Source organism: Candidatus Filomicrobium marinum (genome assembly GCF_000981545.1).
GTDB lineage: Bacteria > Pseudomonadota > Alphaproteobacteria > Rhizobiales > Hyphomicrobiaceae > Filomicrobium > Filomicrobium insigne.
The window spans coordinates 286,264-343,934 of sequence record NZ_LN829119.1 but is presented as its reverse complement, the minus strand read 5'-3'; the positions used below and the strand labels follow the sequence as shown (position 1 = coordinate 343,934).

At 57.3% G+C, this 57,671-nt stretch carries 50 protein-coding genes (2 of these 50 only partly in view); 23 read left to right on the top strand and 27 right to left on the bottom strand.

The window, feature by feature from the left end; translation table 11 throughout:
- The 6 genes from dprA to rpmG all read left to right on the top strand — a co-directional run.
- A protein-coding gene (dprA, locus tag YBN1229_RS01610) for a DNA-processing protein DprA (RefSeq protein ID WP_197540872.1) crosses the window boundary here: on the top strand, positions 1 to 257 show its 3' end. The gene continues 928 nt to the left of window position 1, outside the view; only the last 257 of its 1,185 coding nucleotides appear in the window; its start codon lies off the left edge, out of view; its stop codon occupies positions 255 to 257.
- Positions 258 to 814: 557 nt separating this feature from the next.
- The gene (topA, locus tag YBN1229_RS01605; protein ID WP_046475920.1) at positions 815 to 3,586 is read left to right on the top strand and encodes a type I DNA topoisomerase; all 2,772 of its coding nucleotides are present in this window, start codon (positions 815 to 817) and stop codon (positions 3,584 to 3,586) included.
- 17 nt (positions 3,587 to 3,603) lie between these two features.
- Positions 3,604 to 5,925, top strand: coding sequence for a ribonuclease R (rnr, locus tag YBN1229_RS01600; RefSeq protein ID WP_082100959.1), 2,322 nt, complete (start codon positions 3,604 to 3,606; stop codon positions 5,923 to 5,925).
- A 132-nt stretch (positions 5,926 to 6,057) separates the two neighbouring features.
- On the top strand, positions 6,058 to 6,516 hold the full coding sequence (locus YBN1229_RS01595) for a DUF983 domain-containing protein (RefSeq protein WP_046475917.1): 459 nt from the start codon (positions 6,058 to 6,060) through the stop codon (positions 6,514 to 6,516).
- A 131-nt stretch (positions 6,517 to 6,647) separates the two neighbouring features.
- On the top strand, positions 6,648 to 7,388 hold the full coding sequence (locus tag YBN1229_RS01590) for an NUDIX hydrolase (RefSeq protein ID WP_046475914.1): 741 nt from the start codon (positions 6,648 to 6,650) through the stop codon (positions 7,386 to 7,388).
- A 135-nt stretch (positions 7,389 to 7,523) separates the two neighbouring features.
- The gene (gene rpmG, locus YBN1229_RS01585) at positions 7,524 to 7,691 is read left to right on the top strand and encodes a 50S ribosomal protein L33 (protein ID WP_046475911.1); all 168 of its coding nucleotides are present in this window, start codon (positions 7,524 to 7,526) and stop codon (positions 7,689 to 7,691) included.
- Positions 7,692 to 8,433: 742 nt separating this feature from the next.
- Here the strand turns inward: rpmG and YBN1229_RS01580 are convergent.
- Both YBN1229_RS01580 and YBN1229_RS01575 read right to left on the bottom strand, forming a co-directional pair.
- Positions 8,434 to 9,804, bottom strand: coding sequence for a PleD family two-component system response regulator (locus tag YBN1229_RS01580; RefSeq protein ID WP_046475907.1), 1,371 nt, complete (start codon positions 9,802 to 9,804; stop codon positions 8,434 to 8,436).
- A 41-nt stretch (positions 9,805 to 9,845) separates the two neighbouring features.
- Positions 9,846 to 10,217: a response regulator gene (locus YBN1229_RS01575; protein WP_046479800.1), complete on the bottom strand. Its 372-nt coding sequence runs from the start codon at positions 10,215 to 10,217 to the stop codon at positions 9,846 to 9,848.
- A 203-nt stretch (positions 10,218 to 10,420) separates the two neighbouring features.
- Here YBN1229_RS01575 and YBN1229_RS01570 point away from each other — a divergent pair, with 203 nt between their 5' ends.
- Together YBN1229_RS01570 and YBN1229_RS01565 are read left to right on the top strand one after the other, a co-directional pair.
- Positions 10,421 to 10,702 carry a DUF3572 domain-containing protein gene (locus YBN1229_RS01570; RefSeq protein ID WP_046475903.1) on the top strand — a complete coding sequence of 94 codons (282 nt, stop codon included), beginning with the start codon at positions 10,421 to 10,423 and terminating at the stop codon, positions 10,700 to 10,702.
- 13 nt (positions 10,703 to 10,715) lie between these two features.
- On the top strand, positions 10,716 to 11,666 hold the full coding sequence (locus YBN1229_RS01565; RefSeq protein ID WP_244464979.1) for an ROK family protein: 951 nt from the start codon (positions 10,716 to 10,718) through the stop codon (positions 11,664 to 11,666).
- A gap of 2 nt (positions 11,667 to 11,668) precedes the next feature.
- On the opposite strand, the gene YBN1229_RS01560 is transcribed toward YBN1229_RS01565, so the two are convergent.
- The gene (locus tag YBN1229_RS01560) at positions 11,669 to 12,541 is read right to left on the bottom strand and encodes a cell envelope integrity EipB family protein (RefSeq protein ID WP_052743603.1); all 873 of its coding nucleotides are present in this window, start codon (positions 12,539 to 12,541) and stop codon (positions 11,669 to 11,671) included.
- 197 nt (positions 12,542 to 12,738) lie between these two features.
- On the opposite strand from YBN1229_RS01560, the gene YBN1229_RS01555 reads away from it, so the two are divergent.
- Both YBN1229_RS01555 and YBN1229_RS01550 read left to right on the top strand, forming a co-directional pair.
- Positions 12,739 to 13,206 carry a RidA family protein gene (locus tag YBN1229_RS01555; protein WP_046475899.1) on the top strand — a complete coding sequence of 156 codons (468 nt, stop codon included), beginning with the start codon at positions 12,739 to 12,741 and terminating at the stop codon, positions 13,204 to 13,206.
- A gap of 56 nt (positions 13,207 to 13,262) precedes the next feature.
- Positions 13,263 to 14,033, top strand: coding sequence for a glycerophosphodiester phosphodiesterase family protein (locus YBN1229_RS01550; RefSeq protein WP_046475895.1), 771 nt, complete (start codon positions 13,263 to 13,265; stop codon positions 14,031 to 14,033).
- On the opposite strand, the gene YBN1229_RS01545 is transcribed toward YBN1229_RS01550, so the two are convergent.
- Positions 14,030 to 15,046: a hypothetical protein gene (locus tag YBN1229_RS01545; protein WP_046475892.1), complete on the bottom strand. Its 1,017-nt coding sequence runs from the start codon at positions 15,044 to 15,046 to the stop codon at positions 14,030 to 14,032. The genes YBN1229_RS01550 and YBN1229_RS01545 overlap by 4 nt on opposite strands.
- Before the next feature lie 209 nt (positions 15,047 to 15,255).
- Here YBN1229_RS01545 and YBN1229_RS01540 point away from each other — a divergent pair, with 209 nt between their 5' ends.
- The 3 genes from YBN1229_RS01540 to YBN1229_RS01530 are packed head-to-tail and all read left to right on the top strand — an operon-like array spanning position 15,256 to position 17,632.
- Positions 15,256 to 16,443: a GNAT family N-acetyltransferase gene (locus YBN1229_RS01540; protein ID WP_046479797.1), complete on the top strand. Its 1,188-nt coding sequence runs from the start codon at positions 15,256 to 15,258 to the stop codon at positions 16,441 to 16,443.
- Between the two features lie 52 nt (positions 16,444 to 16,495).
- Positions 16,496 to 16,930 carry an HIT family protein gene (locus YBN1229_RS01535; RefSeq protein WP_046475889.1) on the top strand — a complete coding sequence of 145 codons (435 nt, stop codon included), beginning with the start codon at positions 16,496 to 16,498 and terminating at the stop codon, positions 16,928 to 16,930.
- Between the two features lie 60 nt (positions 16,931 to 16,990).
- Positions 16,991 to 17,632, top strand: coding sequence for an NAD(P)-dependent oxidoreductase (locus YBN1229_RS01530; protein WP_046475884.1), 642 nt, complete (start codon positions 16,991 to 16,993; stop codon positions 17,630 to 17,632).
- On the opposite strand, the gene YBN1229_RS01525 is transcribed toward YBN1229_RS01530, so the two are convergent.
- From YBN1229_RS01525 to YBN1229_RS01500, 6 genes are all read right to left on the bottom strand, one after another.
- Complete coding sequence (locus YBN1229_RS01525; RefSeq protein WP_046475880.1) at positions 17,622 to 17,966, bottom strand: AzlD domain-containing protein; 345 nt, start codon at positions 17,964 to 17,966, stop codon at positions 17,622 to 17,624. The two genes, YBN1229_RS01530 and YBN1229_RS01525, sit on opposite strands and share 11 nt — an antisense overlap.
- A complete protein-coding gene (locus YBN1229_RS01520) occupies positions 17,963 to 18,697 on the bottom strand; it encodes an AzlC family ABC transporter permease (RefSeq protein WP_046475874.1) in 735 nt (244 codons plus the stop codon). Before YBN1229_RS01520 ends, YBN1229_RS01525 begins: the two co-directional genes overlap by 4 nt.
- A 3-nt stretch (positions 18,698 to 18,700) precedes the next feature.
- Positions 18,701 to 19,708 (bottom strand): hypothetical protein, encoded by a 1,008-nt coding sequence (locus YBN1229_RS01515; protein WP_046475868.1) that lies wholly within the window; start codon positions 19,706 to 19,708, stop codon positions 18,701 to 18,703.
- A 189-nt stretch (positions 19,709 to 19,897) separates the two neighbouring features.
- A complete protein-coding gene (clpA, locus tag YBN1229_RS01510) occupies positions 19,898 to 22,369 on the bottom strand; it encodes an ATP-dependent Clp protease ATP-binding subunit ClpA (RefSeq protein WP_046475863.1) in 2,472 nt (823 codons plus the stop codon).
- Between the two features lie 6 nt (positions 22,370 to 22,375).
- Positions 22,376 to 22,720, bottom strand: coding sequence for an ATP-dependent Clp protease adapter ClpS (gene clpS, locus YBN1229_RS01505; RefSeq protein ID WP_046479796.1), 345 nt, complete (start codon positions 22,718 to 22,720; stop codon positions 22,376 to 22,378).
- 292 nt (positions 22,721 to 23,012) lie between these two features.
- Positions 23,013 to 23,354 carry a phasin family protein gene (locus YBN1229_RS01500; protein WP_046475857.1) on the bottom strand — a complete coding sequence of 114 codons (342 nt, stop codon included), beginning with the start codon at positions 23,352 to 23,354 and terminating at the stop codon, positions 23,013 to 23,015.
- A gap of 368 nt (positions 23,355 to 23,722) precedes the next feature.
- Here YBN1229_RS01500 and YBN1229_RS01495 point away from each other — a divergent pair, with 368 nt between their 5' ends.
- Positions 23,723 to 25,192, top strand: coding sequence for a D-alanyl-D-alanine carboxypeptidase (locus YBN1229_RS01495; protein ID WP_052743602.1), 1,470 nt, complete (start codon positions 23,723 to 23,725; stop codon positions 25,190 to 25,192).
- 27 nt (positions 25,193 to 25,219) lie between these two features.
- Here YBN1229_RS01495 and YBN1229_RS01490 read toward each other — a convergent pair whose 3' ends face one another.
- The 3 genes from YBN1229_RS01490 to putA form a co-directional block, all read right to left on the bottom strand.
- The gene (locus YBN1229_RS01490; RefSeq protein WP_046475852.1) at positions 25,220 to 25,912 is read right to left on the bottom strand and encodes a DnaJ domain-containing protein; all 693 of its coding nucleotides are present in this window, start codon (positions 25,910 to 25,912) and stop codon (positions 25,220 to 25,222) included.
- A gap of 129 nt (positions 25,913 to 26,041) precedes the next feature.
- On the bottom strand, positions 26,042 to 26,833 hold the full coding sequence (locus YBN1229_RS01485) for a hypothetical protein (protein ID WP_046475847.1): 792 nt from the start codon (positions 26,831 to 26,833) through the stop codon (positions 26,042 to 26,044).
- Positions 26,834 to 26,936: 103 nt separating this feature from the next.
- Positions 26,937 to 30,140, bottom strand: coding sequence for a bifunctional proline dehydrogenase/L-glutamate gamma-semialdehyde dehydrogenase PutA (gene putA, locus YBN1229_RS01480; protein WP_082100955.1), 3,204 nt, complete (start codon positions 30,138 to 30,140; stop codon positions 26,937 to 26,939).
- 122 nt (positions 30,141 to 30,262) lie between these two features.
- Here putA and panC point away from each other — a divergent pair, with 122 nt between their 5' ends.
- Positions 30,263 to 31,282: a pantoate--beta-alanine ligase gene (gene panC, locus YBN1229_RS01475; RefSeq protein WP_348270695.1), complete on the top strand. Its 1,020-nt coding sequence runs from the start codon at positions 30,263 to 30,265 to the stop codon at positions 31,280 to 31,282.
- 207 nt (positions 31,283 to 31,489) lie between these two features.
- A complete protein-coding gene (gene parE, locus YBN1229_RS01470) occupies positions 31,490 to 33,508 on the top strand; it encodes a DNA topoisomerase IV subunit B (protein ID WP_046475844.1) in 2,019 nt (672 codons plus the stop codon).
- A gap of 36 nt (positions 33,509 to 33,544) precedes the next feature.
- Here the strand turns inward: parE and YBN1229_RS01465 are convergent, their stop codons facing one another.
- Positions 33,545 to 35,335 (bottom strand): patatin-like phospholipase family protein, encoded by a 1,791-nt coding sequence (locus YBN1229_RS01465; RefSeq protein WP_052743601.1) that lies wholly within the window; start codon positions 35,333 to 35,335, stop codon positions 33,545 to 33,547.
- Between the two features lie 226 nt (positions 35,336 to 35,561).
- Between YBN1229_RS01465 and YBN1229_RS01460 the strand changes: the two genes are divergently transcribed.
- Positions 35,562 to 36,149, top strand: a complete 588-nt coding sequence (locus YBN1229_RS01460) for a VCBS domain-containing protein (protein ID WP_046475841.1) — start codon at positions 35,562 to 35,564, stop codon at positions 36,147 to 36,149.
- 144 nt (positions 36,150 to 36,293) lie between these two features.
- Positions 36,294 to 36,581: a hypothetical protein gene (locus YBN1229_RS01455; RefSeq protein ID WP_046475837.1), complete on the top strand. Its 288-nt coding sequence runs from the start codon at positions 36,294 to 36,296 to the stop codon at positions 36,579 to 36,581.
- Between the two features lie 100 nt (positions 36,582 to 36,681).
- Here YBN1229_RS01455 and YBN1229_RS01450 read toward each other — a convergent pair whose 3' ends face one another.
- Positions 36,682 to 38,085 carry a fatty acid desaturase family protein gene (locus YBN1229_RS01450; RefSeq protein WP_052743600.1) on the bottom strand — a complete coding sequence of 468 codons (1,404 nt, stop codon included), beginning with the start codon at positions 38,083 to 38,085 and terminating at the stop codon, positions 36,682 to 36,684.
- A 446-nt stretch (positions 38,086 to 38,531) separates the two neighbouring features.
- Between YBN1229_RS01450 and YBN1229_RS01445 the strand changes: the two genes are divergently transcribed.
- Both YBN1229_RS01445 and YBN1229_RS01440 read left to right on the top strand, forming a co-directional pair.
- Positions 38,532 to 39,209, top strand: coding sequence for an aquaporin (locus tag YBN1229_RS01445; protein WP_046475833.1), 678 nt, complete (start codon positions 38,532 to 38,534; stop codon positions 39,207 to 39,209).
- 308 nt (positions 39,210 to 39,517) lie between these two features.
- Positions 39,518 to 41,107, top strand: a complete 1,590-nt coding sequence (locus YBN1229_RS01440; protein ID WP_052743599.1) for a DEAD/DEAH box helicase — start codon at positions 39,518 to 39,520, stop codon at positions 41,105 to 41,107.
- 28 nt (positions 41,108 to 41,135) lie between these two features.
- On the opposite strand, the gene YBN1229_RS01435 is transcribed toward YBN1229_RS01440, so the two are convergent.
- From YBN1229_RS01435 to YBN1229_RS01390, 10 genes are all read right to left on the bottom strand, one after another.
- Positions 41,136 to 41,705 carry a DUF924 family protein gene (locus YBN1229_RS01435; RefSeq protein ID WP_046475828.1) on the bottom strand — a complete coding sequence of 190 codons (570 nt, stop codon included), beginning with the start codon at positions 41,703 to 41,705 and terminating at the stop codon, positions 41,136 to 41,138.
- Between the two features lie 30 nt (positions 41,706 to 41,735).
- The gene (gene sufA, locus YBN1229_RS01430; protein WP_076605267.1) at positions 41,736 to 42,125 is read right to left on the bottom strand and encodes a Fe-S cluster assembly scaffold SufA; all 390 of its coding nucleotides are present in this window, start codon (positions 42,123 to 42,125) and stop codon (positions 41,736 to 41,738) included.
- Between the two features lie 66 nt (positions 42,126 to 42,191).
- Positions 42,192 to 42,614 (bottom strand): SUF system Fe-S cluster assembly protein, encoded by a 423-nt coding sequence (locus tag YBN1229_RS18480; protein WP_425284159.1) that lies wholly within the window; start codon positions 42,612 to 42,614, stop codon positions 42,192 to 42,194.
- Positions 42,615 to 42,675: 61 nt separating this feature from the next.
- Positions 42,676 to 43,941, bottom strand: a complete 1,266-nt coding sequence (locus YBN1229_RS01420) for a cysteine desulfurase (RefSeq protein WP_046475822.1) — start codon at positions 43,939 to 43,941, stop codon at positions 42,676 to 42,678.
- A 55-nt stretch (positions 43,942 to 43,996) separates the two neighbouring features.
- Positions 43,997 to 45,322 (bottom strand): Fe-S cluster assembly protein SufD, encoded by a 1,326-nt coding sequence (gene sufD, locus YBN1229_RS01415; RefSeq protein ID WP_046475820.1) that lies wholly within the window; start codon positions 45,320 to 45,322, stop codon positions 43,997 to 43,999.
- A 79-nt stretch (positions 45,323 to 45,401) separates the two neighbouring features.
- A complete protein-coding gene (gene sufC / locus YBN1229_RS01410; RefSeq protein WP_046475818.1) occupies positions 45,402 to 46,151 on the bottom strand; it encodes a Fe-S cluster assembly ATPase SufC in 750 nt (249 codons plus the stop codon).
- A gap of 87 nt (positions 46,152 to 46,238) precedes the next feature.
- Complete coding sequence (locus tag YBN1229_RS01405; RefSeq protein WP_046475815.1) at positions 46,239 to 46,529, bottom strand: hypothetical protein; 291 nt, start codon at positions 46,527 to 46,529, stop codon at positions 46,239 to 46,241.
- 8 nt (positions 46,530 to 46,537) lie between these two features.
- Positions 46,538 to 48,004: a Fe-S cluster assembly protein SufB gene (gene sufB / locus YBN1229_RS01400; protein ID WP_046475811.1), complete on the bottom strand. Its 1,467-nt coding sequence runs from the start codon at positions 48,002 to 48,004 to the stop codon at positions 46,538 to 46,540.
- Between the two features lie 65 nt (positions 48,005 to 48,069).
- Complete coding sequence (locus YBN1229_RS01395; RefSeq protein ID WP_046475807.1) at positions 48,070 to 49,218, bottom strand: cysteine desulfurase family protein; 1,149 nt, start codon at positions 49,216 to 49,218, stop codon at positions 48,070 to 48,072.
- Complete coding sequence (locus YBN1229_RS01390) at positions 49,193 to 49,765, bottom strand: Rrf2 family transcriptional regulator (protein ID WP_244464978.1); 573 nt, start codon at positions 49,763 to 49,765, stop codon at positions 49,193 to 49,195. The genes YBN1229_RS01395 and YBN1229_RS01390 overlap by 26 nt, the downstream gene beginning before the upstream one ends.
- Positions 49,766 to 50,089: 324 nt before the next feature.
- Between YBN1229_RS01390 and YBN1229_RS01385 the strand changes: the two genes are divergently transcribed.
- Positions 50,090 to 50,818: an alpha/beta hydrolase gene (locus tag YBN1229_RS01385; protein ID WP_046475803.1), complete on the top strand. Its 729-nt coding sequence runs from the start codon at positions 50,090 to 50,092 to the stop codon at positions 50,816 to 50,818.
- A gap of 62 nt (positions 50,819 to 50,880) precedes the next feature.
- On the opposite strand, the gene YBN1229_RS01380 is transcribed toward YBN1229_RS01385, so the two are convergent.
- Positions 50,881 to 52,035, bottom strand: a complete 1,155-nt coding sequence (locus tag YBN1229_RS01380; RefSeq protein ID WP_348270694.1) for an anhydro-N-acetylmuramic acid kinase — start codon at positions 52,033 to 52,035, stop codon at positions 50,881 to 50,883.
- A 66-nt stretch (positions 52,036 to 52,101) separates the two neighbouring features.
- Between YBN1229_RS01380 and tyrS the strand changes: the two genes are divergently transcribed.
- Entirely contained in the window at positions 52,102 to 53,355 is a 1,254-nt protein-coding gene (gene tyrS / locus YBN1229_RS01375) for a tyrosine--tRNA ligase (protein ID WP_046475799.1), read from the top strand.
- Positions 53,356 to 53,383: 28 nt separating this feature from the next.
- Here tyrS and YBN1229_RS01370 read toward each other — a convergent pair whose 3' ends face one another.
- Entirely contained in the window at positions 53,384 to 57,130 is a 3,747-nt protein-coding gene (locus YBN1229_RS01370; protein WP_052743598.1) for an AsmA-like C-terminal region-containing protein, read from the bottom strand.
- A gap of 270 nt (positions 57,131 to 57,400) precedes the next feature.
- Here YBN1229_RS01370 and bcp point away from each other — a divergent pair, with 270 nt between their 5' ends.
- A protein-coding gene (bcp, locus tag YBN1229_RS01365) for a thioredoxin-dependent thiol peroxidase (RefSeq protein WP_046475797.1) crosses the window boundary here: on the top strand, positions 57,401 to 57,671 show its 5' portion. 197 nt of this gene lie beyond the right edge of the window; only the first 271 of its 468 coding nucleotides appear in the window; the start codon lies at positions 57,401 to 57,403; its stop codon lies off the right edge, out of view.

The following is a 57,671-nucleotide window of genomic DNA, read 5'->3' as shown; positions in this document are numbered from 1 at the left end:
GCGATCGCACCTTTCGAGAGGTCGCCCCCGACACCACGACGCTCGAAGCGTTTGCTCCTGAACCACTACCCGAAATCGCAGAAAGCGATCGGGACCGTGTTCTTGCCGTACTGGGGCCCCACCCGGTCGAACTAGACGAAATCGCCCGCGCCACCCATCTATCGATACGCGCTATTCGAGCCATTCTGATTGAACTGGATCTGGCCGGTCGTATCGAACGACATGGGGCAGCACTGGTATCACGGATCAATGACTAAACATTCGCTGTGCATAAGGGGCACGCCAGCAGTAACGAAAGCGCAGCCCTCGTCGTGACCGTCTGCGCGTCCCGCGAGGAACCAAAGGTTCAACCACGGCGTGCAGCCTGACGCGAGTGACGCAATCTCTCTGCCAGCTCCCGGTGCCCTTCGCGCATAGCCATCTCTTCAAGAGCCAACAGAAGGTCCGCCATATATTCCAGGTAATACGGCGCGCTCGGCGTCCGTCTTCCAGTTTCCTGACCCGCAAATCTCTTATTATGAATTCGCAATCTACGTCTTGGCACCATACGGCCCCACATAAATTCCCTAAAAAATTGCACAAATAATACATCATGTAATCTTAGGTTGCAACAAGGGCAAGCGGACGGTGTTTGACACAACCAGTCTGATCCACCATGTTCCCGCCGCCTGTGCGATGAGCCGCGCAATGGTCACCGGCCCAATTGGTAGCAGTGCCAGGCGCTATTCTTGATTGCAGAAGACGCCTTAGAATTATACGCGCACCGTTATTCTCGCGTATTTCCAGCCCGGAACGGGAAACCCGAAAGTCGCCTATGAACGTCGTCATCGTCGAATCCGCCGCCAAGGCGAAGACCATCAACAAGTACCTTGGGCCCAAGTTCAAGGTAATCGCCTCGTTTGGCCACGTGCGCGACCTGCCCTCGAAAGATGGATCTGTCGACCCCGACGCTGACTTTGCGATGAACTGGGATATCGTCGACCCCAAGTCCAACAAGATCCTCAAAGAAATTACAGACGCCGTTAAGGGTGCCGACAAGCTGATCCTCGCAACCGACCCTGATCGCGAAGGCGAAGCGATCTCGTGGCACATCCTGCAAGTTCTCGAAAAGCGCCGCGCCTTGAAAAAGGACATGCATGTCGAGCGCGTGGCGTTCAACGCGGTCACGAAACAAGCCATCCAGCAAGCACTCGCGCAGCCGCGACAGATCGACGAGCCGCTTGTCTCAGCTTACCTCGCCCGCCGCGCCCTCGACTACCTGGTCGGCTTTACACTGTCTCCCGTGTTGTGGCGCAAACTCCCGGGCGCTCGCTCCGCCGGACGCGTTCAGTCCGTAGCATTGCGCCTGATCTGCAACCGGGAAGCCGAGATCGAAGCCTTTCGCAGCGACGAATATTGGACGATTGAAGCTGATCTTCTGACCGGCAAAAAGGAAGAATTCAGCGCACGTCTTGCGGCGATAAGCGGTACGACCCTTAAGAAACTCGACATCAAAGAAGAAGCGCAAGCTACAGCCATCAAGGCGGCCATCGAAGGTGGTCGCTTCAAGGTCGTATCCGTAGAAAAGAAGGCCACTCGCCGGAACCCCTACGCGCCCTTCACAACCTCAACACTGCAGATGGATGCGTCGCGTAAGCTCGGCTTTTCCGCCAAGCAAACAATGCAAATCGCGCAGCGCCTCTATGAAGGGGTCGATCTTGGCGAAGCTGGCCCCGTCGGCCTCATTACTTATATGCGAACCGATGGCGTCCAGATCGTCCCCGAAGCCGTCGCAACCATCCGGCGCGAAGTCGAGGGTGATTTCGGCAAGCGTTATCTCCCCCCATTTATTCGTGAATATAAATCCAAAGCGAAGAACGCCCAGGAAGCTCACGAAGCAATCCGTCCCACGGATGTCTCCCGCAAACCTGCGCGGGTCTCCCGCTATTTGGATAAGGACCAGGCACGCCTTTACGATCTTATCTGGAAGCGCGCCGTTGCCAGTCAGATGGCTTCAGCAGAACTGGAACAGACGGCCGCCCAGATCGAAGTAGCTGGCCGCGACGGCAAAACCTACACGCTTCGCGCCACGGGTTCTGTGATCGTCTTCGACGGCTTCCTCAAGCTCTATGAGGAAGGTCGGGACGAACGCCAGCATGCGACCAAGGGCAAAGATGATACGAGTGAGGAAGACGATACGGCCCGCTTGCCGGCTCTTGCCGAAGGCGATCCGCTGACCGACCGCAAGATCGACGCCAATCAGCACTTCACTCAGCCGCCACCGCGCTTCACCGAAGCAACGCTCGTCAAGCGCATGGAAGAACTCGGCATCGGCCGCCCCTCGACCTATGCCTCGACCCTCGCCGTCCTGCAGGAACGCGACTACGTCACCACGGACAAGAAACGCCTCATCCCGCAAGACAAGGGCCGTCTCGTCACCGCGTTTCTTGAGAGCTTCTTCAAGCGTTACGTCGAGTATGATTTCACGGCCGACCTGGAAGAGAAGCTCGATCTCATTTCCGACGACAAGCTCGAATGGAAAGACGTCTTGCGCGATTTCTGGAAGGATTTTACTGGCGCCGTCAACGACATCAAGGACCTGCGCGTCTCCGAAGTCCTCGATGCGCTGAACGAAATTCTCGGCCCCCACGTGTTCCCGCCTCGTGAGGACGGCAGCGACCCACGTCAGTGTCCTGCGTGCGGCACTGGCCAATTGAGTCTCAAGATCTCCGGCAAGTATGGTGCCTTCATCGGTTGCGGCAACTATCCGGAATGCCGTTACACGCGGCAGCTGTCCCAGACAGACGATGGCGCTGGAGAAATGGCTCTGCCAGACGGCAAAGTCCTCGGTTTCGATCCGGAATCCGGTGACTCGATTTCTTTGCGCACGGGCCGTTTCGGACCCTACCTCCAGCTTGGCGAAGGCGCGGACGGTGAGAAACCCAAGCGGTCCAGCATCCCCAAAGGGGTCGACGCCGGCTCGATCGACCTTGAGCGTGCGATCCAGCTTCTATCTTTGCCACGTGAAGTTGGGCTCCATCCGGAAACCGGCAACCCGATTACGGCTGGGCTCGGACGCTATGGGCCGTTCGTGCTGCACGATGGAACCTACGCAAACCTGGAATCTATGGAGGACGTATTCTCCATCGGGCTCAACCGCGCCGTAACTTTGATCGCCGAAAAGCTTGCGGGAGGCGGAAAGGGTCGCTTCCAGCGCGCAAAACCTGCAGTCCTGAAAGAGCTCGGCGAACACCCGAGCGAAGGCGGCAAGGTCGAAGTGCTGTCGGGTCGCTACGGCCCTTACGTCAGCCACAACAAAATCAACGCCACCTTGCCCAAGGGCAAAGAACCTGAAAGCATTACGCTTGAAGAGGCTGTAACCCTACTAGCGGAAAAAGCCGCCAAGGGAGGCAAAGCCAAAAAGCCTGCCAAAGCGAAAGCCGCAAAGAAAACGGCAGACGCCCCGAAGAAAGCCGCAGCCAAAAAGCCCGCCGTCACGAAGAAACCAGCAACCGCAGCAAAGACCAAAGCCGCTGCGAAAAAGTCGAAGGCGCCGGCTAAAGCCAAATCTAAGAAAGCCGCGTCGACGGCAAGCGGCGACGCCTGAGCACTTGAGGAAACTGGGTGGCGCGCAAATCGCAGAAGTCTGACAAGAAGGCCTCACGCGGCAAGCCCGTGCGCCGTGGCTCCACCTTACCCGCGGGCCAGCTCCCCACGCGCGAAGAGATTTTGAAGTTCATCTCGGAAGCGCCTCAGAAAGTCGGCAAGCGCGAGATTTCGCGCGCCTTCGGGGTAAAGGGCGGCGCGCGTATTGAACTAAAACGGCTGCTTGAAGAAATGGCTCAGGAGGGGCTCATCTCAGGCAATCGTAAGGAACTCCGTCGTAAAGGCGGCCTGCCCCCCGTCACTGTTCTGGAAGTGACCGGTCGTGACGACGCCGGCGATCTCATCGCCCGTCCCACCGTCTGGAACGACGAAGACGGCCCGCGCCCCGATGTCTTGATCCTCACGCATGTCGAACGGGACAAGCAAACCGCCACGGAGCTTTCGATCGGCGACCGCGTCTTGGCGCGCATCAACCAATTGGAAGAAGAAGACGTCGAAGGCTTCCGCTTCGAGGCCGTGCCTCTCAAGCGACTGGCCCGTGAAAAGCGACGATTGCTCGGCATTTTCCGAACCACCCATCGCGGCGGCACCATCCAACCGATCGACCGCAAAGCATTGCGCGAATGGCCGGTACAGCAGAGTGACATCGGAGACGCGTCCGATGGCGACCTGGTCCGGTTCGATCTCATCCGCAAAAACCGCTTTGCCAATCCGCAGGCCACAGTTCTTGAGAGCCTCGGCAATCCCGATGACCAACGACAGATCAGCTTGATCGCGGTTCACGCTCACGGATTGCCCGATGACTTTCCTGAAGGCGTACTGACGGAAGCGGAAGACCTCGCGCCTCCCGATCTCAACGGCCGCGTCGACCTGACGGACATTCCTCTGCTGACGATCGATCCGCCAGACGCGCGTGATCACGATGATGCCGTCCACGCGGTTCCGGATACCGATCCAAAGAATCCAGATGGATTCGTCGTCACCGTCGCTATCGCGGACGTGGCCCACTACATCCGTCCCGGCTCAAAACTCGATCGCGAAGCTCTCCTGCGCGGCAATTCGGTCTACTTCCCGGACCGCGTCGTACCGATGCTTCCGGAAAAAATCTCAAACGATCTATGCTCATTGCGCGAAGGCGAGGACCGTCCCTGTATCGCCGTACGCATGGTCTTCGACGCTCGTGGCGAAAAGAAAAGCCACACATTCATGCGTGCCATGATGCGGTCGGCAGCCAAGCTCTCATACCAGGAAGCTCAAGCGGCAATCGACGGCAAGCCTAGCGAAAAATGCGAGCCGTTGATGGAGACGGCGTTGAGACCCTTATGGGCAGCCTATGCCAAACTCTCAGCCGCAAGAGACCGCCGTGGTCCGCTCGAACTCGATTTGCCGGAACGAAAAATCCTCCTCGACCAACAGGGGCGAGTTGATCGCGTTGTTATACCGGAACGCCTGACCGCACACCGCCTCATCGAAGAGTTCATGATCCAGGCAAACGTAGCCGCGGCCCAAGCGCTGGAAGAAAAGCGCTCGCCCGTCGTCTACCGAATTCACGAACCACCCTCAAAGGAGAAACTCAAAGCGCTGCGCGATTTCCTCAACAGCCTCGATCTGAAGTTGCCGCCTGAATCAGGATTAAAGCCGGCAGCTTTCAATCGCATCCTTGAAAGCGCCAAAGAGCTTCCGGTCCCGGATCTCGTGAACGAAGTCATTCTGAGGTCCCAGTCTCAAGCTGAATACAATCCGCTCAATGCTGGACACTTTGGCCTGAATCTGGCGCGCTACGCACACTTCACGTCACCCATCCGCCGCTATGCGGACCTTCTCGTACACCGCGCGCTGATCACCGCATATCGGTTAGGGGCCGGCGGTTTCCCGGACGAAGAACCCACCAAACTCGCGGCGATAGCGAAACAGATATCCGAGGCAGAGCGCCGCGCAATGGCCGCCGAGCGCGAAACGATCGACCGATTGATCGCAGCTCATCTCGCCGACCGCATCGGCGCGACATTTCAAGCGCGCATCTCGGGTGTCACCCGATCCGGCCTGTTCGTGCGCTTGCGCGATACCGGAGCCGACGGCTTCGTTCCAGCGTCCAGCCTCGATGGAGAGTTCTTCCACCACGTCGAGGAAGTTCACGCGATGATAGGCCAGAGGTCGGGCCGCTCCTATAGCCTCGGCGATAATGTCGAAGTGAAGCTCGTCGAAGCGATTCCATCCGCCGGCGCATTACGCTTTGATATGATTTCCGAACCCAAAGAGACCCGTATTCGCCTCCCGAAGGGGTTCAAAGTTCGCCGCCAGCCGGGTCGCAACCGCCGATCACCCCGCCCGCGACGCTAAACACCACCTGGAAGCCCTTGTACCAGCCGCGTTAGCGTCCAAATGCGCATTGACCGGGCGGCTCTTCCTTGCCTACCCTATCGCAAATAAATCAACCTGCCGCACTAGGCTAGCCATGAGAGCAATGCCCAAATGACCGTGCACATCGCATCTAACGACATCGCACCGCTCCCAGAACGATCGGTCGTCCAGGCCATGCGCCGCGGTTTCTCGCAGGCATGCCCCGCCTGCGGCACGGGACGACAGTTCAAAAGCTATCTAAAAGTCGTGGATCAGTGCGACGCGTGTGGTGAGGAACTACACCATCAACGGGCGGATGATGCCCCGCCTTACTTCACGATGATCATCGTGGGCCACATCATAGGTGCCGCGGTGTTGATGGTTGAAGATCTCTATGCTCCGCCCGTCTGGGTGCATACAGTTCTCTGGGGCCCGTTGATCCTCGGAATGAGCCTATGGATGCTTCCGCGTATCAAGGGTGCCCTTATTGGCCTGCAATGGGCCTTCCGTATGCACGGCTTTGGTGGCACATCAGATGAGCCAGAGCCCGATCCAGCCGATGCAGTACACGCGCGTCAAAGCGTAGAGTGACATCGAATCCGTCTACAGTTCGCGTCAGTAGATACCCTGTCGATTAAACCACGACCGGCCGTCAGGCTCTACCCTGTAGGTGGCCGACGAGAACGCTCCGGCGCCAATCGGCGCCCCGGGGAACGCGCACCATGACGAACCCGTCAATCAATAACCCTGCACCGAGCAGTATGAGGCCCCGGGACGCGGCCACATTGATTGTCGTCGACCATACTGCTTCTCAGCCCCGCATTCTGATGGGGCGGCGTCACCCCAATCAGATCTTTCTGCCCGACAAATATGTCTTTCCCGGTGGTCGCAGCGAAATAGCGGATCGCGCCATCCCCAGCTCAAGCGAACTGCACGAACGTGAGATCGCCAAGCTGCTCTACGACATGAAAGGCAACCCGAGCCCTCACAGAGCACGCGCCCTGGCGATGGCAGCTCTGCGGGAAACCTATGAAGAAACGGGACTCCTAATCGGAACCAATGAAACGTCCACTGAAGACATTGCGCTCCCCTCAACGGCAGATCCCATATGGCAAGCATTCTTCGCCGAAGGTGTTCAGCCAAGCTTATCGGCATTAACCTTTCTAGCCCGAGCGATTACGCCTCCCGGACGTCCCCGGCGTTACGACACTCGTTTTTTCTGGGTTGACGCCGCTCGCATCGCCAAACAGTCCAGCCCGAAAGATGACGAATTGCGAGACCTCGGCTGGTTCACATTTGATGAACTCAGACAGCTCGACATACCCAACATAACCCGCGCCGTAGTCGAGGACCTCGCGGAACACCTAAGCGAAAACAACGACGCACGTGCGAATTGGGCGGTCCCCTACTACTACTTCAAATCCGGAACATTCGAGCGCATCCTCGTGCGCGGATCATCTTGATCCCGTCCAACAGACTACACGCCACCTTGACAGCACGTAACGCCCGAGTATGGTGCCGGGCTCATTCCAACACTCGCGAACCGCTTGGCAGGTGCAGCCCGGCGTCGACGCGCCCAAGCATCAGGCTCCCCGATTATGGCAAAACCCGTCGTTCAAAAAATTAAGCTCCTGTCGACCGCGGGAACCGGCTTCTTCTACGTAACCAAGAAGAACCCGCGTAACCTCACCGAAAAAATGGTCTTCAAGAAGTATGACCCCGTCGTGCGTAAGCATGTCGAGTTCAGAGAAACAAAGATCAAGTAAGCGTCGTTTGAGCCGGTAACTCAAACGTGAGCTGAAACCCTGCCCTAGCGCCGAACAGACCTTACCCTAGCGCTAAGAAGTCGTTTCCAGCGAGTAGATTTAGGATTAGGCTGGACGCCCGGTCTGCAAAGATCGGTTGAGAGCACCGGTCGTCACTGGCTACCAAAAAGCGATTTGTTAGGGGCTGAAGCCCGATATCAGATCGGCTGGGATCAGCGAGAGACGGTAGGAGCCAGGGTCCGCGACTGCTCGGCAGCGGGGTAAGATCCCGAGTTGATCACGAACCCTGGCCTGCTAACCAAGCTGGCGCCAAAGAGGGCGTCGGCACCTGCTTGGTATCGTAGTCGCCGGCCGCGGCCAACGAGGAGGCCACTCCAGCCGTGACGACGACCACTTTTCCCTCGCGTCACGGGAGATGCGGCGGCCCCGATACCGCGAGAGCTCAAATCACCGCTCGATATCGAGGCAGATGTTCAGACATCCCCACTTCGATGTTCAAAAAACGGTGAAAAAATATTGCTTCCCTAAGTCCCACGGCAATCTGACAGAACATTGTATACATTGCAAGTTAATGCTTGACAGTGGCCGTGTGCAGCTCCCCCTATCTGGCCAACCAATTCCGTCGGCATTTGGGCGACATCGGAAAATCCACCACGCAAAAATTCATCTGTCATCTGCCAAAACTTGGCAGAAACTATCTAGCACCGTTCCTAACGACATTATTGGAGATAGGAGAAAAGGGTTAAGCCGCTGTAGATGCTATACGATTTCGGCCCCGGCGCTTGGCGGCATACAAGGCGTTATCGGCCCGTTTCAGAATACTTTCCGGAGTATCATTTTCCCCTTCCAGGGTCGCAATTCCGACGCTGGAGGTAACCCGAATTCGCGTCCCCTGCGGCGTTTGAAAGGCTTCAGAGGCGATTCGCGTACGTATACGCTCCCCGATCTGATAAGCGCCGGAAAGGGGAGTATCTGGCATAATAAGTAGAAATTCTTCCCCACCCATCCGGCAAGCGAGGTCCGCGCCTCGCGTATTACGCCGTAGTCGCTCAGCGACGCTTTTCAGAACGAAATCGCCAACGTCATGCCCATAGGTGTCGTTTACGGCCTTGAAGTGATCGATATCGGTAATGAGAACCGAAAGTTCACGTCCCGTCCGCACGGCATCACACACCAGCGTAGCGAGATGGATTTCCATATAGCGCCGGTTATGCAATCCGGTCAGACCATCGGTGACAGCGAGCTCAAAGCTCTCCTCAATCTGGTCGCGCAAAAAATCACTATGCCGCTTGCGCTTAATTTGCGTCATCACGCGCGCAAGCAGCTCATGCTCTTCAACTGGGCGCATCAGATAATCATTGACGCCCATATCGAGCCCACGAAGTAGCCTGGCGTCACCACCATCTTCCAGTAGAATAATTATGGGCACGTGCCGTGTGCGCTCGAATGAACGAAGCTGCGAACAAAGCCGCAACCCATCCGAACCTTGCAGGCTAAGACTGACCACCACGACGTCGAAGTCTTCGGCCCCAAGCCGAAGCAAAGCCGATTGCGGAAAGCGCTCCGTGGTGACCTCATGCAGTGGTTGCAGCGCCTCTGTCATGCGATGCCCCGAGCGCTCATGATCCTCCACCAAGAGGATACGGCCGCCGTCGTTTGAAAGAACACGCTGAAGGGCGGCGTGCTCAGTTGCGCCAAGCCGTCGCCCCGTCGTAACGCGCATCATCATTTCATCGTTGAGGGTCTTAAGCCGTGCTAGGTTCTTGACACGGGTAATCAGCGCGATGTCATCGACTGGCTTGGTCAGAAAATCATCCGCGCCACACTCAAGCCCGATCAATCGGTCTGACGGCTGGTCAAGAGCCGTTACCATGACAACCGGAATATGATGCGTCTTGGGATCAGTTTTAAGACGGCGACAAACCTCGAACCCATCGAGACCTGGCATCATGACGTCGAGCAATATGACGTCGATCCGCTCACGCTCGCACAAGTCTAGGGCCTCTTGGCCGCTCGTCGCCGTGAGCACTTCAAAATACTCGGCACTTAGCCGCGCTTCGAGCAGCTTAACATTGGTAGCGATGTCATCTACGACTAGGACACGAGCTGTCATTGCGATATCCGCCTAGCGGCCGAACGCACGCACCGGCCCCATCAAGCGGCTCCGGCAAATTGGCGCACAGTATCGAGAAAACTCATCACGGAAATCGGCTTCGAAATATAAGCCTCACATCCTCCCGAACGAATCCGCTCTTCATCCCCCTTCATCGCAAACGCAGTAACGGCGACAACGGGAATGGAGTTGAGTTGCTCATCATCCTTGAGCCACCGCGTAACCTCAAGGCCGGACACTTCCGGGAGCTGAATGTCCATCAAAATCAAATCTGGCCGATGCTCGCGCGCCAACGCTAACGCATCGAGGCCGTTGCGCGTTTGAATCGTCAAATAGCCATGCGCATCAAGCAAATCGTGGAAGAGCTTCATATTCAGCTCATTGTCTTCCACGATAAGTACTTTCTTCGCCATTGGGAGCCCCTTCTGAGTCCGTTGGTCGCCCTCGACGTACATCAGCGTTTCCTGATAAGCCATAACCCAATGTTTGGCGAATGAGCCCCGTTTTGCACCGATTCGACGGAGCTGATCGGCTGGTCAGAGTGCCCCACCAGCAGTAACCAACAGTTTAAGACAGCTAGCGCTCCATAAAATGAGTTAAGGCAAGGTAACCCGCCATGGCGAAATCCCCTCAACCACCCTCGCATGAGGAAGCTGAGACCTTAGCAATCAACGCCTTACGCTTCTTGGCTGACGATCCCACACGCCTCGGCCGGTTTCTGGCGCTCACTGGCCTCGGCCCGGCCGACCTGAAAGCAACCGCCGGGCAACCTCATTTGCTTGCCGCAGTTTTAGACCATCTGATGCGTGACGAATCGCTCTTATTGGTCTTTGCCGCTGACAACCGCATCCCCCCTGAACGCATCGCTGAAGCCCATCGCCATCTCGCCGACCACTGAAAGGCGCGAGACCATGCCGCCCGTTGCCCCAGCCCAGAACATGCGGATTGGAATCGATCTTGGCGGCACCAAGATCGAAGGGCTGCTATTGGATTGCAAGGGTGTGGAGCTAGCCCGCCGACGCATTGCGGCCCCCAACCATAACTATCAGGCAACATTAGATACTGTAGCGGATCTCGTAGACCTGTTGCGCTCCAACGTCACGCACGCGACCGAAACCGTTACCGTTGGCGTCGGAATGCCCGGGTCAATCTCGCCAACCACGGACGTTGTCCAGAATGCAAATTCGACATGGCTCAATGGGCAGCCCTTCCACAAAGATCTCGCCGCAACTCTGGATCTGCCGCTCCGAACAGCGAATGACGCCAATTGCTTCGCCCTTTCCGAGGCGATTGACGGAGCAGCCACGAATGCAGCGTGCGTATTCGGCGTCATCCTGGGCACTGGGGTCGGCGGTGGGTTGATCCACCGCGGCTCGATCCTCGACGGCCCACGCGCCACCGGCGGTGAATGGGGACACAATCCCCTCCCCTGGCCCAACGCCAGCGAGTATCCCGGACCTGAATGCTGGTGCGGCCGTCGCGGTTGTCTGGAAACTTGGGCTTCCGGACCAGGCATGGCTGCCGATCATCAACGCGTAACGGGCGAAAGTTTAACGGCTAAAGAAATCGCAACGCGCGCCGGCGTCGGTGAACTGGCGGCGACCGCGACGTTAGAGCGTCACGCGTCACGGCTCGCGCGCGGCCTTGCCCACGTCGCAAACATTATCGACCCTGATGTCGTCGTCTTAGGCGGCGGCCTATCCCAAATGAAGCACCTATACGACGTTCTACCTAACCTGATAGCAGGACATCTCTTCGCCGATACCACCACCATCGAGATCCGGCCGCCGAAATGGGGCGACGCGAGCGGAGCCCGCGGCGCAGCATGGCTATGGGATTTAGAAAAAGAGAAGAACCGCTAACGTCAGCGCCCCTTTTGGCCCTCGCACTTCGTCTTCTCGAGCAACGTCACGTCCGTGAGCGCACCCTCTACAGCGAAATCACCGTAGTCGATAAACAATTTTGTCGAGATTCCATTGTCGTACAGTCGAAACGACAGCTCATAGCTCGGCACCGAATCCTGCTGCGTTTCCTGCGGGTCGAAATAACTGATCGCCATAGGCCATACCGGACGACCTTTGAGGTCGACCTTAGCTTGAACTCCTAAAGGCACCCCTTCGAGGCGCTCGGCCGTCGCAACCTCATGGCCAATGAAAGCATTGGTGAGATAAACTTTCTCGCCCTTCTCCGAACCATCATAGAGTTCGGCCATCAATACATCTTCCCCACGTTTTGCTGCCGCAATGAGAGCCAGAGAATGCTGCATGGGAAACATCACGTCGCCGCTGATCTCAAGGCCCTTGTGCCCCGGCTTCGTCAATTGAACCTTAACCGTGTCACCTGACTTCCCACGGTCCGCATTCCCCTGCGTCGTTTCCTCAAGGTGATCGTTCCGGTACTGGCTCGTGGTGAAGCGTAGCTTCTTGCCTTCCGCCTGCTCCCAGCTCGACGTTCTAAGATCGTTGATCTGCGCTTCCCCGTCACGGCCGGTTATCCGCGTAACGAAACGCATTTTCTGCGTGTAACCGGCGCAATCACTTCCGACCAGTTCGTAAACCATTCGCCCCGACATCTCGCTGATACCGGACCCCGGCGACGCACGCGCAAGCGAAATGTCATAAACGGCGCGATGCGGCACGAACTGCACAGCACCCGCGACCGCCGCAATCGGCATAGAACCGGAAAATGCAAAGGTGAGGACGCCAATCATCAGACCCGAATATCGGAGCGCTGCCATCCATCCTCCTGACAAGTGGAGCCAAACCAGTCTCTAGCCCCCACATGACACTACTCACGCTTTCCACGCTTGCAAAGAGCCCCTCGCCGTAACCTTATTGTCCGTGTTACAGAAATTCCGAAATTTCATAGAACCCGGATCGGTGGCAGGAACTTGTCGCCGAAAGGTAGATTTACGTTTTGAAAGGATCAGCAGCTATGAGCGATGATGTTAAATCCCGCCTCAAGGCAAAGGGTCTCACCCTCCCGTCCGCTCCTGCAGCCGTCGCCAATTACGTCCCTTATTGTGTGGTCGGCGACTTGTTGTACATCTCAGGGCAGATTTCCAAAGCCGCAGACGGGTCGCTCATCGCAGGCAAACTTGGCGCTGATCTCACCGTTGAACAGGGTATGGAAGCCGCGGCTGCTTGCGCTCTCAATATTCTGGCGCAAACCAATGCCGCAGTTGGCGACCTAAACCGTATTGCTCAACTCGTACGGATCACCGGTTACGTCAACGCAACACCGGATTTCACTGACCACCCACGCGTCGTAAATGGTGCCTCGGACCTTTTTGTGGAATTGCTCGGCGATGCCGGCCGCCACACGCGCGCCGCCGTAGGCGTCTCCAGCCTGCCGGCAAACTGCGCTGTCGAAATCGACGCAATTGTTCGCATCAAGGACTGATACATGGACAAAATTGGATCTGTATCGGTGTCGTGGTGCGAAAGGCAGAAACGCATATGAGCAGCTTCGACCGCGAGAAATTTCTTATCCCAATCGCGCATCGCGGCTTGCATGACGAGCGCCAGGGCCGCATCGAGAATACGGCGCCGTCGTTTCTAGCGGCGATCCAACATGGCTTCGGTATCGAATGCGATATTCGTCCAGCCGCCCTAAGCCGACCGGTGGTATTTCACGATCCGACCACAGAACGACTTCTGGACGAAACGCGCACAGTCGCAGATCTCACCCAAGACGATCTTGCAAGGCTGCGCTACCGAGACGGGAAGTCTGCGATACTCACCTTCGACGAATTTCTCCAACTCGTCGAAGGGCGCGTTCCGCTTCTTGTTGAGATCAAATCCGAATGGAGTGCGCCTGACGCGGTGTTTCTCAAGGAGGTCATCCGCCTCATACGGGCTTATTCTGGCCCATTAGCGCTTATGTCTTTTGACCCAGCCATTCTAAGCTTTGTCCGAGCTCTTGAGCCCACCATTCCCCGCGGCATGATTGCCGCCGCGACAGGCCCGGAAGATCCCCTGGCGCGAATAGTCGGCGCAGAACGCGCATCGGACCTTTCCAACCTCTTGGAATCTGGCCCGCCCGCACCCGACTGTTACGCCTACCGCGTGTGCGATCTCCCCACCCCCGTGACACGTTATGCAAGAGAGGTTCACGGCCGCCCGTTCTTTGCCTGGACGGTCCGTTCCCCCGAAGATTTCAGGACTGCAGCGCGTTGGGCTGACGCCCCAATTTTTGAAGGGCTTTTGCCTCCGGAAAGAACGCCTTAGTAAACTCCGCGCGCCCGTCTTGCCTGACGGATCGAGTTGGCCATCGAGCGATTGCGCCGCTGCTGATAGCTGCGCGCGCTTTTGCGCTCGGGCGTCTTATGTGTTGACACACGCCCCCGTGAAGTCGCCGGACGATCCGCAACAGAAAGTTTTGCGTCCACATCCTGCCCGCCCTTTTCCGTCCGCAAACTGATCTGGACGAGCTCAGGCGAAGCCGCACGGATCACGAACTCTGAAGTCGGATCCCGCAACCTTGTTGCAGATCCGATAGGCTGAAGCTTTAGGAGAGCATTCGAACCCGCCCTGATCGGAAGAAGTTCGGGCAATTCGGCCTGCATCAGCGGCTGCTTCTTTTCGTAGTTCTTCACAACCGCCACCGGCTCGATCTCTATGGGGCGAGGACCACCCAACGCCTGACGGCCCTCAAAGTCAGGACGTCGCGCGATCGAACCCGTCACAAGGTCCATCATAGGCCGCGATGCCGTCTGTCTTACGGCCTCCTGCACAATAACGACCACTGGCCCGGCTATGGACGCGGTTTTGACATCGCGAACAATATCCACACCCGTCGTACGGGCGCTCTCAGCAACCCGCGCAGCCGGAAGATCCGGATCAGGACGCCTAACAGGCAACCATTGGGCTGTCAGGATATCTTGTGACCGCAGCACTCTTTCCGGAAGCGGCACGGATGCCAAGAGTCTGACACCGCGCTCTGGCAGCGGAATTATCTTACGCGATATACTGCGCACGATTTTCGGAGACGACGTCAATGCTACAGCCGTCTGAGGCGACGCGACTTCAAGCGCCGTAGGCGGGCGGCCATCGATAAAACCAACGGGCGTTTCAAGCGTCCCATCGGGATTAGACCGGCGGCTATCAACCCAGGTAAAAGGCAGCAAGGGCGTGAAGACCCGGCCGCTGACCGACCCTGCAGATACCGCAAACGTTGCGAGATATCCCCATGTGCTGAGCGCGACCATCGCACACGAAATCAGCACCAGCCCCACTTGCATAACTCACACTCCCTAGATGCTAGGGCCGCCTCCATCTCGTGACTACCGCCCAGCCGCACGAAAAGATGACCATCACGAAAGCTTGCCCGAACCCCGGCGCATGCGCAATGATGTTGGTCGGCCTTTCCCCGGCAATGAAGCATTTGCCCCCAGGCGGCTTTCATGCCCTTGAAAATCTAGGCCTGCGAGAAACCAGAAAATCCTCGATCATGGACCAATCTCCAACAGTCAAGATCGTCGTCCACCCGTCGATCGCTGAAATCAGCCCAGACGATTGGGACGCTTGCGCCAATCCCATCGCTGATCGCTTCAATCCGTTTGTCAGCCACGCCTTTCTCCATATTCTGGAAGAAGCCGGATGCGTTGGACGGGCAGCGGGTTGGATACCGCAGCATCTCGTTCTCACGGGAAGCGAAGGAACTGTCGACGGCGTCATGCCCTGCTATGTCAAAACCAATAGCCGTGGCGAATACGTTTTCGATTATGCATTCGCTGACGCCTATCAACGCGCTGGTGGAGCGTACTACCCGAAGCTTCAGTGCGCAGTCCCCTTTACACCGGTCCCTGGCCCACGCGTCATGGCGCGTCCCGGACCAGATGCCGAAGACAATGAGCGGATACTGACCCGAGCGGCGATGCAGCTGGCCCAGCGTCTGGAGCTCTCCTCACTTCACATCACCTTCCTGGAGGCCGATGCATGGAAACGGCTTGGAGACGCAGGGCTGCTGCAGCGAACCGACCAGCAATTCCATTTCGCCAATGACGGCTACGAAACGTTCGACGATTTTCTAGCATGTCTGGCATCCCGCAAACGCAAGGCAATCCGCAAAGAACGGGCGACCGCACTCGAGAGTGGCATCACCATTGAACATCTCAGTGGCGGCGACATTAGCGAAGCCCACTGGGATGCCTTCTACGCGTTCTACACAGACACCGGCGATCGCAAATGGGGAAACCCGTACCTCAATCGGCGCTTCTTCTCTCTTCTCGGAGAACGCCTCGGTGATCATTGTTTGCTGGTCATGGCCAAACGAAACGACCGCTATATCGCCGGCGCGCTCAACCTTATCGGCGGGGACTGCCTCTACGGCCGCTACTGGGGCACGATTGAACATCACCCCTTTCTGCATTTCGAAGTCTGCTACTATCAGGCCATCGAATACGCGATTACGCACAGCCTTAAGCGTGTTGAAGCCGGCGCACAAGGCGACCACAAGTTGGCGCGCGGTTACCTTCCAACCACCACATACTCATTGCACTGGTTCGCTGATCCTGGGCTCTCCGCAGCAGTTGAGCGCTATCTGATTAGCGAACGCCGCGAAGTTGCAAAGATCGGTACGGCTCTATCCAAATACGCACCCTTCAAGAAAACGGCGTGCGAAGACGAACCCCATTGACCGGGGCGGCCCTGCGCCTTAGCTCTGCAAGGAAATATTGAGGAGGAAGCGCATGAGCAACGGTGCTTACGACGACAACAACATTTTCGCGAAGATCCTGCGCGGCGAAATCCCATCTCATAAGGTCTTCGAAGATGAAGTCGCCGTGGCCTTCATGGACGTCATGCCTCAGGGCACCGGACATACGCTCGTCCTACCCAAAGCCGCCTCACGCAACCTTCTCGACGCCGACGAAGAAACCCTCACGGCTTTAATGCCGCGCGTCCAGAAAATCGCGCGTGCCGTGCAGAAAGCCTTCAATGCCGAAGGCGTCACCATCATGCAGTTCAACGAAGGTGCCGGTGGCCAGACCGTGTTTCACCTCCACGTTCACGTCATCCCGCGCTTTGAAGGCGTTGCGCTCGCGCGCCATTCGGATCAAATGGAAAAGCCAGAAGTTCTCGCAGAAAACGCCGAAAAAATTCGGGTGGCACTGCAAGGCCAATAGCTTTTGCGCAGGCCAGGCGAACGCGAAGGCTAATGCGCTATAAGAAGGACCCAATGCGCCATGGCCAGTCTGCTCATTATCGGGGCCAGCCGCGGCATCGGCCTTGAAACGGCCAAAGCGGCTCTTGCTGCCGGGCACCGCGTGCGCGCGTTCGCCCGCTCGGCATCGAATATTCCTCTCAGCGATAAAAATCTCGAAAAGTTTCCAGGCGACGCGCTCTCTGCCAACGATGTAGCACGCGCACTCGACGACGTGGACGTAGTCGTCCAGGTGCTCGGAGCCGACATCGGCCCGGGCACGATCCTTGGCGGAACGACCCTCTTTTCCGACTCCACACGCATCCTTGTCGACGCCATGCAGAAAAGCGACGTGAAGCGGCTGATCTGTGTCACAGGCTTTGGTGCGGGCGATAGCCGCGACGCGTTGGGTCCTCTCTACCGCCTCGCGTTCACATTCACACTTCGCCGCATCTACGACGACAAAGATGTGCAGGAGCAGATCATCAAGGCATCGGACCTCGACTGGACCATCGTCCGGCCGGGATTGCTCCGTGACGGCCGGGCAACGGGCCTCTACCGCGCTCTAACCGATCCCAAGGACTGGCAGCTGACCACCATCCGTCGCACGGACGTCGCACGCTTCTTGATTGATGAAGTGGAACAGAACGCGTTCTCGCACAAAACTCCGGTTCTCATTTCATAAAGAAGTCAGCGAGAACCAGCAGGACAGCGGCCCCACCAACGCCAGCGGCAAGATTGCGGCGCGCGGCAAAGTAAACAGCTATACCGCCCAGGACAGAACCTATCCGAATTTCAAGGCCGATATGCGCCAGCTCGCCTGCCGGAAATAACAGAAGCCGCATGACAAGTGCCGCAACGAGTGCGGTCGCCACCGCACGCACCCAAACGAAAATCTCGCTGTCAGCAGCAACCCGTCGTCCGAGATAAAGACCCATCCAGCGCAAGGGTTCGTGAGCCAACATCGCCACGACCAGAAGGACCAGCGCGGCCTGATAAGTCGAAAGGAAGTCGTTCATTCCTTACCAGGCTCCCACAGCTTCTTCTGATATCTACCCGCCACGAATGCCAGTGTGCCGCCAACAAGCCCGCCAAGGAGCAAATCGAAGCCAGGAACAAGCACGTAGAAGACCGGCCCAAGCATCGTCCCGAAGGTGAGAGCGAGAAAATCCACGCTGGACCGTGCCGTCGCGACCAACGACAGAAAAAAGTAAATCGGCGTGAGAAACAGAAGCGCGGCAGACAGTATGGGCGGCACTGAACCGGCAATGAGAAAACCGAGAGCAGCTCCCACCAGTGTGGCAAGAACAAACCCCGTTCCAAGCCCGATGAAATAGCTGAGCCTCAAAGCAGCAGGCCGCGAGGGCAACCGCCGCATCCCCTCAATCCACGCGGTGACCGCTATGAAATGCACCGCCACCACCTGCCGCCAATTGGTCCTTTCCTCTTTGATGAGAGGCATCAATGCGACGGTCATCGGCAACAGCCTGATAGCCGTCAGTGCCACTGCAAACGTACCCGCCATAATAGACCCGCCGCGGGCCAACTGATCCATCATGACCACTTGCGCAGGCAGCGCGAAAAAAATTCCCATCATGAATACGGTATTGAAGAGCGACATGCCGGCGTCGCGCGCCAACGCCCCAAAACCAGCAGCGCTTGCAAACAAGATGAGACCGGGAATGCTGAATGTCCCCAGCAGCCCGCTGCCAAATGCAGCGAGCTGCTGGCTGCGTCGATTTTCTCTCACGCGTCAGTGCCCAAAGAAGATTCGGCCATCCGCGTCAGGCACCGTATGGAACATGACATCAAACTGCGCGACATGGGCCTTGACCTCTTCATCGTGGAGCGACCCGCTCGTAGCGAAAATCGCCTTGACCTTACGCCGCGCCAGCTGATCCAACGCATCAGCAAAAGAGAAATACGAGTCACTCACTACCGCAGCCCCTTTCAGCATATTGGAGCGTTTGGCTGCACGGGCCTGGATAATCGCAAGATCACTCGCTGCTGCTCGCTCCGGTTGACCCGACGCGTTCGCAACGAGCAACCCCTCGTTAGCAATCGTAATGCAGTTGCTTGCGCTCGCCGCGCAGATCCCCCAGGCTAAGCACATGTCGCGCTTGAGCTGATCGTCCCAATCCTCTGGGAACTTGGGAACAAACGGATTGGGTTCCTGTGACAGCGTAGCTCCGCGGACCGTCCGAGAGACCGGTTCCAACTGAACATTATCGCGATGAAGCGACGCCAAGGCGGGATTGGCGAGAAGATGTGTCTTGCCCTTCTTCCGGACAAAATACGGAATGACGTCAGGGTCGACAGAGGGTGCAGCAATCCCCTCAAATGGTCGATCCGGTCCCATCCACTGCCGAACCTTGTAAGCGACAGGCTCGCTCAGCGCGACATTGGTAACGAGAAACGAGCCGAATGCAGCGCGGAAGTTACTCTGTATCGCCTTGTTAATGACCTGATCTGAACTCCCGACAGCTGCCGAAAACGGACAGCTGTGCGTGACCAGAACAGCAATCGTCGGCACTGAGCCGACATTCACATCAAACGCGGCCGCAATCCGCGTAATTGCCTCGATGCCCGCATCCAGATCCCGAATGCTCGACCAGCTCATGTCCCGCGCGCCGGTAAAAGCGGGCTGACCATGAGGATCGGTAAACTTGCCGATTGCGAGAAGATCCTGGCTCCCGTCATCGGAAGCAATCCACGCCTGCTGTTGTGGATTCTCACCGTACTTGAGTGCCTGCCTGCTCATCTCTGATTTGCTCCTCTAGCGAACGGAGCGCTATCACACCGCGCAGTGGCAGCAAAGGCAATGCCTCAGCTCGAAAGTCTTATCCCGGCATGGGAGCTATGCATCCGTGGAAGAGGCAAATAAAGAAGACGGCCCGTTTCCGAGCCGCCTCTTCGCACACCACGATATGCAATTCGTAAAGCTTAAAGGTTATTCACCTTTCTTACGAGGGACACTCGGGACAGCACCGGTGCCGCCACCGCGCGAGGATTTCTCCTTGCGCCCGCCTTTGGGACCAGGAAGCGCTTTGCGCGGCGAAGCCTCAACAAGCACCGCCTGTGGTTCCTCGTCGCCCTCGTCCTCTTCTTCCTCGTCATACGCCGTACCCTTGGACCTCTTTTCCGAAGGGTCTGCGGCAAGGAATTCGAAGCCAAGCTTCCGATCAGGTCCTTCGCCTTCGACGACCACCTTGACGGTACCGCCATTCTCGAGCTTACCGAACAACAACTCGTCCGCGAGTGGCCTCTTGATGTTCTCCTGGATCACACGAGCCAGAGGCCGCGCGCCGAATTTCTCATCGTAGCCCTTTTCACCGAGCCACTTCGATGCGTCTTCGCTGAGTTCGATCGTGACACCGCGATCAGCAAGCTGTGCCTCAAGCTGGAAGACGAACTTCTCGACGACCTTCGCGATCACCTCAGGGGACAGTCCCGAGAATGGAATCACAGCATCGAGCCGGTTTCTGAATTCCGGCGTAAACAGCTTATTGATCGCTTCGGTATCTTCACCCTCGCGCTTACTGCGATTGAAGCCCATCGGCGGCTTGGCCAGATCACTGGCCCCAGCGTTCGATGTCATGATCAGGATCACATTGCGGAAATCGACAGACTTACCGTTGTGGTCCGTCAACCTACCGTGGTCCATGACCTGCAGCAGGATGTTGAACAGATCCGGATGAGCTTTCTCGATTTCGTCGAGCAGAAGCACACAATGTGGATGCTGGTCCACACCGTCTGTAAGCAGGCCACCCTGATCGAAGCCGACATAGCCCGGAGGTGCGCCGATTAGCCGAGAAACTGTGTGCTTCTCCATGTATTCCGACATATCGAAGCGCAGCAGTTCAACACCCATCAGACTAGCGAGTTGCTTGGCCACCTCGGTCTTACCGACACCGGTAGGACCGGAGAACAGATAGCTACCGATCGGCTTTTCAGGCTCGCGCAGTCCGGCTCGCGCAAGCTTGATTGCACTGGCCAGCAATTCAATCGCCTTATCCTGCCCGAAGACGAGCCGCTTCATATCGCGATCAAGCGCGATAAGAACCTCGGCATCAGACTTCGTAACCGTCTTGGGCGGAATACGCGCCATCGTCGCGACCGTCGCTTCGACTTCTTTGACGGTCACACGTTTCTTGCGCTTCTCCTCCGGCAACAACATCTGTGAAGCGCCAGTCTCGTCGATCACGTCGATTGCCTTGTCCGGCAACTTTCGATCGTTGATGTAACGCGCCGACAGCTCAACCGCCGCCCGCACGGCCGGCAGCGTGTATTTGATCTTGTGGAACTCCTCGAAATAAGGCTTCAGACCTTTCAGGATCTCCACCGAGTCTTCAATCGTCGGCTCCTTCACGTCGATCTTCTGGAAGCGACGGACGAGCGCACGATCTTTCTCGAAGTGCTGGCGATATTCCTTGTAGGTCGTTGAACCGATGCAGCGTACCGTGCCGGACTGCAGCGCAGGCTTGAGCAGATTGGATGCATCCATCGCGCCACCCGACGTAGCCCCCGCACCAATCACGGTGTGGATTTCGTCAATGAAGAGGATCGCACCCGGGTAGTTTTCGATCTCCTTCATCACCGCCTTCAGGCGTTCCTCAAAGTCGCCGCGATACCGTGTGCCGGCCAACAGCGAACCCATATCGAGAGAGAAGATCGTAGCACCGCGAAGAACCTCGGGAACTTCGCCGCGAATTATCTTGCGAGCAAGACCTTCCGCGATCGCCGTCTTACCGACGCCCGGATCACCGACAAACAACGGGTTGTTCTTCTGCCGACGGCACAGAACCTGGATGGTACGCAGAACCTCCTGTTCACGGCCGATAAGCGGATCGATCTTGCCGTCGCGCGCCTTTTTATTGAGGTTCACACAATAGCTGTTGAGCGCGTCCTGGCCGGGCTTTTTCTCCTCGGCGGCTTCGCTCTCCTCATCGACGCCGCGCACGGACCGAGGCTCAGACATCCCAGCACGTTTAGCAATACCGTGGCTGATGTACTGAACCGCGTCGAACCGCGTCATCTCCTGCTCCTGCAGGAAGAACGCCGCATGGCTCTCGCGCTCAGCAAAGATGGCGACCAAAACATTGGCGCCCGTCACCTCTTCACGCCCGGAGGACTGCACATGCACGACAGCACGGTGAATGACACGTTGAAAGCCGTTCGTCGGCTGAGCCTCGTCCAATGTTTCAGAGACGAGCGCACCTAATTCTGAATCGAGATATTCGCTGACGCGTCCGCGTAGTGTGTCTAAATCGACGTTGCAAGCACGCATAACACCCGCCGCATCGCGATCATCTACGAGCGCCAAGAGCAGATGCTCTAACGTTGCAAACTCATGTTTACGCTCGTTTGCATATTCGAGCGCGCGATGCAGGGCTGCTTCAAGACTTTTCGAGAACGATGGCACGAGAACCTACTCTTTCTCCATTGTGCATTGCAGGGGATGCTGGTGCTGGCGGGAAAAGTCGGTCACTTGCGTCACCTTCGTTTCCGCGACTTCGTATGTATAGACGCCGCAAATGCCCACCCCCTTGTGGTGCACGTGCAGCATAATGCGGGTGGCGTCCTCCCTCCCTTTGTTAAAAAACCGTTCCAGGACATGAACTACGAACTCCATGGGAGTATAATCGTCATTCAGCAATAAAACCTTATATAGGCTCGGTTTCTTCGTTTTGGGGCGCGTCTTGGTGACGAGGCCGGTCCGACCTTCATTGTCGTCACCTCCCTCACCACCTTCGGACCCGTTGGGTCCGGCCATTTGAATCGGGCTCTTAAGTTCGATCATCGCCGCCTCGAACGGCACGCCGGATACGACGTGCATCGTCTCAAATCATCTGTTCGCGTCGGGAACCCCCGAGCATCTCATCTTCTTACCGGCTTGCTAGCGCCGCACTCAACACTATTGCCGCTTTAAACACTGCTATCTCGCGAAGGGCAGCCGGTATGTAATTCGTTGTCCCGCCTGCTAAGATGGGTACACATGTCGACACAAAAAAGGCCCGGCTCGAGCCGGGCCGTCGCGTAGATTATAAAGCGCTCGCGAACCCGGCTCAACGGCCGCCTGATAAGATCTTATCCATTGGGGAATAGGCCTGCTTGGCCAAACTCGCATACATTTCACCAACCTTGGTCATCTGATGCATATATTCGTCGCAAGCACGCTTGGCGTAGTTCGACTGAATCTCGACAGCCTGCTCAAATGACTTCGCAGTCATCAGCTTACCAAACGTCGCCGTACCGTCTTCCAACGAGCGCTTTGTAAAATCCGTCATTTCAGCGCCAATGGCCTGCCAGCCCCTGGTCCAGTCGTCCATCAGCTTCGTCACCGAATCCATGTTCTGCTCGCCGAGCTTTTGGAAAGCCTCGAAGTTCTTTGCCGCATTAACATCCATGTTCCACTCCGTATTCGGAAGAGATTTCTCGGAAAATAAGGGGTGGACGACCGCACCCCTGGCAGCTCGAAACCTGATATTTGCAACGCACAACCGCAGATTCAAACATTTTTTTTGCACTGCACAAGGAGCAAGCGAGCACGGCAGGCCGATGTTAACGAAAACTTGGGCACCTCGAGTCTATGCAATTGACAGGCTGGGATTCGGACCAGCGAGGGACTTAACGCGCCGCAAAGACGTCAAAAAACCGTGGTCTGCCAGTCTGTGGAATGATGGGAGATTCGGAGCAAACGCAGGCGAAGACGCACTCTGGCGTGAGGCCATTTGGTGCGCATCAGAAGAAGTTGGCAAGGAAACCTTAGCGGTCGATGGCCAGAAATTTCACACGTCATACCGGCAAAAAAGCCTCAGACAGGACGTCACTTTATAGTGCCGTTCTGACCGTTTTGACGTTGGCTTGTGCAATCCTGGTCTCGGATGTGCAGGCAGCCAACGCCGAAAAGCATGCCGCGATGGCCATGGACGCTAACACCGGCAAAGTGCTGCACAACAGCTCTGGGGACGAATTGCGTCACCCTGCTTCGCTTACGAAAATGATGACGCTGTATATGGCCTTCGAACTCATTGAAGCAGGAAAGCTCAGCTACGGCACAAAAATCCGGTTCAGCGCGCAGGCCGCCAGCCAACCCCCTTCGAAACTCGGCCTAGACGTCGGGGAAAGCATCCGCCTGATCGATGCCATCAAGGCTCTCATTACAAAGAGCGCGAACGATGTGGCGTGCGCGGTCGCAGAACATATCGGGGGCTCCGAAACCCGCTTCGCCCGCCTTATGACGGAAAAGGCACGCGCGCTTGGCATGAAACGGACCGTCTTTAAGAACGCATCTGGCCTGCCGAATGAGGATCAGGTGACGACCGCACGCGATATGCTCACACTGGCGATGCGGCTTCAGGACGATTTTCCAAAGCACTACGAGCTTTTCAAAACGCAGACGTTCTCATACCGGGGCAAGACCTACCGCAACCACAATAGGCTCTTGGGCAAGATCCGTGGCGTCGACGGCATTAAGACTGGTTACATCCGCGCTTCCGGTTTCAATCTCGTTTCGTCGGTAAAGCGGGACGGTAAATACGTCGTCGCAGCAGTATTCGGCGGGCGCACATCCAAGACGCGCAACGCCGAAATGACGAGCCTGCTTTACAAGTCCCTCAAGCGAGCTTCTACGCACCAGACGCGTAAGCCGATGTTGGTCGCTACACCTAAGCCTATGATGCGCCCATCAATTCCGCCACGCCGTCCTGTTCTTGCTGAACCCATTGAGGTCGGACGCGCCGAACCTCAGATCGCGATCGCGCGCGTGCGTCCGAACGATGTTGTGCAGGGCCGCCCCACGCCATCGCCCGCCTATGCGAATCGCCCTCCACAGCATCAACCCACCAGCGAACCACCCGGACGCGCCCCAGGCACGCTGCAGGATCAATTGGCTCTATTGCTCGCCCGTAGCGGCGTCGTGGACGATACAAGCGGCGAAGGGTCACGAGAAGAACCAGAGCAAAATGTGCGAGGCCAGGTGCAAGGTCGGGTACCGAACGGCCCTTATCAGGTTCAGGTGGGCGCCTTTGGATCACGTCAAGAAGCCGAACAGAGCCTGGAAGCCGTAATCCGACGGACCAACAGACTGCTCGCCGACTACGTTCCCATTACAGAACCCGTAAACAATGGTTCACGAACCCTCTACCGCGCACGCTTTGCAGGCTTTGGGCAAGCGGCGGCAACGTCAACGTGCCACGAACTACGAAGCCTTCAAATCGACTGCTTCGTCACGAGCCAGCGCTAGACAAATGCGTTGGCTCCTGTGAGGCGACTATTGCGAAATATTCGCCAAGAGCACTTCCTTGGCTTCGTTGATTTTTGACGCAAGATAGGTGGAACCACCGCGATCGGGGTGAAGCTTGACGATAAGCTCGCGATGCGCGCGCCGAACCTCGTCACGACTGGCACCATGGCGAAGCCCGAGAATTTCGTAAGCCTCTGCCACAGTCATGCGGCCATCCGGCCCATTCATTTCTCTTTCTCCGCGCGCCATGTCTTCGCGCCACTTCGGATACGCCCGATCAAGATAAGCTTCGATCAATTGGGCGGAGCGAGGATCATCCGCCCGTGCATCCTGCCACAGCAGAGCAAGCTCTGCTGCCTCCAGCGTCTCGATGCGCCGCCCCTCAAAGAGACCGCGGATCACGCGCCCACGAATTTCACCGGTATCATGATCAAGCTCCATCTCGAGAAAATCGGTGGTGACCTGCGATGTCTGCCCGCCCGATTTACGTGTTCTTGGCAGCGAACCGCTGCCGAACAGCAGCCAGATCCCAAATAATCCTACGGGCGCCGCGTATCCGATGCCTCCGCGCAAAGCCAGCAGACCAGCGACAGCGAGCGCAATGACCCCGGCCGCCCGCTTGAGCTGCACAGCCAGCTTCCCCGGGTTTGCCCCAGTAAAGCCGTGCACAGCGATAAGCACCAAAGCAAGTAGCGCTAAACCTAGAAGAAGGAATTGCATCAGCGCATTAACAGGGTCCCGCGCCCTTTCAAGTTGAAACGGAATATCGGAAAGCACACGCGTGTAAGGCGATCACAAAACAGGTTGGCAAGGCCTACACCAAAGCGCAATGCGGCAACACCCTCAGCGTTACGACGCCGCCGGTTTCATTTGTTGTAACAACGCACGAGCTCCACTTCCCGACCGTTCCGAGCTAAGTCGTTGCAACGCTTCGCGGCCACCCGCAGCATACACAGCAACCGCCGCCAGCAACTCACGTAGCTGCACTGCCGAACCCGCATCAAACCGGCACCAGGCACCACCCGTCAATCGGCAAATCTCCTTGAACGCACGTTCCGCTACCGGATCATAGCCCTCCTGAAACAGGAACACCGGCATCCCAAGCAACCCGAGCTCGCCGGCACGCGCACAAAGCTCATCAACGCTTTCTTCCATGCTGTCGCCGACATACACCAACGCATTAACCTGTTTTTTGTCGGTTTCCCGCCTCGCGTGGGTCAAAACCTTACCGATCTGCGTGCGTCCACCCTGGCAACCAACCTGCGTCATCAGGCGCTGCAAAGCCATGGGATCACTCACCCACTTTGAAGCCCTGCATTCGCCAAACCCGCGAAAATAAACTAACTGCACGTCAAGACCGCCGATCTGATCGACGGCGGCAAACATCTCCGACTGCAACTGCATGGCCATGTCCCAGGTGGGCTGGCGGCTCATCGTTGCGTCCATGGCGAATATCAGACGCCCCCGCCCGGTATTTTGGGTGCGCGGTGCCACCTTCATCTTTGCGAGAAAATCCGCCACCTCTTGATCCGAGGATCTCTCGGTATCCGGCAGTCGATCAGACGCGCGATCAGCGGGTACACTCGCCCCCGTAACATCCTCGGGAATGATCTTCGTATCGCGCTTATCCTTGGTGGTCATGAAGCTCTATCCTTCGCAAAGCGAAAGGCCGCAGAATGGGCAACCTCCTGCTAAGGTGGCCACACCCCATCAGGTTGGCAAGTCACGGGGCTGCCATCAAGATTTAGGCTTCTCCGTTTCCAGCGCGTAAAAGGTCGAGATTACCCCCAGTCGCGGTGATATCTGTGGAGCGAACTCTTTCAGTCGCAAACCGTTGCACGTAATTTGGACCACCAGCCTTCGGCCCCGTCCCTGACAAGCCCTCACCACCAAACGGCTGAGCACCGACGAGCGCGCCAATCTGGTTGCGGTTAACGTAGAGATTCCCGACCTTCGCCCGCCGGGCAACATGGTCAGCGACGGAATTGATCCGGCTGTGTAACCCCAACGTCAGGCCGTACCCAGTGGCATTGATCGCGTCGATCACCTTATCCAGCATGCCCCCCTGATAACGGCCGACATAAAGAATGGGCCCAAAAACTTCGCTCTTGAGAATGTCAATCCGCTCGATCTCATAAGCTGCCGGGCTGACGTACGTCCCCGCCCTGCAGTCCTCCGGCATACCTCCATCGGCAATCAACTGAGCCTCACGGCCCAAATGCAGCTTATGCGCGTCCAGCGTATCTTGAGCCTGCTCGTCAATAACCGGTCCGATATCCGTCGCATAGTCCATCGGGTCCCCTAAACTAAGTTCCTCGATGGCCCCCGCGAGCATGCTGAGTGTGCGCAGCGCAATGTCTTCGTGAACGAACAACATGCGGGCCGCAGAACAACGCTGTCCGGCACTGTCAAACGCCGATCGCATAACATCCCGAACAACCTGTTCGGGTAACGCGCTAGAGTCAGCGATCATTGCGTTCAGCCCGCCGGTTTCCGCAATCAGCGGAACAATCGCCGCACGCCTGTCAGCAAGTCCCTTCTGAATGGCCCAGGCTGCCGCATTGGACCCCGTAAAGGCGATACCCTGAACACGCGGATCACGGACCAATGCCGCACCGGTCGTGCCATACCCTGGCAGCAGATGCAGCACACCGGCAGGCACACCGGCTTGATGCAACAACCGTGTTGCCAGAAACGCCGTCAGAGGAGTTTGTTCTGCCGGTTTTGCAAGAACAGGATTTCCTGCCGCCAGCGCCGCCGCGATTTGCCCCGTAAAGATTGCGATCGGGAAGTTCCAGGGACTGATACAGGCAAAGGGACCCCGCGCCCGATACGTCATTTCATTGCGCTCGCCGGTAGGTCCGGGAAGCGAAATCGGTCCGCTGAAAAGTCGTCTCGCCTCGTTGGCGTAGTACCGCAGGAAATCAACGGCTTCGCGGACGTCATCATGCGCTGCAGTGACTGTTTTTCCAGCCTCGCGGACAATGACCGCCATCAACTGCGTACGCTGGCTTTCGAACAAGTTGGCCGCACGCTCTAGAATGCGCGCGCGCTCGTCCACAGGTGTAAGGTCCCATGCCTCCGCATTCCGGCAGGCACTCGAAATAGCCGCTTCGATATGGTGAGCATCACTCCAGTGAACCTGGCCGATATCCTGGCGGTGATCATGCGGGCAAACCATACGATGAGGTCTGGCATCACCAAGTGTCAGCTCACCGTCGATCAACGGTCCAACTTCGAAAGGCGAGAGAAGAGCACTCGCCATGCCCGAAAGCAGTTCACTTCGTACCGTGCGATCAGCCAGGGCGAGCCCGGCACTTGCACGGCGATGCGGTTCGAAAATGTCGCGCGGACGCGGAATGGGGTTAGGCTGAGCAGGTCCCGTTCCATCGCGCTCACTTTGCAAAACCGCAACCGGATCACGAACGATCTCAGCGATTGGTGCATCTTCGTCCGCTAAACGGTTGACGAACGACGTATTAGCCCCGTTTTCGAGAAGCCGGCGCACAAGATACGGCAACAAATCTTCGTGGCCGCCAACAGGCGCATAGATCCGGCAGACCGAGCCAAGCCGACTATCGCCCACCACTTCCTCATAAAGCGCCTCTCCCATGCCATGCAGCCGCTGAAATTCAAACGGCGTGTTCGCCGCCGCCACGTAAACGGCGGCAAGGGATTGCGCGTTATGCGTCGCAAACTGCGGGTAGAACGCCTTGCGATCAGACAGGAGGAAGCGGACGCCGGAGATAAACGAAAGGTCGGTATGCAGCTTGCGAGTGAATACCGGGTAGTCCCGCAAGCCCAACTCCTGAGCCCGCTTGATTTCGCTGTCCCAATAAGCCCCTTTCACCAGCCGCACCGGAATGCGCTGACCGCCCCGTTCAGCAAGACGTCTCAGCCATCGCAACTGAGGCATCATGCGCTTAGAATACGCCTGAACGGCAAGACCAAGACCATGCCACCCATGCAGCGCCGGGTCCTCATAGGCGCGACCAAACATGCGCAGCTGAAGTTCGAGACGATCTTGCTCCTCAGCGTCAATCGTCACGGAAATGCCCTGCTTACGCGCCTCCGTGAACAACCTCATCAGCTTCGGTAACAACTCATCGTCAAGGCGCGCCTCTTTGCCGGGCTCATAACGCGGATGCAGCGCAGACAGCTTCACCGATAAGCTCGGGCGGCGCATCAACGTGTCAGGATGCTGCGTCATCACTGGCCCGGTTGTCGCCGCGATCGCATCCAGAGCGGACATATATCTGTCGAAATAGCGGTCTGCGTCGGCCTGCGTGCGCGCGGCTTCCCCCAGCATATCGTAGGAGAACATGTAGCCACGCTCTTGCAGCGGCTGAGCACGCGCTAGGGCATCTTTAATAGTCCGCCCAAGCACGAACTGATCTCCAAGGATGGAGACAGAACGCCGGATTGCCTGTCGGATAACGGGCTCGCCAGAACGCCCGACCAGCCGCTTCAACACACTGATCGGGCTCGCGCCCTTAGCATCGCGCAATTTTACGACACGGCCCGTGAGCATCAGCCCCCAGGTGGAAGCGTTGACAAACATGCTGTCGGAATGACCGAGATGTTTGTCCCAAGCGCCTTCACCAATTTTTTCGGCGATCAATTGATCCTGCGTCTCATGGTCAGGAATACGCAACAGCGACTCCGCCACGCACATCAGGATCGCGCCTTCCTCGCTGGAAAGCCCGTATTCCCTCATAAACGCGTCGACGCCGCCAAATTTATGCCGATTGGCGCGCGCGCAATGCACGAGTTGACGCGCAACCTCACTCACGCGCCGACGCTCGCCGTCGTGCAGTTCGCTTTCCGCTAGCAATTCCGCGACAAGCCGCTGCTCGTCAGCTAAATGTGCAGCTGCAAGATCCTTATCGGGCGTTGTAAGATCGAGAGCCGAAATCGTCGGCCCGCCGATAGCAAGCGGACTATCCATAACCGCCACCCTGCCGTCCCTTCGTTCGATTTTGTTGAGAACGCAAGACGACTCACCGTGTAAATTTTCGTTAGCATATCAGATAACTATTGGTGCGCCGAACATCGAAAGGTGGATGAAACGTGGCACAACCCCCAAAAAAGACTGCGCGCAAACGCACCGCGAAGCTCTCGGGCACCGGCCTGAAGGCCGAAAAGAAGAAAGCGGCAGCGGATGTCGTCGAGAAACCCGCAAAATCTCACACGGCCAAGGGCACTCAGTCCGCCCCCCGAACATCCGATAAGATAAAAACGTCAAACGTAGAAATCATACGAACCGTCGCCGATCTGCGCCAGGCGACAGCGCCTTGGCGCAGAAAAGCTGAGCCGATCGCCCTCGTGCCGACGATGGGCGCGTTACACGCGGGCCACATTTCGCTGGTCCAGGCGGCCAAGAGAGCCGCGAAACACACGATTGTATCTATCTTCGTCAACCCAACTCAGTTCGCGCCGAATGAAGATCTCGACCGTTACCCGCGAGATGAAGACGGTGATGTTGGCCGTTTGCGCGAGAACGAAGTCGATATGGTCTGGGCCCCGCCAGCCGAAGAAATGTACCCGGAAGGATACTCGACCTATGTATCCGCAGGTTCGACCGCGAACGGACTGGAAACCGATTTCCGCCCCCACTTCTTCCAGGGCGTCGCCACCATCGTGCTGAAATTGTTGAATCAAGTCGCTCCCGACTACGTGACGTTCGGCGAGAAGGACTATCAACAGCTCTGCGTGGTTCGGCAGATGGTCCGCGATCTCAATGTTCCAACGGAAATCATTGCGGTTCCGACCGTGCGTGAAAAAGACGGCTTGGCGCTTTCTTCGCGTAACGCCTATCTCGCGCCGCGCGAACGCGAAGTCGCCCCCCACCTTCATCGCACGATCTACGAAGTGGCCGATGCCGCAAAGACGGGAAATCTCGGCGTTCTACGCGCAGATGCAGCAATGAAATTACTCTCGCTCGGCTTCAACAAAGTGGACTACGTCGAAATACGTGATGCTGAAACATTAGGCACGTTTGATCCCTCATCCGGCCGCCCGGGACGGGTTCTCGCCGCCGCCTGGCTTGGCCGTACTAGGCTCATCGACAATGTCTCCATATCGCCATAAGCCATTGCAATATGGTCACACGTAATATCAGGGACAGGGGATATTTCGCGACGTCACCGTGACTTGATGGCGCTTGCCAAGCCGCCCTCCCCCGTGCCAACTCTGCCGCAACCATACCAGCCGACGGATTCGTGCCGCGCTTTTTAGTGACGCGTCAGCAACGGCGCCCCTTTTCGTCGACCGGACGAACAATGCGGACGATACGCGATGGCCAAACCACAAACGATCGACCTCTTTTCGAGCTCCGAGACCGAATTGAAAGAAAAACAGCCGCGCGGCCGCAAATCGACGGACGCCTCCGATAATTACACCGCAGCTGACATCGAGGTCCTTGAGGGCCTAGAGCCCGTACGCCGTCGCCCCGGTATGTATATCGGCGGCACGGACGAGAAGGCGCTGCATCACCTGTTCGCCGAGATCATCGATAACTCGATGGACGAAGCGGTGGCCGGTCACGCCAGCTACATCGAGGTCAATCTCGGCGCCGACGGCTATCTTACCGTTGCGGACAATGGGCGCGGCATTCCCGTCGACGCGCACCCCAAATTCAAATCGAAGTCGGCGCTCGAAGTCATCATGACGACCTTGCACGCTGGCGGTAAATTCGACGGCAAGGCGTATCAGACCTCCGGTGGCCTGCACGGCGTCGGCGTCTCCGTCGTGAATGCACTTTCCGAAATCCTCGAGGTCGAGGTCGCACGCGGCCAGCAGCTTTACCGGATGGTATTTTCTCGCGGCAAGCCGCAGTCAAAACTGGAAAAACTTGGCGCGATCAAAAACCGCCGCGGCACCAGGGTTCGCTTCAAACCCGACGAGCAAATCTTCGGTAAAGGCACAGCTTTCAAACCCGCGCGCCTCTTCAAGATGGCCCGTTCCAAAGCCTATCTGTTCGGCGGGGTCGAAATCCGCTGGTCATGCGATCCGGAACTCATCAAGGATGACACACCGGCCCAGGCCGTCTTCCACTTCCCCGGCGGCCTGCGCGATTATCTCCAAGAGACCATCAACGGCCTTACGCTGGTTACCAACGAGCTGTTCGCAGGCCGCATTGAAAAACCCGGCGGACACGGATCGGTCGAATGGGCTCTGGCCTGGATCGGCAACGCTGACGGCTTCATGAATTCCTATTGTAATACGATCCCAACGGGTGAGGGTGGCACACATGAAGCCGGTCTCCGCGCTGCCCTGATGAAAGGCCTGCGTGCCTACGGCGATCGCGTCGGCAACAAGAAAGCCGCTCAAATCACCGCCGACGACGTCATGGTCACGGCCGGATGCATGCTCTCGGTGTTCATCCGCGAACCCGAATTCCAAGGCCAGACCAAGGATAAACTGGCAACACAGGAAGCCTCTCGCATCGTCGAAACGACGGTTCGCGATTCATTCGATCATTGGCTCGTCGATCGCCCACAACAAGCTAACAAGCTGCTCGAATGGGTCATAGAACAAGCCGAAGAGCGCTTGAAGCGCCGCCGCGATAAGGAAGTCAGCCGCCAATCCGCCACACGCAAATTGCGCCTGCCCGGCAAACTGGCGGACTGCACGATACGGTCCGCCGAAGGCACAGAAATTTTCATCGTCGAAGGCGACTCGGCCGGCGGCTCTGCCAAGAGTGCGCGCAACCGCGAAACCCAAGCGATCCTGCCGCTGCGCGGCAAGATCTTGAACGTCGCCAACGCGTCCGCAGCTAAGCTGGCCCAAAACCAGCTTCTATCGGATCTGATACAGGCCCTCGGCGTCGGCTTGGGCAAACACTACCGGGACGATGATCTGCGCTACGAGCGCGTGATTATCATGACCGATGCCGACGTTGACGGCGCCCACATTGCATCCCTGCTGATCACGTTCTTCTTTCAGCAGATGCCCGAACTCATCACCAAGGGACACCTGTTCCTGGCGGTGCCGCCGCTCTTCAAGTTGACCCATGGAGCCAAGTCCGTCTACGCACGCGACGAGGACCACAAGAATGCGCTTTTGAAGTCCGAGTTCAAAGCTGGCGCCAAGGTTGAAATCAGCCGGTTCAAAGGTCTCGGCGAGATGAATTCGGGCCAGCTCAAAGAAACGACGATGGACCCGAAGGTCCGCACGCTCCTGCGCGTGGTCATCGACGACGAAAGCAATGAAATCGTTTCTGAAGCGGTGAACGCTTTGATGGGCTCCAAGCCCGAAGCACGGTTCAGGTTCATCCAGGATCGGGCAGCATTTGTAACGGACTTGGACGTTTAGTCCGTCATGCGGGAGGGTGAAGCGTCCCTCTCGCCTTTAGCGTTCTGCAGCTAACGCGTCACGCGCGAACTCGTAAGCCGCCCAGCGCAATTCGCTATGACGTGACCAGTCGAGCAAACTGGCATCAGTAGGCACCGCAAACGACAAGAGCCGATCCCCCGGCAGCAGATCAGCCGCAATATCCTGCGTCTCACGCATCAGGCTGCGCATCAAAACCGCTTGAGGCCCCGGAGCCTTCGGCCATGACTTCGCCAAGCCAGGCCAGAGCATGCCCCCAATGAGACCAAGCCGCGACGGCAATGCAACATCGCCATTGTACCGTGTGCCCACATTCGGGACCTGAAGATCGAGCACCACATTCGGTCCCGTTTTGATTTTGCGCATAGCGGCAAGCGGCACATTCTCGATGAGGCAGCCGTCAACCAGCATCTCGCCTTCCGGCGTGTACATCGGCGGCAAAAGCGCAGGAATTGCCGACGAAGCCCGGACCGCGGCCCACAAAGGCCCGGAGCGAATGATCTCGACCGTATTGCGTGAAAGGTTGGTCGCCACTGCGAAATAGGGTGTCCACAAATCTCGGACATCCTCGCACGAGAAATGCTCCACCAGCGCGGCTTCAAACACCTCCTGGTCGAGCAGGCTGTAACGTGGCCACGTCCACCGCCCCATCGCCTTGCGCTTCACGAAGATGTCGTGCGTCAGCTGATCGATATCGGCCGGACTGACACCAAGCGCAAACGCCGCCGTCATCGCCGCGCCGCCACTGGTGCCCCCCATGATGTCGAAGGTATAGCCGGCTTCCAGCAACGCTTGATACATGCCGATGTGCGCAGCAGTGAGCGCCCCACCACCACACGCGACAAGACCTAGCGCCTCACCATCAATGAAGCGCATCAGCCGGCCGAAGTCGCTCTTGTCCCCCAACACCAAATGATGATGCGCGTCGATCCATCGCCTCGGATCGAGCCACAACGGCGTCCCCGCCACCGCGTCGCGCTTGGAGTGAAGAAGAACAAGGCGAACATTGCACGAGTCATGCAGCGAAGTGACGACACGCTCCAACGCGTTGGGAGTACGCGCAGCAGACTCAGTAACAGCCGCCTCGCCAATCAGAAGCACATGATCGGCTTGTCGAAGCGCTTTCTCCGACCAGGCCGTGAGCTCGTGGTCGCAGACGTAGAAAATGCGGCGATACCGCCGCTCGAGATCATTGAACCACCCAGTCTCTGCCGAAGTGGCAAATGTCTCATCTGCCTTGATTGCATCGACGGCTCGGCCGTGATCGAGGATCAGGGTATCGCGAGCGCCCGCAAAGTACTCACGCAAACCAGCGATGAACTGAGGTGAAACAGGGCCAGCTCCAGCGCGACAAACAGCGATTGTCTGAGGCGCCGCATAACGATCGACACACCGCCCAATGGTCGTGCGCGCCAGCCGCGTCGCAAGGGCTTTGGCAACACTCTGCCAGATCGATGGCAATTGCCCCGCAAGTTCGGCAAAGTCGGCGCGCGTCAGAACCAATACGATGCTGTCACGCTGAGCGCGCACGTTAGCGGTTCGGCGTCCGCCTCCGAAAAAAGCGATCTCCCCGATCGGTTGCCCCACACCGATCTCGGCGATAATGGACGCCTCACCATCGCGAATAACCGCGAACCGGCCTGAAACGACGATATACAGCGCATCCGCCTCTTCACCCTCACGTATAAGGAGGGTCCCGCGCGGCACGGTCATGGAACTTAGTCGGTGTTCCAGTTGCATACGCTCGGCAGCGGAAAGTTCCTCGAAAACCTCAATCTGAGAAAGGTCTGGCTCGGAAGGCATGGCCATACCGCACTCCCTCTAAGCCCGATTGAGTAGACGACACGCACCACTCAGACACGGCTCCAACGAGCCCACGGATGAGCGGATTTTCAGGCATTCTCAATAATCAAGAAAGCAAAAACAGCGCTCAGGCATTCCTCGTTAGGAATAATTTTAGTTCAAACGGACAGAGTAAGCGCGCGGGACGCCCAGGTGTTGCGAACCGCGAGTGAGTTTGGAGTATTGCGTACCAATGGCTGCTTTTGCCCACGGGTCTATGGCCCTTGTGCCATCAAACGTGAATTGCAACGAGAGCAGCAGCGACGCTCCGGCGCCAACGGAGCGGACATGCGTGGAAGCTCCAATCACGCCGAGCCCCAGCAAAACAGTATCTAAAGACTTTTTTCACCTGATCGGTGACGCGGACTTCGAGCCGCCGGCGAACGTCATTCTGAGCTCCTATGCCGATAATGATGACGCGAACGCTGCGCACCTTTTGAACGCCGGAGAGACAAAAGAATTCCCCCTTTCGGGGTCAACGACCGCCGCTGGGTCTCTCATGGCGGGATCTGACTTCACGGCGACCACATGTGTCAGCGAGGTCTCATTCGAAGGCATGTCGTTTGCCGTTCCTGAAACCCGGCCCGTCCAAATCCCCGGGAACTTTGGCACACTCACAATTCGCGCAGATGGCACGTTTATTTATAGCCGGACCATTCATGACGAAGACTTTGCGGACGCCTTCACGTGCACGACAAAAGATGGCACGGAACGCCTGCGCGTCACTCTGCGAATTACGACAGAGCAAGAAAGTAAGACCAACCACGCGCGAACAGCTTGATTCCCCTTGCAACGCAATGCGTCAACCATCAGTTGCTGTTGCGCGATCACAACTCAGAGAAAGTTTGAGCTACAAGAGAATTGTCAAATACCCAGGCTACGGATATGCCGTTGACGGATTGAAACGGGCTTGGAGTTTTTCCCTATGAAGTTGGTTTTAAAGGCTGCCGCAAGCGCAGCGCTTATCGCCGGACTTGCCGTTTCGGCATCCGCACCCGCAGCTGCCGGTAACTGCTACAAATTCACGGGCAAGGGCTACGGTGTTGAAAAGACGATCGCCTGCTCGTTCGCAGACACTGCTCTTAAGCGTTCCATCGCTCGCTGGGCGCGCGAAAAGGGCGTGAAGCCTCACGTCGGACCGACCCATCACAAAACGAAATCAGACCGTGACCTCCTGGTTAAGTGCAAAGCCTGGGCACGCGTCTGTAAGTAAACTCAACGCAAGAGCACGAAAACAATTAGAGGGCTCGCAACCGATTCAATCTGGTTGCGAGCCCTCAGCTTATTTCCGGTCGCGAGCATTGCGGCCAATCTCAGTGATTGTTCAGAGATTCCTGCTTTTGAGCCGCAATCGCGTCCTTGTCGTTGACGCTGGCATATTCCAGCGTCGCGTCATCGACATATGCCGTATTGCCGGAGGGCGCGAAATCAGGCCCGAGGACATCGACAATCGTTGGGTTATCCTGCGTTCCCTTGTGAAGCGACCAGCCTTCGACAACCTGCGCACGCGATGAGTATTGCGCGTCCTTCTCAAGAAGCAGTTCGTGCAAACCCTTGAGCTTATAGTGGGGAACAGCCGCCATGAGATGGTGTGGCAAATGGTAATCCATGCCAAACGGGAACACGGCATAACGCACGAACGGATTAACAAGGAAAATGCGCGAATTCGTATAACGACCCCGATCGGCATTGCCATGCTGGACCCACTCCCGCAGGATCATGAATAGCGGAAACGTCGAGAACAAGGGCAGGATCCAGAAAAGCCCGAAGTAGCCCCACATAGGCATACCGCCGCTGTAGTATTCCCCGAGGGTCAAACCGCTGTACAAAATAGCCATGAAGGACAAACGGCTGATAGCGGTCGCGCGATGCGAAATGATCGGGTCAAGCCGACTCTTCGCGAAGGCGTCGTCAGGGATCACAGCGTAGTAGACGACGAGCACAGCTGTAGCGACGACGATGATGCCCATCGCCCAAGCCGTCATGGAAGCTGAATCTGCGTATCCGAGCTCTCCCGCAGACAACAAAGCGATCACGGCGAAGGGCACCATTACGGCATAGAGCACACCCCAACGGATCGCCCAGGGCGAACCTGGAGACTTAGGATCTGCATAGGGATTGGTGTCTACGCCCAAAGCGCTGTAGCGCGCGCGCGCCGCAATATAGCTAACCAAGAGAACGGGATTGAGCTGCCGGATAATCCCCCAAACGAGATCGATGTGCGCAACAGGGAAATCCAACCAGTGACCGGAATCTTTGGCTTGCGAGAAATTCGGATCACGCTCCGGATCATTGACGAATTGATGATGCGCAAGATGATGCAGCCGAAACGCATACGTAGACGTGTAAATCGGAAAGGCACCGAACCAATCCGAGGCCAGTTCGTTCAATTTGCGATTCTCAAAGAGAATAAAGTGCGTGCCTTCGTGCACAATTCCCCCGAGTTGGTGCTGGGAAGCCCCAATGACGAAAACCGCTACAACGACCATTGGAATATTCCACCACCATCCGAGTCCCTCCCACGCAACAACGGAGAAACTCCAGACTGTAAGAACAATAGTACCAATGATGATGGCCCATACCTGCGCGATGTACGCAAAGTTGGTGTAATTGTCGCGCTCTTTGAGCGACCGGATCACAGCACGATAATCGCGCTTCGTGTCCATATCTACGTCAGCATCAATACCGTTTTGGACGGCCGTGCTCTGAGATCCCATGACAGTACCCCGAGATCGTTTCTTCACTTCATTAGGCGCCGGGATTTGTGTCCCCGATCAGCGCCCTGGTCTAGCCCCATTACATCAACGTCTTAAAACAAAATATTAAACCTGCATCTCATTAAATCACATGCTTGGCTTAACGTGCGGGCTCTTGCCGCATCAAAAACTCGTGTAGCTGCGCGTTCTAGCCTTCGGCATCTGCCGAAAGTTCCCAGATCAACAAAGTTGTACGCAGCACTAGCCCCTCGCATCGGGTAAAACCGCGTGTAAATGATGTTTGTTCCATCGCGGACAGACCATTCCAGACTTGGATTAAATGGCCCTTGCCATATTGAACCGCCATCCGCGGTTTTAAAACTTCTGCGACTCCGGCAAACGCAGTGCGAGAAAAAATCCTCTAGCGCGCATTCAAAACCGGCAATTAAAATGGGGGGCGGTAACGCATGAATCTCAGGTCCATTTCAGCAGAACTTATCGGCTCGTTCAGTTGTGTTGCGGCGCTTTTCGCCGCCATCTTATTCGCGGAACCCGCTGGCGGCGGCCTCGTCGCGACGGCGCTGGCACCCGGTCTTGCATTTATCGCCATGTCCTATGCCGTTGGCCACGTGTCCGGCGGCCACTTCAATCCCGCCGTAACACTGGGCCTCGTGGCGGGAGGGCGCTTTGCGCCCGCCCAGGCCCTTGGGTACATCGCAGCGCAACTGGTCGGCGCAATCGCAGCCGCAAGCTTGATCTATGTCATCCGGGCTGGAGCAAGCAGCGGCGACTGGCCGACGTTATCCGCAGCCGCGAGTACTTTTGGCGGTAAGAGCCAGTTTTCGTTGATGAGTGTGATGCTTATCGAATGGCTAACGACAGCACTGCTCGTCATCGTCTTCATGGGGGCCACATCCAGCACCGCGCCCTCAGGCGTCGCGCCCTTGGCGATCGGCTTTTCCATCACCATGTTCCACATAATGGCGTTGGCGGTGTCTAACGCTGCGCTTAATCCAGCGCGCGCTACGGCAGCGGCAATTTTCACTGACGCACATGCTCTGGCTCAGCTTTGGGTGTTTTGGGTTGCCCCAATTCTCGGAGCTGTGACGGGCGGCCTTATCGCCCGATGGCTTAACGAAGAATAGCCACTCTAAAGAGCTTTATGGCTGCATGATTGATCCAGCATATGAAGCTGGGAAGCGATTGATGACAATTCCGCAACGAAAATCCCGTGGCAAATAAGCATAAGATACGGGTTTTTCTTGCGTTGTTGAGGCCCATGTGCAATTGCCATTAACAACTCGGGCGCAGAGGGTAGACCAACATTTTCCCTTACCGAGACCTCAGCCTTCATATCGAATGCTCGCTTGTCTCAAAAAATTTCTGCGCTCCCGACGGCAGGTCCGTGTCGATTGTCCGGGCGTGCCACGTCCGAAATTGGAGTAAATGACTTTTGACGACACTGACATTTGCTGAGCTCGGCCTGAGCCCAAAGGTCCAGGCGGCGGTCGATAGCTCAGGTTATACAACGCCGACACCCATTCAGGCGGCCGCTATTCCCGTTGCTATTCAAGGCCGCGATATACTCGGTATCGCACAAACCGGTACCGGCAAAACCGCATCTTTCACTTTGCCGATGATTTGCCGTCTTGAGACCGGACGAGCGCGTGCACGTATGCCGCGATCCCTGATCCTCGCGCCAACCCGTGAACTTGCCGCACAGGTCGCACAAAGCTTCGAAAAATACGGCGCCAACAACAAGCTCAACTTGGCGCTGTTGATCGGCGGCGTCTCCATGGACGAGCAGACCAAAAAGCTAGATCGCGGCGTAGATGTCCTCATTGCCACGCCCGGCCGCCTGATAGACCATTTTCAGCGCGGCCGCGTCATGCTGATGGGTGTAGAAATACTCGTCATCGACGAAGCGGACCGCATGCTGGATATGGGCTTCATTCCCGATATCGAGAAAATCTGCAAACTCCTTCCGCCGCGCCGTCAGACGCTGTTCTTCTCTGCGACGATGCCACCAGAGATCACGCGCCTCGTGGATCAGTTCATGAATGATCCTATGCGCATCGAAGTGGCCAAGCCGGCAACCACCGCGACAACCATCACGCAGCTGTTCCGGTATTGCCCCGATGGCGAAGACTGGGCCAAACGCGAAGTCTTGCGCGAATTGATGCGCTCTGACGACGTGAAGAACGCCATTGTCTTTTGCAACCGAAAACGCGATGTCGCCATTCTGCACAAGTCACTGCTGAAGCACGGTTTCAATGCCGGAGCGCTGCATGGTGACATGGACCAGAAGAGCCGCACCGAAACACTCGATAAATTCCGCTCTGGCGAAATCACAATTCTCGCAGCGAGCGATGTGGCTGCACGCGGGTTGGATATCCCGGCCGTTAGCCACGTTTTCAATTTTGATCTGCCCTGGCAATCCGACGATTACGTTCACCGCATTGGCCGAACGGGCCGGGCAGGCCGCGAAGGCAACTCAACGTCCCTCGTGACGTTCGAGGACCTGAAGCTCGTGAGCGACATTGAAAAGATCACCGGAACAACGGCGAATTGGATCGGCGAACCTCCCTCCGAGGAGGACATGGCCGACAGCTCTTCAAAGAAGCGCCGCCGCGCACGCGGTCAACGTTCCCCCGAGCGTGGACGTGGGAGCGGCAGAGGAGCTCCAAGACCGTCGCGCAGGAGTTCAAAAGACGAGCAAGCCGTGACCGAACAACCGGTCATGCTAGAAGAAACCGACGCCAAACAAAAGGTCTCAAAACCGAAGCGTGCGCGCAAGCCCGATGCCCCGCCTAAGGCTGCCGCCAAAACCGAAGAGACCGCGTCAGAACCCATCAAAAAGACCGACAGCACCCAAAAGCGCCAACGCGCTATCGCGAAATCCAGCGACGGGAGCGATTTGGTAGCCCCTGCGCAGGGCTTCGCGGACAACATTCCGGCTTTCCTCCGTCGCCCGGTACGTCGGCCAAGCCGCACAGCGACCACGAAGACCGACCCGGCCCGTGCAAAGGTGCCGAGCGAATAAACGCGAAAGAGGAGCAAAACCGATTTCGCTAGAATGAGCTTCCCGGCTGCAGCAGGAATTCCGCTTCCTGCTCAGTAGAATCGCGCGCAAGAATCTTGTTGCGATGAGGAAACCGCCCGAAGCGGGCAATGACGTCCCGATGGGCGACGGCATATTGCGTATAAACATCGTTCCCGAGCGCCCTGATTAGGGTAACGGCCTGCTCCTGATCGGCGATAGATTCACTGTGTTCAAAGGGCAAATACATAAAAACGCGTTGGTCGGTGCTTAAGCCATCGTCACGATCAAACCCGCGCGCAACGACGGCCTTGGCCAACCCGAGCGCACGTTCGTCATACGCAAAGGCACGCTCCGTACCCCGATATAAATTGCGCGGAAACTGATCGAGAGCGACAATCGCAGCAAGAGCAACATATGGGCTCGTCAGCAACACCGCATCAGGTTTACCGAAAATCTCGTCTGGAAGGTCTGAGAACTGCGAGACTATCTCCGCATCAACCTCAGTTGGAGGTTGGAACCAGTCTTTGGGACTGAGCGTATCGAACCAGAATTTGACGACCCTCTGTGCCCAGGAATCCTCGGCAATCTCCGAACCCATTGCACGTGCTCCACGCCAAAGACCAGCAGGTCAGGAGACCTTCAAAGCCGCTAATTTGTCCGCGGCCGCAGGTGCCAGATTGACGCTTTCACCGCAGCCGCAGGCGCTTTGCTGATTGGGGTTGTTGAATACGAAACCGAATGAAAGCTTGTCCTGGACATAGTCCATCTCTGTGCCAAGCAAATACATAATGGCCATCGGCTCGATAAGCAGCTTCACGCCCTTGTCTTCCACAACCTCATCGAACTTGTCCTGAGATTCCGCCCAGGTCATCGTATATTCCATGCCTGCGCAGCCGCCCTTTTTTACGCCGAGCCGCAAGCCGACGATATTGGGCTTCTGAGCCATGATCTCGCTAACGCGCTTCGCGGCGGCATCAGTCAAGGTCATCACCTGAGGACGGGGTCTAGAGCTCGTCATGATAGGTAAAATTCCAGTGCTAAATCCTGTATCGGCTACCTCTAATATAGGGGCCACAACCGGATTCTAAAACATGTTCAGCGCCAACCGGGCTTCGTCCGACATCCGGCTCATGTCCCAGGGCGGATCAAAGACGAGATTAACCTTCACATCACCGACACCAGCCACAGCGCGCACGGCATTATCAACCCACTGAGGCATCTCGCCAGCCACGGGACATCCCGGTGCTGTGAGCGTCATATCAATCTCCACGTCACGATTGTCGGCAATATCAACCCGATAGATCAGCCCAAGTTCGTAGATATCCGCTGGAATTTCCGGATCGTACACCGTCTTGAGCGCGGCCACCACGTTGGCCGTCATCTCGTCCAGTTCTTCCTGAGACAAAGACGACCCGGCAACCGGCGTTCCGCCATCCGCAACACTCGGCACAGAAGACTTCACACCCGTTTCAGACACATCGCCCGGCTGCATTTCAGTCGCTTCCACGGATGGCGAAACCACGTCATCGGTGATTGACGTATCGTCCGTCATGTTCCTCACCTCCAATTCAAGCGAACAAGGCCCGGGCACGCTCAAGCGCTTCAGCAAGCGCATCGATTTCTGCCTTCGTGTTGTACATCGCAAAAGAGGCTCGACACGTTGCCGTCACCCCAATGCGCTCCATAAGCGGCTGTGCACAATGGTGCCCTGCACGCACCGCAATGCCCGACCGGTCAATAACCGTCGAAACATCATGCGGATGCAGCCCCTCGACGCTGAAGGAGACGATCGCACCCTTGCCCGGTGCCGTACCATGGATCGTCAGCCAGTTGAACGGCGCCAACCGTTCCTTGGCGTAAGCCGCAAGCTCCGCTTCATGCGCAGCGATGCGATCGCGCCCCACATCCATCATGTAATTAAGCGCCGTACCGAGACCAATAGCCTCCACGATCATCGGCGTTCCCGCCTCGAACTTGTGCGGGCTCTGAGCATAGGTAACCTTGTCACGCGTCACGATCTCGATCATCTCGCCGCCGCCCTCGTAAGGCGGCATCCGATCGAGGTGTTCCGCCTTCGCGTAGAGTACTCCGATACCTGTAGGGCCGTATGTTTTGTGCCCCGTAAACGCGTAGAAGTCGCAGTCTAGATCCTGCACGTCCACCGGCATGTGAACAGCCGCTTGACTGCCATCAACCAGCACCGGGATGCCACGGGCGTGCGCAATCTCGATCACCTGCTTGATTGGCACGATGGTCCCAAGCACGTTCGACATGTGCGTAATGGCGACCATCTTCGTCTTAGGCCCCAGAAGGGCTTCGAACTCATCAATTAGGAATGAACCGTCGTCTGCAATCGGCGCCCACTTCAGCACCGCGCCCCGGCGTTCCCGATGGTAGTTCCAGGGGACAATATTGGAGTGGTGCTCCATGATCGAGAGGACGATCTCATCGCCCTCGCCGACCACCATGCCACCGAACGACTGAGCGACAAGATTGATCGCCCCGGTCGCATTTCGCGTAAAGATAATCTCGTCTGAACTCGGCGCGTTTAGGAATTTCCGAACCGTCTCACGCGCTTCCTCAAATTTGGCTGTCGCCGTGTTCGAGAGGTAATGCAGACCGCGATGCACATTCGCATATTCGAAGCGATAGGTGTGGTCCATCACCTCGATAACCTGACGGGGTTTCTGCGCCGAAGCCCCGTTATCAAGATAAACGAGCGGCTTGCCGTAAACATCACGACTCAGGATCGGAAAGTCGGCGCGAATTTTTTCGACGTCGTAACGGTGATCCTCTGCCGCTCCAACCGCTGCTGCTGTCGATTCACCGCTCATTCTGACCTCTCTGCTTTAGCGTTGTATAAAAGCTGCGCTTGAATAGGGATTGCCATCAGTCAGCTTGCAACCAACCGCGCGCAAACATCTTCAACGCTTCTGCAACGGGCTCGTCTTCCACCGTTTCAATTGCTTCGGCGATAAACGACTCCGTCAGCAACACACGCGCTTTCTCCTCGGGAATACCGCGGGATCGGCAGTAAAACAGCATCTCTTCATCGATTTCCGCAACCGTCGAACCGTGCCCACAAGCCACATCGTCGGCGAAGATCTCAAGCTCCGGCTTGGAATCGAATTCCGCATCCGGGGACAGCATCATGGCCTGTGCCATCTGCTTGCCGTCGGTCTTCTGAGCAGCCTGCTGCACGACGATCTTGCCCTGGAAGATGCCCCGGGCGTGCCCATCGAGAATACCCTTGAAAAGCTCCCGGCTTTCACATCCCGGCACAACGTGATCGACAACAAGCGTCGTATCGATGTGATCGCCACCGCGGCCCAGAAATGCGCCGGACAGATTGAGCTTGGCGTCCTCGCCATCGAAAGTCGCGAAGATCTGGTTCCGCGCCAACGCGATCCCCTGCGTCTGCTGGAAACCGCGATACTCGGCCTCTTTCCCGACCCGCACCATCCAATTCGAAAGATGCGTCACCGCACCCTTGTCGACCGCGCACTTCACGTGCGTCACGTAAGCCTTGTCGCCAACAACGATCTCGCTGGCCGTATTGATCTGTCCTTCGTCCGTAACGCCAGGCAACGAAACGAAAGCTTCGACGATCGTCACTTTGGCGCCTGCACCGACATCAATCACATGCCGGACGGTCGCGGAGAACGCTTCCTTCCCGGCACGTACGTGCACGATGAGCACTGGCTTGGCGAGCTCTGCGCCATCGTGAATACGGACAACAGCTCCGTCACTCATGAACGCGGTATTGAGCGCAAGAGTGGCATCGTCCTTGGGACCCGACGTGCGCGTCAGCCCGGTCTTGCTTTCGCCATTGACCAACGCTGAGGACAAGGGCGAAAACTCCAAGCCCTCGAGGTCCATTGGCGTCGAAAGTTTCGGCCGGTATGCGCCGTTGACGAATACGATCTTGTGCGCGTCGAGCGAGGCCAGCGATCCGAGCGCAACGATAACGTCCGCGATCGTCAACTCCGTGGAATCGCCGATACTCGGCGGAAGTGCTTCCTTCAGCACCTGCCGCAGATCGGTATACTTCCACTCTTCGATACGCCGGTGCGGCAGTCCGAGGTTATCAAATCTATCCGCGGCTTCGCGACGCGCCCTCTGCACGTCTGCACCACCCGGCAAAGTGTCGGCGACAGACTGAAATGCCTCAAGCAAGCCTTGTTCGGCCTTCGTTTTCATCACTGCTAAATTCATTCCGCGCCTCCCGCGCGCACCCGATTAGTAAATCCCGAACTCGGCTCACGCACGATGGTCGCTCCAACAGTCGCGCCCATTAGGCAGCCTGGTATTCGGCGTAACCTGACTTCTCCAGTTCAAGGGCCAGCTCTTTACCGCCCGAACGCTGGATCTTGCCATCCGATAGAACGTGCACCTTGTCAGGCACGATGTGATTCAACAGACGCTGATAGTGCGTGATCACCAGCATCGAACGCTCAGGCGAACGCAGCGCATTCACACCATCGGAAACGACCCGCAACGCGTCGATGTCGAGACCGGAATCCGTCTCGTCAAGTACGCATAGCGTCGGCTCCAGCAAAGCCATCTGCAGAATTTCGGAACGCTTCTTCTCACCACCGGAGAACCCGACGTTCACCGGCCTCTTCAGCATTTCCACATCAATATTGAGCTCAGCGCCCTTCTCCCGGACGAGCTTCATAAATTCCGGCGTCGTCAGCTCGGGTTGACCGCGCTTCATGCGAACCGAATTAAGTGCTGTGCGCAGGAACGTAAGCCCCGCGACTCCCGGGATCTCCATAGGGTATTGGAACGCTAAAAACACACCTTCAGCCGCGCGCTCATCCGGCGACATATCCAGAATAGACTTGCCGTTCCAGAGGATATCACCTTCGGTGACTTCGTAATCATCACGGCCCGCGAGGATGTATGCCAGAGTGGACTTACCCGACCCGTTGGGCCCCATGATCGCGTGGACTTCACCCGTTGGAACCGTCAGGTTGATCCCCTTCAGGATCGGCTTGTCCTCTTCGATGATCTTCGCATGCAGATTCTTGATCTCAAGCATTTTACAGTCTGTCTCCGTATCTAAGTCCTGAGTGGCGCGCTTCCATCGCGTCCGCACCAAATCCTTGCGCCGCACCAAGACGGCGGTTCATTTTTCTTCGTCAAACATCGAGCGGTAAGGCTTGCCGTTCCAGCGCCACTCCCAGGTCCCTTCGGTCTTGGACTTGGCAAAGGCCGTGAATGCCCAGACGCATGCCAGCACCACAGCAGCCCAAGCCAGCAATCCCACCGTGCGAGTTGCGTCCGTCAGCGACAGTAAAAACGGCAAAGAAGCTAGAGGTAACGCCAGGGAGAAGGCCAGCGTGACAAGCCAGCCTTTCCAGTTCGTCGGCGTGGCGCCATAGCCATGCCTCTTAGGCTTAAACCAATACTCGCCCATGCGATGCCTCAGCCAACGCTGCCTTCCAGGGAGATCCCGATCAGCTTTTGCGTTTCCGCCATGAACTCCATGGGCAACTGCTGCAGCACATCCCGCACGAAGCCGTTAACGATCAACGTCACTGCTTCTTCTTCTGAGAGCCCGCGCTGCATGCAGTAAAACAGCTTGTCGTCCGAGATCTTCGAGGTGGTCGCCTCGTGCTCGAAGTGCGCAGACGAGTTCTTCGCCTCGATGTATGGCACCGTGTGCGCACCACACCGATCGCCGATCAGCAGCGAGTCGCACTGCGTGTAGTTTCGCGAATTGGTCGCCTTGCGATGCGCCGAAACGAGACCGCGGTACGTGTTCTGCGAAACGCCGGCTGCGATACCCTTCGAGATAATACGGCTCGACGTATTCTTGCCGAGGTGGATCATCTTCGTGCCGCTATCGATCTGCTGATGCCCGTTGGAAATCGCGATCGAATAAAACTCGCCGCGTGAGTTATCGCCACGCAGAATACACGAGGGATATTTCCACGTGATCGCCGAACCGGTCTCGACCTGGGTCCAGGAGATCTTCGAGTTCTTGCCGCGACAGTCGCCGCGCTTCGTCACAAAGTTATAGATGCCACCCTGACCGTTGGCATCGCCCGGATACCAGTTCTGCACCGTCGAGTACTTGATCTCCGCGTCATCGAGCGCAATGAGTTCGACGACGGCCGCGTGCAGCTGGTTTTCGTCGCGCATCGGCGCGGTGCAGCCTTCGAGGTACGAAACGTATGACCCCTTCTCGGCGATAATGAGAGTCCGCTCGAACTGTCCGGTTTGCTTCTCATTGATACGGAAGTACGTCGACAATTCCATCGGGCAGCGCACGCCCTCCGGAATGTAGACGAACGAACCATCCGAAAAGACTGCCGAGTTGAGCGCCGCATAGAAGTTATCAGACTTCGGCACTACCGAACCCAGATACTTCTTCACCAGATCAGGATGATTACGCAGAGCTTCCGAGATCGAGCAGAAGATTACGCCCGCTTTCGCCAGCTCTTCCTTAAACGTGGTCACAACCGAAACCGAGTCGAACACGGCATCGACCGCCACGCGTGAATTCTGCACGCCCGCCAGGATCTCCTGCTCTTTCAGAGGAATACCAAGCTTTTCATAGGTCGCGAGCAACTCAGGATCCACCTCTTCGAGGCTTCTGGGACCCTCCGCGTTCTTCGGTGCAGAATAATAATAGAGGTCCTGAAAATCGATCTTTGGATAGCTAACTCGAGCCCATGTCGGCTCCTTCATCGCTTGCCAGCGTTCGAACGCATCCAGTCGCCAGTCCAGCATCCACTGCGGCTCGTTCTTCTTCTCCGAAATGTAGCGGATCGTATTCTCGTCGAGCCCCTTCGGCGCCTTGATCGATTCGATTTGCGTCTCGAAGCCGTACTTATACTGGTCGACGTCGATCTGCTTGACCTGTTCGATGGTCTCGACCGTTGCCATTGCCTTCTCCTCACTTCACTTCTTTTAGGGCGAGCCCCCGGCCCACCACGTTGTTGTCCGTTCCGTTACGCGACCCTTCGCGCAACGCTCGCGCGCCCGGCGACATCCGCCCAGGCGATTAGAAATCGTTCGACATCCTCTGCCGTATTCGTCCACCCAAGACTGATCCGGATCGCGGACTGCGCTGTCTCGGGCTCCAATCCCATCGCTTCAAGCACGTGACTGCGGCCGACCTTGCCTGACGAACATGCGGCCCCCGAACTCACGGCGATTCCGGCCAGATCAAAGCCGATCACGAGGGTCTCCGCGCGACACCCCGGCAGAACAACCGTGCTCGTATTGGCGAGCCTGTCGACGTTCTGGCCAATCACCGACGCATTAGGGGTCTGCGCAGTAACGCCTTCTTCCAATCGGTCACGCAACGCGCTCAACTGCTCGAAAGCAGCAAAGTCTTCGCTCGCCGCACGTGCCGCGGCACCAAAGCCCGCAATCCCAGCGACATTTTCCGTACCGGCACGCCGGTTCTGTTCCTGTCCGCCCCCGGTGAGCAGCGGCACAAAACGTGCACCATCGCGAATGACCAGTGCACCAGTCCCCTTCGGCGCACCGATTTTGTGCCCCGACACAACCAGGTAATCGGCGCCGAATTCCGCAAGATTGATCGGCATGCGTCCCGCTGTTTGGACAGCGTCACACAAAACCGCGACACCCTGCGCGCGCGCCATTTGAAACAGCACTCGACACGGTTGAAGAACGCCCGTTTCATTATTCGCCATCTGCAATGCGAAGAGAGTCCGTCCGCCAGACGCAGCTGCAGTCTCCAGCACCCGCGCGCAGGCCTCGGCATCAATCACACCATCCGGGCCAACACCGACCTCGATGACTTGCACGCCCCGATCGGCCGCGCGCCGTGCAGCGGCCAATACTGCGGAATGCTCAACCTGGGACACGATGATCGTATCCCAGTCCATCGCCAGAACAGCACCGGCACCCTCAGTCCCGCTCGCCGTGAAGACCACTTCGCCAGGCACCGCCCCAACGAGCGCGGCCACATCCCGGCGCGCTGCGTCTACGAGCGAACGCGCACGACGCCCTTCGACATGAACCGAGGACGGATTACCGAAATCCTCCAAAGCCGCGATCACAGCCACCTTGGCTTCCTCGCGCAGGGGCGCCGTCGCGTTGAAATCAAGATATGTCCGCGAGACTGTCATTCTGCTGCCGCCACACTTTTCGCCAGAACGGCTGTGCCAATTTTTCTTCTGGAATACCGTCCACAACCTCCTGAAGCGTCACCACAGAGAGGAAAGCTGCGATATGCGCGCCCATCGCGTGCCAAAGCTCGTGGGTCAGGCAACGCGCTTCACCCAAACAGCCGCCATCAGGTCCATCCGTGCAGCGGGTCATCCGCGTGCCTTCGTCAACCGCTCGGAGAATCTCGATGACGGTAATCTCGTTTGCGGGACGCATGAGACAGTACCCGCCAGCCCGTCCCCGCACGCTATCCACGAGACCAGCCCTGCGCAGGCGCCCAAAGATTTGCTCCAGGTACGCGATCGAAAGCTGTTGGCGCTCGGCAACAGCCGACAGCGGAATTGCATCCGCGCCGCCATACTTTGCCAAGTCGGCCAATGCCATGACCGCGTATCGTCCCTTAGTGCTCAGTTCCATTAAACCGTCTCGGAATAATCGCCCTTCGCGCGCACCCCACTCCGTCCGCAAGGTCGGTAGGGCAGCCTCTTGCGCATAAGGCTCATCCATGTGCTAAGAACGCTCGCTCGGAGCTGCCAAAACGAGGCTGGTACTTTCGAACAGTTCTAAACTTGGTTTGAATATGAAAATTCCGAGCCACGAAGTCAAGTATTGGCAGATCAGTGCTACGCCTAAGGTTGCATCGAGGCTCGTAGCAGCCCATTCAGTGTCTGGAGAGTCTTCGCGGGATGCGCTGTCGCTACGGCTACTTGGACCGCGTCGCACACAGTCCCGATAACAGAATTTGGCTACGGAGCCGGTACAACGGCAGCAAAATGCGCCGTTCGAGCGCAATAAGGTTACGTAGCATTCACACAGGATACGCGATCACACATGCCCGAATTGATCATTAACGGACCCGCAGGCCGCCTGGAGGCGCGCTACCACCACGAGTCGGCCAGCGATAGCCCAATCGCCCTGATCCTGCATCCGCACCCGCAGTTCGGCGGAACGATGAACAATCAGGTTGTCTACAGCCTTTACCACACGTTCGTAGAACGTGGCTTTTCGGTGCTTCGCTTCAACTTCCGCGGAGTTGGCCGTAGCCAGGGCTTCTGGGATGGTGGCCCAGGCGAACTCGCCGATGCCGCATGCGCACTCGACTGGCTTCAGCTTGTAAAGCCCGACGCACGCAGTTGCTGGATCGCCGGCGTTTCATTCGGCACTTGGATTGCCATGCAGTTGCTGATGCGCCGCCCCGAGGTCGAAGGCTTCATCTGTGTCGCACCGCCATCCAACTTGTATGACTTCTCATTCCTCGCCCCCTGCCCCTCATCTGGCCTCATGATCAATGGCGACATCGACAGGGTTGTGCCATCCAGCTCCATCGCGGAATTGACCGGTAAGCTCAAAACCCAGCGGGGCATTAAGATCGACCATGAGATCGTGCCCGGCGCCAACCACTTCTTTGAGGGCAAGATGGACGAACTGACCGACATCGTCGGTCGCTACGTCGACATGCGGATGACGCAGATCCCGAAAGAGAAAGAAAAAGCGAAGGCGAGCAAAGAACCTCCGCCGCCTGCCCCCGCGGAAGTTGAGCCGGGCGACGAAGAAGAATAAAAAATCCGCACAACGACGAATAGAGCAAATCCCGGCCCAAATGGCCGGGATTTTTTCTTAGCTCAAATGCTCGCAGGATCTACGAGCACCCCACCAGACGCAGGAAAGCGCACGCCCGTCGTCCCGGGAAACGTAATGGGCAAGCCCTTCAGAGATCTTACCGCCATAAATGCCCACGCCTCGGCTTCAACGCTGTCCCCGTTTAAGCCGGCCACCTCCGCACTGAGGACTTCTCCAGGCAAACGCTCCTGAAGCATGGCCATGAGCGTTGGGTTTTTCCGGCCACCGCCCGAGATGATCCACGCCAGCGGCGCCTCCGGCATAAGCGATCGTGCGCGTGCGATTGTTTCAGCCGTAATGGCCGTCAAAGTTGCTGCACCATCCTCGATAGACATCCCCGCGACCACATCGAGCGAGAATGTATTGCGATCTAGCGATTTCGGGGCGGACAGCTCCAAATAGGGATACATACAAAATTGCGCGACAGCCGCTTCATCGACGCGCCCCTGCGCGGCTAATGCACCGCCGATATCACAAGCGCGACCAGCCTTCGCGCGCACCCAATCGTCGATAAGCGCATTCCCAGGCCCCGTATCGAAAGCAATAAGATCGCCTTGGGCGCTGATCCACGTCACATTGCCCACGCCGCCAATATTCACGACGACCGCTGGCCGCGGGGCAAGTTCCGCCAACAGTGCCCGATGATAAACAGGCGCTAAGGGAGCGCCCTGGCCACCTAGCTCCATGTCCCGTGCACGCAAATCATAAACAACCGGGCGGTGCGTCAATTTCGCCAACAAGGCCCCATCGCCAATTTGCACCGTCAAATGATCTTCTGGCCGGTGAAGCACCGTTTGTCCGTGAAAGCCAATGACATCAATATCTGAACGGACAAGGCATGACTTTCGCAGGAAGGCCGACACCGCGCTCGCATGGAGTTCCGTCAGCTCCCGCTCGATATCGGCCAACAGCCCCGGGCGTTCGCAACGCCCGTTGATTGAACGGGCTTGGTCGATGCCTGTCGCCAAACGCTCTCGCATCTCCGGACTGTAGTCAAACGTCATGGAAGCTCCGCTGCGCACAACGCGCTCCCCGTCCGTTTCGATCATGGCCACGTCGATGCCATCCATCGACGTCCCGCTCATAAGCCCCAGCGCCCGTATCATCTCGCGCATATCACCTTGCCCAATCGCGCCTTCCTGTGCATGGTCCCGCACGATCTCTAGATCCAGTCACCAACTCGCCCCTCAAACGGGACCCCAAAAAACAGCGACACCGAAGTAATGTCACAGCCAAAATCGGAATTCCTAAAGATCCTCACCGAACGCGGGTTCATTCACCAGTGTTCCGACAATGAGGCCCTTGATGATCTGGCCAGCCGCAACGAAGTGATCGCTTATGTCGGCTACGATTGCACAGCACCGTCGCTGCACGTCGGCCATCTGATTTCGATCATGATGTTGCACTGGCTTCAGCATACCGGCAATAAGCCCATCGCGCTGATGGGCGGCGGAACTACGCGCGTCGGAGATCCCTCGGGTAAGGACGAAACGCGCGTTATGCGCCCGGTCGAGGAAATCGAAGCCAACAAGAACACGATCAAAGGCGTCTTCGAGCGCTTCCTTAAATTCGGCGATGGCCCTGGCGATGCGATCATGATCGATAACGCCGAATGGCTTGCGCCGCTCAACTACATCGATTTCTTGCGCGATGTCGGCCGCCACTTCTCGGTCAACCGCATGATGAGCATGGACTCTGTCCGTTTGCGTCTGGAACGCGAGCAGGAGCTCTCGTTCATCGAATTCAACTACATGCTGCTTCAAGCCTACGATTTCGTGGAATTGGCCCGGCGCTACCGCTGCAACCTGCAGATGGGCGGATCCGATCAATGGGGCAACATCGTCACCGGCATCGACCTTGGTCGCCGCATGGGCACCCACCAACTCTTCGGCCTGACCTGCCCGCTGCTCACGACAGCGTCCGGCGCAAAAATGGGCAAAACGGCTTCCGGAGCTGTGTGGCTCAATGCCGAACAGCTCTCGCCCTACGACTACTGGCAGTTCTGGCGCAATACCGAAGACGCTGATGTTGGCCGCTTCCTGAAGCTCTTCACATTGTTGCCGATGGATGAAATCGCACGCCTCGGCGCTCTTGCCGGCAGCGAGGTAAACGAAGCCAAAAAGATCCTGGCAACAGAAGCAACAGCGCTCATCCATGGCCGCGACGCCGCAACGAAGGCCGCTGAAACAGCGCGGATCACCTTCGAAACTGGTGCTCTCGCCGAAGACCTCCCCACCGTGGATATTGCAAGGCAGGATTTGGATGTTGGACTGGGAGTACTTGCCGCATTCGTCTCCGCCGGGCTCGTCAAATCCAACGGTGAGGCCAGGCGTCAGATCAAAGGTGGTGGCCTAAGGGTCAACGACACTGCCGTTGCTGACGAGTCTGCAACACTGACGTCAGCAGACCTCTCAAATGAGGGCGTTATCAAATTGTCGCTTGGCAAGAAGAGACACGTCCTGCTGCGTCCAAACTGAACACAGCACATAGCGACGGCGGAGTGCGCTAGTTCTTCGCCGGAGAGGTCTCCGAAGACCAACCATCCACACCCGATTTCGTGGGGGAGTTTCCTCCCCCACGACCGGCATCAGCCGGACTGCTGGAGGAGCGCACCGCTGCTCCGTAATCGCCGCCGCCAGTACGCCCTTGCCGAGGCTGGACGCTCGGAGCCTGAGGCGTCAGCTGGAACATTTCACGGAAAATACCTGGCGCAATCATCGACAACGGATGCACCACGACTTGTGGATTGTCCATCGAGCCCTGAATTGCGTAGGTCACGCCGAAGATACCTTCCTGACGCGGACCTGACAGCAACTCGCCCAGAACAGGAATGGCGCCAAACGCATTGTTGAGCCCCTGTAGCGGCACATAGGTTCCCCCAAGCTCCAACATCTGCCGGCTATAATCGACCTTGCCGCGAACTGTGGCGCCCTGGAGGGGGCCGCGTAAATACGCGTCCTCAAGCACGAACTGGCCATAACCCACCGAAAACGGTGCGCGCATCCGGTCAAACTGAAAGACCTGCCGCACCATTCGCCGTTTCGCGGTACGCCCCCCATCAATCGATGGTCCGGTAGCATCCGCGCTGCCAGCAACCTCCGAAATAACCGGGTCCCCAAGAACCTGGAAATTATCGACCCACAAAATTCCCGTTTTCTGAGCAGGTCCACGTCCATCGAGATTAACCTCGAGACGCATCGAACCTTGAGTCATGTTGGGATAGAAGCCAACGAGCTTGAACGCTTCACCGGCATCACGCGATGTCGCCAAAAGTTGCCGCCCGTTCGAGCGGTCATTGCGCAACGCGACATCTAACGCCTGCCCGCCGCTGAGCTTCCCCTTAATGTCAAGTGCCGAGAGCTGACCGTTCCGTTCTGAGAGCTTAAGTTTCACCCCCCGCAAATTGACGTCACCGTAGCCCAGAACATTGTCAATTTCGGCGGTTAGGTCGACCCCGGCTTGCTTCTTCTGACGCTCACCCTGCGTCCGCGCACCCGGAATGGAATAGAGTGTGCGGAAGAACGCTCGCCCGTCATATGTCGGACCTTTCGCACGTATCTGCCATACGTTCTTCGAGTCGAGCTTTCCGCTGACTTCTAGCCGCGTAACGAGGTTGAGCCAGAACTTCGGAAACGAAAAACTGACAACCTGCTTCTTCTGCCCAAGCCCGATCACCCCTTCGATGCTCAGATCGTCGCCTTCAAGCCGGAAGTTCCTAAGCTCGCTACGGCCTGATGCATCCTTGACCACATCAAATTCAAGAAACGCACTACGCCCGGTCGGCTTGCGCCACGCAATTTCTTCTATCGCGACGTCGGTGTTGGTCAGATCAGCGCGGAGCCGCACATCGGACTGCGTATTTGAGTGCGGCTGAACAGTTACTTCAACTGCCACGTCACCATGCAACCCATCCCCGAGATCCAACCCAAGTTGTCTGCGATCCGCTTCATCGAGCGTAGCCGTAACGCGAATAGGCGGCTGTTGGGCGTCGGTCGCCCCAAAAATACGTTGCCAATTGAGCTTCGCTAACACGCCCTCGATAAGAACCTCGCCTTGCGCATCGACAGCGGTCTCGCTCAGATCAAAATTGATCGTCGCACCCTTGAGGTCGTATTCGCCGAGCAGATCTTCCGCGCGCCCATCGGTCAAGCGCGCCTTGGCTTTGATTCTGACGTCCTCCGCCTGGAGGTCCTTCAACAGAGGAAAGCTCAGAGTGACGGTACTCGCCACTTCACCGGAGATATTATCAGGTAACGCTTCAGGTTTTCTGAGGTGGTCAAACGCCGGCAATTCAAGCAACGCCAGCATGGCCCCTACTTTGCCGCCCGTTGCAAATGCGACTTCGCCAACCGGTGGCGTTCCATACACATCAGCAATCGTGAAGCGTCCCGATTTGAGACCTAACACGTGGTCAGAACTCACGGGCATCGAGCCATCGGGCACAATCACTTCCAGAGCTTGATTCTCAAGCTTAACTAAAGTGCGCGACAAGGTGATCGGCGCCGTGCCCTCAACGGGCATCATAACGACGTTTTCCAGCGTCGACGCCAAGCTCATCCGATACGTGTCTTGGCTGTCAGGATCCGCTTGTGCGAGATATCGCCCATTGAGGTATCGATATGTCCCCGATTGCAGCACACCATCATGGATCCTGCGGCCAACCCACTGCCGAGCATCCTCCGCCATACCGCGGGGCCAAAGCACTTTCATCGTCGCGATCGGCATCGCGCCAATTTCAGCCTCGAAGTGAGACCCCGCACTCGAGCCCGTGGTAGCAAGTTCGCCCATTAAAGAGACATGCCCACCGCCGGCAGCAATTTCGAACCGATCGAATTTCAGAAGCCCTCGCTCAGGCGCAACCGTTCCCTGAGCATGCCACTTATCAACCGGAAGAGGTGGGATACCAAATTCGGTCGCGCCCAAAACACCTTGCTCGGCAGCAATATCAAAACGCCATCCGCTTTCTTCACCGCTACCCTCACTTTGAGCGACATGCGCCAGCGTCCCCCCGAGCGTTAGGCTGCTGTCGCCCCAACGCAAGTTGGAGGATGCAAGGATTACGCGTTCTGTGGTTGCGTCATACTTGAACGTGAACAATCCTGAATCGACTGTAAAAGGGACCTCCGAGAAACCCGCCAAATCAACACGGCCTTCTCCGATTTCGACCGTTGCTTCACCACCCGCTACGCTACCCTTCTGGTTGAAATCAATCCGGCCGTCGCTCGCAATCGGAATATCAAAATGCTTAAGCACCGCCAATTGCGGCAACGCATCGCCAAGCCATCTCGGAACAAGTCCACGGATCGACGTGGTGAGTGAAATTCCCTTGTCGTCCTGAACGTCCTCCGCTCTGAACGACAACGTCCAAATTTGTCCCTGCGAAGAAATGCGCGCCGAACCCGAAATGATGCTCCGGGTATCGTGATGATCCATATCAACGCTGAACCGTGGCACGCGCCAAACACTCGCCTGTCCGCCCGTATCCAGGACGACCGTCGCATCTCGAAGGCCAATCTCCCGAAGGTAAGATGTGGCTCCGCCTCCGCGTCGCGCGCGTTCCGAAGCCAATTCGACAATACTCGTAAAATCTACGGTCTGCCCGGACGGCTGCGCGCCAGCAGCAACCGTATCCGCGCCCGGCCACGACCGACGCGCGGGAACCGGGGATGGCGCGATGATGCTATCGGAAAGGTCACTTGGAAGGCCAGCCGAGCCACCCGGTGAAAACTTGAGCGATAGACCAGCTTCTTCCGAGTAGAACAGAAACAAGCGCGGTTCGATCAGTTCGACACGAGACGGCGTCGCCTGCAGGCGCCAAAGCGCCGCATAGTTCAACTCCATCGCGGCTTGCGGAGCAGCCACGACGAGATCGCCGTCACGTTCAGAGAATTGCAGGTTCTCTAGCCTGAACTCCAGCGCACCATTGTCCGTTAATGTCACGACAATATCGTCGATCGCTGCATCAAGTCCGGTGAGCTCGGCATTGATGCCCTGCTCCACAGATTTGACGAGAAAGTTCAGAGACACCGGCCCCTGCAGAAGGCGGAAATACAAGAGGCCAACCGAGAGCAGAACGAGCAGAACGACCGGGATGAGGCTCAGACCGCAAAACTTCGCGGTTCCCCGAAGCCACCCCGAGCGCTCTCCATCCGGAAGTTCGCGTGGGCGAACGGGGCCACGAACCGGCTTACGTCGTGGCGCACGCTGCTGTGGCGAATTGTATTGTCGAGGATACCCCTGTCGACGATCCACCCGTCACCTGCTCCGACTATTCACACTGGCACGACTACGGCAACAACAGGTCGCAAATCCGATTCTCCAGGAGCATCACGCACTGAACCTGAAGTAAGCGCGCAATACCCTTCCGAACCGAAGCCGACTATGATGTTTCCGATGCCAACCCACAGGCGCTCTGTCTCGCGCCATCCCCGAAACGGTTCCTTACATAAGAAACCATCCGCACCAGCCTTCGATTAGACCAGATGTGTTGGTCAAAAAACGACGAAAGAAAGGCACTTATCCATGGCTCAAGAAGGTGATCGCGCACCGGACTTCGAACTTTCCGACAGCGACGGCAACACCGTCACTCTGTCAGACCTGAAGGGCCAGCAGGTTGTCCTCTATTTTTACCCGAAAGACGACACACCAGGATGCACCACCGAAGCGCTGGACTTTACTGCCCTGAGCGAGAAATTCGCCAACACCGGCACAATAGTGCTCGGCATTTCACCCGACAGCCCCAGCAGCCACTGCAAATTCCGCGACAAACACGGGCTCACCGTGCGCTTGATCT

Coding starts and splice junctions, on each gene's coding strand:
- YBN1229_RS01580 (WP_046475907.1), bottom strand. CDS start 9,804: ATGACAGCTCGTGTCCTAGTCGTAGATGACATCGCTACCAATGTTAAG.
- putA (WP_082100955.1), bottom strand. CDS start 30,140: ATGGATAGTCCGCTTGCTATCGGCGGGCCGACGATTTCGGCTCTCGAT.
- YBN1229_RS01535 (WP_046475889.1), top strand. CDS start 16,496: ATGAGCAACGGTGCTTACGACGACAACAACATTTTCGCGAAGATCCTG.
- YBN1229_RS01390 (WP_244464978.1), bottom strand. CDS start 49,765: ATGGATGAGCCTTATGCGCAAGAGGCTGCCCTACCGACCTTGCGGACG.
- YBN1229_RS01565 (WP_244464979.1), top strand. CDS start 10,716: ATGCCGCCCGTTGCCCCAGCCCAGAACATGCGGATTGGAATCGATCTT.
- YBN1229_RS01575 (WP_046479800.1), bottom strand. CDS start 10,217: ATGGCGAAGAAAGTACTTATCGTGGAAGACAATGAGCTGAATATGAAG.
- YBN1229_RS01530 (WP_046475884.1), top strand. CDS start 16,991: ATGGCCAGTCTGCTCATTATCGGGGCCAGCCGCGGCATCGGCCTTGAA.
- topA (WP_046475920.1), top strand. CDS start 815: ATGAACGTCGTCATCGTCGAATCCGCCGCCAAGGCGAAGACCATCAAC.
- YBN1229_RS01460 (WP_046475841.1), top strand. CDS start 35,562: ATGGCTGCTTTTGCCCACGGGTCTATGGCCCTTGTGCCATCAAACGTG.
- YBN1229_RS01435 (WP_046475828.1), bottom strand. CDS start 41,705: ATGGGTTCGGAGATTGCCGAGGATTCCTGGGCACAGAGGGTCGTCAAA.
- YBN1229_RS01550 (WP_046475895.1), top strand. CDS start 13,263: ATGAGCAGCTTCGACCGCGAGAAATTTCTTATCCCAATCGCGCATCGC.
- YBN1229_RS01385 (WP_046475803.1), top strand. CDS start 50,090: ATGCCCGAATTGATCATTAACGGACCCGCAGGCCGCCTGGAGGCGCGC.
- YBN1229_RS01525 (WP_046475880.1), bottom strand. CDS start 17,966: ATGAACGACTTCCTTTCGACTTATCAGGCCGCGCTGGTCCTTCTGGTC.
- clpS (WP_046479796.1), bottom strand. CDS start 22,720: ATGGCCGGACCCAACGGGTCCGAAGGTGGTGAGGGAGGTGACGACAAT.
- YBN1229_RS01495 (WP_052743602.1), top strand. CDS start 23,723: ATGGCCAGAAATTTCACACGTCATACCGGCAAAAAAGCCTCAGACAGG.
- sufB (WP_046475811.1), bottom strand. CDS start 48,004: ATGGCAACGGTCGAGACCATCGAACAGGTCAAGCAGATCGACGTCGAC.
- YBN1229_RS01515 (WP_046475868.1), bottom strand. CDS start 19,708: ATGAGCAGGCAGGCACTCAAGTACGGTGAGAATCCACAACAGCAGGCG.
- YBN1229_RS01500 (WP_046475857.1), bottom strand. CDS start 23,354: ATGGATGTTAATGCGGCAAAGAACTTCGAGGCTTTCCAAAAGCTCGGC.
- YBN1229_RS01395 (WP_046475807.1), bottom strand. CDS start 49,218: ATGACAGTCTCGCGGACATATCTTGATTTCAACGCGACGGCGCCCCTG.
- YBN1229_RS01465 (WP_052743601.1), bottom strand. CDS start 35,335: ATGGCCATGCCTTCCGAGCCAGACCTTTCTCAGATTGAGGTTTTCGAG.
- YBN1229_RS01555 (WP_046475899.1), top strand. CDS start 12,739: ATGAGCGATGATGTTAAATCCCGCCTCAAGGCAAAGGGTCTCACCCTC.
- YBN1229_RS01445 (WP_046475833.1), top strand. CDS start 38,532: ATGAATCTCAGGTCCATTTCAGCAGAACTTATCGGCTCGTTCAGTTGT.
- sufA (WP_076605267.1), bottom strand. CDS start 42,125: ATGACGAGCTCTAGACCCCGTCCTCAGGTGATGACCTTGACTGATGCC.
- YBN1229_RS01455 (WP_046475837.1), top strand. CDS start 36,294: ATGAAGTTGGTTTTAAAGGCTGCCGCAAGCGCAGCGCTTATCGCCGGA.
- YBN1229_RS01545 (WP_046475892.1), bottom strand. CDS start 15,046: ATGCAAGTGGGGCTGGTGCTGATTTCGTGTGCGATGGTCGCGCTCAGC.
- rpmG (WP_046475911.1), top strand. CDS start 7,524: ATGGCAAAACCCGTCGTTCAAAAAATTAAGCTCCTGTCGACCGCGGGA.
- YBN1229_RS01450 (WP_052743600.1), bottom strand. CDS start 38,085: ATGGGATCTCAGAGCACGGCCGTCCAAAACGGTATTGATGCTGACGTA.
- YBN1229_RS01570 (WP_046475903.1), top strand. CDS start 10,421: ATGGCGAAATCCCCTCAACCACCCTCGCATGAGGAAGCTGAGACCTTA.
- YBN1229_RS01405 (WP_046475815.1), bottom strand. CDS start 46,529: ATGGGCGAGTATTGGTTTAAGCCTAAGAGGCATGGCTATGGCGCCACG.
- sufC (WP_046475818.1), bottom strand. CDS start 46,151: ATGCTTGAGATCAAGAATCTGCATGCGAAGATCATCGAAGAGGACAAG.
- YBN1229_RS01485 (WP_046475847.1), bottom strand. CDS start 26,833: ATGACCACCAAGGATAAGCGCGATACGAAGATCATTCCCGAGGATGTT.
- YBN1229_RS01490 (WP_046475852.1), bottom strand. CDS start 25,912: ATGCAATTCCTTCTTCTAGGTTTAGCGCTACTTGCTTTGGTGCTTATC.
- YBN1229_RS01420 (WP_046475822.1), bottom strand. CDS start 43,941: ATGAGCGGTGAATCGACAGCAGCAGCGGTTGGAGCGGCAGAGGATCAC.
- YBN1229_RS01595 (WP_046475917.1), top strand. CDS start 6,058: ATGACCGTGCACATCGCATCTAACGACATCGCACCGCTCCCAGAACGA.
- YBN1229_RS01590 (WP_046475914.1), top strand. CDS start 6,648: ATGACGAACCCGTCAATCAATAACCCTGCACCGAGCAGTATGAGGCCC.
- YBN1229_RS01560 (WP_052743603.1), bottom strand. CDS start 12,541: ATGGCAGCGCTCCGATATTCGGGTCTGATGATTGGCGTCCTCACCTTT.
- YBN1229_RS01540 (WP_046479797.1), top strand. CDS start 15,256: ATGGACCAATCTCCAACAGTCAAGATCGTCGTCCACCCGTCGATCGCT.
- tyrS (WP_046475799.1), top strand. CDS start 52,102: ATGTCACAGCCAAAATCGGAATTCCTAAAGATCCTCACCGAACGCGGG.
- sufD (WP_046475820.1), bottom strand. CDS start 45,322: ATGAATTTAGCAGTGATGAAAACGAAGGCCGAACAAGGCTTGCTTGAG.
- parE (WP_046475844.1), top strand. CDS start 31,490: ATGGCCAAACCACAAACGATCGACCTCTTTTCGAGCTCCGAGACCGAA.